Origin of the sequence: Sulfurimonas sp., from assembly GCF_047622445.1 — a bacterium.
Classification (GTDB): Bacteria; Campylobacterota; Campylobacteria; order Campylobacterales; family Sulfurimonadaceae; genus Sulfurimonas.
The window spans coordinates 1-47,159 of the sequence record NZ_JBLHOE010000020.1 but is presented as its reverse complement, the minus strand read 5'-3'; the positions used below and the strand labels follow the sequence as shown (position 1 = coordinate 47,159).

Annotated in this window: 43 protein-coding genes; 15 read left to right on the top strand and 28 right to left on the bottom strand. The window is 31.9% G+C overall.

Annotation, left to right across the window (positions count from 1 at the left end; translation table 11 throughout):
• Positions 1-185 precede the first annotated feature (185 nt).
• From ACI9TV_RS06395 to ACI9TV_RS06340, 12 genes are all read left to right on the top strand, one after another.
• Positions 186-1,268, top strand: a complete 1,083-nt coding sequence (locus ACI9TV_RS06395) for an epoxyqueuosine reductase QueH (RefSeq protein WP_415249939.1) — start codon at positions 186-188, stop codon at positions 1,266-1,268.
• Positions 1,269-1,314: 46 nt separating this feature from the next.
• Positions 1,315-1,761, top strand: a complete 447-nt coding sequence (fabZ, locus tag ACI9TV_RS06390; protein WP_415249938.1) for a 3-hydroxyacyl-ACP dehydratase FabZ — start codon at positions 1,315-1,317, stop codon at positions 1,759-1,761.
• Positions 1,762-1,771: 10 nt separating this feature from the next.
• Positions 1,772-2,560: an acyl-ACP--UDP-N-acetylglucosamine O-acyltransferase gene (gene lpxA / locus ACI9TV_RS06385; RefSeq protein ID WP_415249937.1), complete on the top strand. Its 789-nt coding sequence runs from the start codon at positions 1,772-1,774 to the stop codon at positions 2,558-2,560.
• Complete coding sequence (gene clpX, locus ACI9TV_RS06380; RefSeq protein ID WP_415249936.1) at positions 2,557-3,810, top strand: ATP-dependent Clp protease ATP-binding subunit ClpX; 1,254 nt, start codon at positions 2,557-2,559, stop codon at positions 3,808-3,810. The genes lpxA and clpX overlap by 4 nt, the downstream gene beginning before the upstream one ends.
• Positions 3,811-3,822: 12 nt before the next feature.
• Complete coding sequence (locus tag ACI9TV_RS06375; RefSeq protein WP_415249935.1) at positions 3,823-4,860, top strand: rod shape-determining protein; 1,038 nt, start codon at positions 3,823-3,825, stop codon at positions 4,858-4,860.
• Positions 4,853-5,614 (top strand): rod shape-determining protein MreC, encoded by a 762-nt coding sequence (gene mreC / locus ACI9TV_RS06370; RefSeq protein WP_415249934.1) that lies wholly within the window; start codon positions 4,853-4,855, stop codon positions 5,612-5,614. Before ACI9TV_RS06375 ends, mreC begins: the two co-directional genes overlap by 8 nt.
• Positions 5,611-6,348, top strand: coding sequence for a MipA/OmpV family protein (locus tag ACI9TV_RS06365; RefSeq protein ID WP_415249933.1), 738 nt, complete (start codon positions 5,611-5,613; stop codon positions 6,346-6,348). Before mreC ends, ACI9TV_RS06365 begins: the two co-directional genes overlap by 4 nt.
• A gap of 188 nt (positions 6,349-6,536) precedes the next feature.
• Positions 6,537-9,794, top strand: a complete 3,258-nt coding sequence (gene carB, locus ACI9TV_RS06360) for a carbamoyl-phosphate synthase large subunit (protein ID WP_415249932.1) — start codon at positions 6,537-6,539, stop codon at positions 9,792-9,794.
• A complete protein-coding gene (locus ACI9TV_RS06355; RefSeq protein WP_415249931.1) occupies positions 9,755-10,222 on the top strand; it encodes a hypothetical protein in 468 nt (155 codons plus the stop codon). Before carB ends, ACI9TV_RS06355 begins: the two co-directional genes overlap by 40 nt.
• On the top strand, positions 10,219-10,659 hold the full coding sequence (locus ACI9TV_RS06350) for a hypothetical protein (protein ID WP_415249930.1): 441 nt from the start codon (positions 10,219-10,221) through the stop codon (positions 10,657-10,659). The genes ACI9TV_RS06355 and ACI9TV_RS06350 overlap by 4 nt, the downstream gene beginning before the upstream one ends.
• On the top strand, positions 10,659-11,219 hold the full coding sequence (locus tag ACI9TV_RS06345) for a hypothetical protein (RefSeq protein WP_415249929.1): 561 nt from the start codon (positions 10,659-10,661) through the stop codon (positions 11,217-11,219). The genes ACI9TV_RS06350 and ACI9TV_RS06345 overlap by 1 nt, the downstream gene beginning before the upstream one ends.
• 6 nt (positions 11,220-11,225) lie before the next feature.
• A complete protein-coding gene (locus ACI9TV_RS06340) occupies positions 11,226-12,404 on the top strand; it encodes a glutathionylspermidine synthase family protein (RefSeq protein WP_415249928.1) in 1,179 nt (392 codons plus the stop codon).
• A gap of 25 nt (positions 12,405-12,429) precedes the next feature.
• Here ACI9TV_RS06340 and ACI9TV_RS06335 read toward each other — a convergent pair whose 3' ends face one another.
• The 28 genes from ACI9TV_RS06335 to ACI9TV_RS06200 form a co-directional block, all read right to left on the bottom strand.
• The gene (locus ACI9TV_RS06335) at positions 12,430-12,681 is read right to left on the bottom strand and encodes a ComEA family DNA-binding protein (protein WP_415249927.1); all 252 of its coding nucleotides are present in this window, start codon (positions 12,679-12,681) and stop codon (positions 12,430-12,432) included.
• A 43-nt stretch (positions 12,682-12,724) separates the two neighbouring features.
• The gene (locus ACI9TV_RS06330) at positions 12,725-14,482 is read right to left on the bottom strand and encodes a polysaccharide biosynthesis protein (protein ID WP_415249926.1); all 1,758 of its coding nucleotides are present in this window, start codon (positions 14,480-14,482) and stop codon (positions 12,725-12,727) included.
• A complete protein-coding gene (locus tag ACI9TV_RS06325; protein ID WP_415249925.1) occupies positions 14,482-15,444 on the bottom strand; it encodes an MraY family glycosyltransferase in 963 nt (320 codons plus the stop codon). The genes ACI9TV_RS06330 and ACI9TV_RS06325 overlap by 1 nt, the downstream gene beginning before the upstream one ends.
• Positions 15,441-16,301, bottom strand: a complete 861-nt coding sequence (locus ACI9TV_RS06320) for an NAD-dependent epimerase/dehydratase family protein (RefSeq protein WP_415249924.1) — start codon at positions 16,299-16,301, stop codon at positions 15,441-15,443. The genes ACI9TV_RS06325 and ACI9TV_RS06320 overlap by 4 nt, the downstream gene beginning before the upstream one ends.
• Positions 16,294-17,118, bottom strand: coding sequence for a glycosyltransferase family 2 protein (locus tag ACI9TV_RS06315; RefSeq protein WP_415249923.1), 825 nt, complete (start codon positions 17,116-17,118; stop codon positions 16,294-16,296). The genes ACI9TV_RS06320 and ACI9TV_RS06315 overlap by 8 nt, the downstream gene beginning before the upstream one ends.
• Positions 17,105-17,815: a glycosyltransferase gene (locus tag ACI9TV_RS06310; protein ID WP_415249922.1), complete on the bottom strand. Its 711-nt coding sequence runs from the start codon at positions 17,813-17,815 to the stop codon at positions 17,105-17,107. The genes ACI9TV_RS06315 and ACI9TV_RS06310 overlap by 14 nt, the downstream gene beginning before the upstream one ends.
• Positions 17,812-18,669 (bottom strand): glycosyltransferase, encoded by an 858-nt coding sequence (locus ACI9TV_RS06305; protein ID WP_415249921.1) that lies wholly within the window; start codon positions 18,667-18,669, stop codon positions 17,812-17,814. Before ACI9TV_RS06305 ends, ACI9TV_RS06310 begins: the two co-directional genes overlap by 4 nt.
• Positions 18,659-19,924, bottom strand: coding sequence for a hypothetical protein (locus tag ACI9TV_RS06300; protein WP_415249920.1), 1,266 nt, complete (start codon positions 19,922-19,924; stop codon positions 18,659-18,661). Before ACI9TV_RS06300 ends, ACI9TV_RS06305 begins: the two co-directional genes overlap by 11 nt.
• 86 nt (positions 19,925-20,010) lie before the next feature.
• Complete coding sequence (locus ACI9TV_RS06295) at positions 20,011-21,450, bottom strand: MOP flippase family protein (protein ID WP_415249919.1); 1,440 nt, start codon at positions 21,448-21,450, stop codon at positions 20,011-20,013.
• A gap of 1 nt (position 21,451) precedes the next feature.
• Positions 21,452-22,144: a methyltransferase domain-containing protein gene (locus ACI9TV_RS06290; RefSeq protein ID WP_415249918.1), complete on the bottom strand. Its 693-nt coding sequence runs from the start codon at positions 22,142-22,144 to the stop codon at positions 21,452-21,454.
• The gene (gene rffA / locus ACI9TV_RS06285; protein WP_415249917.1) at positions 22,131-23,270 is read right to left on the bottom strand and encodes a dTDP-4-amino-4,6-dideoxygalactose transaminase; all 1,140 of its coding nucleotides are present in this window, start codon (positions 23,268-23,270) and stop codon (positions 22,131-22,133) included. Before rffA ends, ACI9TV_RS06290 begins: the two co-directional genes overlap by 14 nt.
• Positions 23,257-23,835 (bottom strand): acyltransferase, encoded by a 579-nt coding sequence (locus tag ACI9TV_RS06280; RefSeq protein WP_415249916.1) that lies wholly within the window; start codon positions 23,833-23,835, stop codon positions 23,257-23,259. The genes rffA and ACI9TV_RS06280 overlap by 14 nt, the downstream gene beginning before the upstream one ends.
• Before the next feature lies 1 nt (position 23,836).
• A complete protein-coding gene (locus ACI9TV_RS06275) occupies positions 23,837-24,901 on the bottom strand; it encodes a TDP-N-acetylfucosamine:lipid II N-acetylfucosaminyltransferase (protein ID WP_415249915.1) in 1,065 nt (354 codons plus the stop codon).
• A gap of 1 nt (position 24,902) precedes the next feature.
• The gene (gene wecC, locus ACI9TV_RS06270; protein ID WP_415249914.1) at positions 24,903-26,093 is read right to left on the bottom strand and encodes a UDP-N-acetyl-D-mannosamine dehydrogenase; all 1,191 of its coding nucleotides are present in this window, start codon (positions 26,091-26,093) and stop codon (positions 24,903-24,905) included.
• The gene (gene wecB / locus ACI9TV_RS06265) at positions 26,094-27,230 is read right to left on the bottom strand and encodes a non-hydrolyzing UDP-N-acetylglucosamine 2-epimerase (RefSeq protein ID WP_415249913.1); all 1,137 of its coding nucleotides are present in this window, start codon (positions 27,228-27,230) and stop codon (positions 26,094-26,096) included.
• A gap of 24 nt (positions 27,231-27,254) precedes the next feature.
• A complete protein-coding gene (gene rfbB, locus ACI9TV_RS06260) occupies positions 27,255-28,322 on the bottom strand; it encodes a dTDP-glucose 4,6-dehydratase (RefSeq protein ID WP_415249912.1) in 1,068 nt (355 codons plus the stop codon).
• Entirely contained in the window at positions 28,322-29,188 is an 867-nt protein-coding gene (gene rfbD / locus ACI9TV_RS06255; RefSeq protein ID WP_415249911.1) for a dTDP-4-dehydrorhamnose reductase, read from the bottom strand. Before rfbD ends, rfbB begins: the two co-directional genes overlap by 1 nt.
• Positions 29,181-29,756 carry a dTDP-4-dehydrorhamnose 3,5-epimerase gene (gene rfbC, locus ACI9TV_RS06250; protein ID WP_415249910.1) on the bottom strand — a complete coding sequence of 192 codons (576 nt, stop codon included), beginning with the start codon at positions 29,754-29,756 and terminating at the stop codon, positions 29,181-29,183. Before rfbC ends, rfbD begins: the two co-directional genes overlap by 8 nt.
• Positions 29,756-30,640: a glucose-1-phosphate thymidylyltransferase RfbA gene (gene rfbA, locus ACI9TV_RS06245; protein WP_415249909.1), complete on the bottom strand. Its 885-nt coding sequence runs from the start codon at positions 30,638-30,640 to the stop codon at positions 29,756-29,758. Before rfbA ends, rfbC begins: the two co-directional genes overlap by 1 nt.
• Before the next feature lie 11 nt (positions 30,641-30,651).
• Positions 30,652-31,860, bottom strand: coding sequence for a glucose-6-phosphate isomerase (locus ACI9TV_RS06240; RefSeq protein ID WP_415249908.1), 1,209 nt, complete (start codon positions 31,858-31,860; stop codon positions 30,652-30,654).
• A 12-nt stretch (positions 31,861-31,872) separates the two neighbouring features.
• Positions 31,873-32,664, bottom strand: a complete 792-nt coding sequence (locus tag ACI9TV_RS06235; RefSeq protein WP_415249907.1) for a DNA ligase — start codon at positions 32,662-32,664, stop codon at positions 31,873-31,875.
• Positions 32,665-32,670: 6 nt separating this feature from the next.
• A complete protein-coding gene (locus ACI9TV_RS06230; RefSeq protein WP_415249906.1) occupies positions 32,671-34,803 on the bottom strand; it encodes an STT3 domain-containing protein in 2,133 nt (710 codons plus the stop codon).
• Positions 34,796-35,596: a glycosyltransferase gene (locus tag ACI9TV_RS06225; protein ID WP_415249905.1), complete on the bottom strand. Its 801-nt coding sequence runs from the start codon at positions 35,594-35,596 to the stop codon at positions 34,796-34,798. Before ACI9TV_RS06225 ends, ACI9TV_RS06230 begins: the two co-directional genes overlap by 8 nt.
• 6 nt (positions 35,597-35,602) lie before the next feature.
• On the bottom strand, positions 35,603-36,664 hold the full coding sequence (gene mqnE / locus ACI9TV_RS06220; protein ID WP_415249904.1) for an aminofutalosine synthase MqnE: 1,062 nt from the start codon (positions 36,662-36,664) through the stop codon (positions 35,603-35,605).
• A gap of 2 nt (positions 36,665-36,666) precedes the next feature.
• Positions 36,667-38,229: an autoinducer-2 kinase gene (gene lsrK / locus ACI9TV_RS06215; protein ID WP_415249903.1), complete on the bottom strand. Its 1,563-nt coding sequence runs from the start codon at positions 38,227-38,229 to the stop codon at positions 36,667-36,669.
• 2 nt (positions 38,230-38,231) lie between these two features.
• Positions 38,232-39,383, bottom strand: a complete 1,152-nt coding sequence (locus tag ACI9TV_RS06210) for a class II aldolase/adducin family protein (RefSeq protein WP_415249902.1) — start codon at positions 39,381-39,383, stop codon at positions 38,232-38,234.
• 1 nt (position 39,384) lies between these two features.
• Complete coding sequence (gene metK, locus ACI9TV_RS06205) at positions 39,385-40,584, bottom strand: methionine adenosyltransferase (RefSeq protein ID WP_415249901.1); 1,200 nt, start codon at positions 40,582-40,584, stop codon at positions 39,385-39,387.
• Between the two features lie 96 nt (positions 40,585-40,680).
• A complete protein-coding gene (locus ACI9TV_RS06200) occupies positions 40,681-40,968 on the bottom strand; it encodes a putative quinol monooxygenase (RefSeq protein WP_415249900.1) in 288 nt (95 codons plus the stop codon).
• Positions 40,969-41,051: 83 nt separating this feature from the next.
• Here ACI9TV_RS06200 and ACI9TV_RS06195 point away from each other — a divergent pair, with 83 nt between their 5' ends.
• The 3 genes from ACI9TV_RS06195 to ACI9TV_RS06185 form a co-directional block, all read left to right on the top strand.
• On the top strand, positions 41,052-43,589 hold the full coding sequence (locus ACI9TV_RS06195) for an HD domain-containing protein (RefSeq protein ID WP_415249899.1): 2,538 nt from the start codon (positions 41,052-41,054) through the stop codon (positions 43,587-43,589).
• The gene (glmS, locus tag ACI9TV_RS06190) at positions 43,565-45,379 is read left to right on the top strand and encodes a glutamine--fructose-6-phosphate transaminase (isomerizing) (RefSeq protein ID WP_415249898.1); all 1,815 of its coding nucleotides are present in this window, start codon (positions 43,565-43,567) and stop codon (positions 45,377-45,379) included. The genes ACI9TV_RS06195 and glmS overlap by 25 nt, the downstream gene beginning before the upstream one ends.
• Before the next feature lie 170 nt (positions 45,380-45,549).
• On the top strand, positions 45,550-47,159 hold a 1,610-nt coding region (locus ACI9TV_RS06185), incomplete at its 3' end, for a GGDEF domain-containing protein (protein ID WP_415249897.1).

Below are 47,159 nucleotides of genomic sequence, written 5' to 3'. Positions count from 1 at the left end.
CGATTAAGACATTCAAGCTAAAATTCCATATATAATATAAAAGTTTAAATTTATATGTAAAATTAATAAGAAAAAACAATTGAGTTTTGAAGCAGTTTGAAACACTTTATTTTTTTCTAAGGTGGCAAATAAATGGCAAAATATAAATTAAAACTCTCAAAACAACTTAAAATAAGGATTAATTAATGCTTGTACACATATGTTGTAGTGTGGATTCACACTTTTTTTTAGAAAAACTTCAAAACGATTATCCTCAAGAAAAACTTACTGGATTCTTCTATGATCCAAATATACATCCCTACTCTGAATACCAATTAAGACTTTTAGACGTACAGCGTTCTTGCAAAAAACTAGGAATCGAAGTACTTGAAGGTGAATATGATTACGAAAACTGGCTTCAAGCCGTTCGTGGACTTGAGAATGAGCCAGAAAAAGGTGCTCGCTGTGAAGTGTGTTTTGATAAACGTTTTACTGTTAGTGCTAAAAAAGCTTTAGAACTCGGTGAAGATAAAATCACTACAACTCTACTTGTAAGCCCATTGAAATCTCAAGAACAACTTAAACGTGTTGGAGATGAATTTCATGAAAAATATGGAGTTGAGTTTATAGCAGTAGACTATCGTTCAGGTGGTGGTACGCAGGACCAATCTCGTGTAACAAAAGAAGAACAATTATACCGTCAAGATTATTGTGGTTGTATTTTTGGCCTCACTATGCAAAGACAACATCAAGATAAACTAATGGATGAGATGTTTTCTCCCATTTCAAACCTTGTTCTACCTGCTTCAATCGAAGATAGACTCCAAATGTATAAAAATAGAATGGAACTTGACGATACAAATACCCCATACAAGATAATCAAACAAAAATTTTTAAACTATAGACAATTCTCTTTTAAACTACTCAAAGGTAAAAAAGAGACCATTCCCGCTTATGCTCTTTCTTATTCTACACTTCCAAGAAAAAAAGCACAAGGTCGCATAGAATTTACAGATAAAAATTTACACTATTTTAATCGTGAAGAAATAAAATTCATCACTTTAGAAGATTTTAATACACTCTCAAAAGTAAAATATAAAAATATTAAAGAGCTTATTTTTACTCCTCTAAGTTTTGATGAAGAGCTACAAATACGTTCTAGTTTACTTCAATCTAGTTACGATCTAACACCAATTATAGTCGTTGAAAATATCATAGATTCTAAACTCTCCATTGAATTAGATGCAAAAACTTATGAAGATGTCCGAGAAAAGATAATCGTTTTATAATCTAAATTAGGGTAAAATTACCAAAATTATTTACAAGGCCTTACTTATGACTATGGACGTTATGGAAATTCAAGAGATAATCCCTCACAGATACCCTTTTTTACTACTTGATCGTGTTACTGATCTTACTCCAAGTGACGTTATCGTTGGATATAAGAATGTAACTATTGGGGACAATGTATTTCAAGGTCACTTTCCAGGCCATCCAATCTATCCAGGAGTTATGATACTTGAAGGTATGGCTCAAGCTGGTGGTATTCTTGCATTTAAAAGCATGAACATGACAAAAGAAGAAGCTGCACAAAAAGTAGTCTACTTCATGAGTATCGATAAAGCAAAATTTCGCGCTCCTGTGAGACCTGGAGATCAGCTTGAGTACCGAGTAAGCGTTATTAAAAATAAAGGTTCAATCTGGATGCTTAAAGGTGAAGCTTATGTTGATAATAAAATGGTATCAGAAGCTGAATTAAAAGCTATGATTGTAGATAAATAAAGGCTAAAATTTGAGTTCAAATATTTCATCTCAAGCTATCATTGAAGATGGTGCAGTTATCGGAGATAATGTAGAAATTGCTGCATTTTGTTTTATTTCAAGTGAGGCAAAGATTGGCGATGGTACTACAATCGCACATAATACTTGTATCTACGGAAAAACAACTATTGGCAAAAACAATAAAATCTTTTCTCATGCAGCCATTGGTTCTGTACCTCAAGATTTAAAGTTTAACGGTGAAGATGTTGAGCTAATAATTGGAGATAACAATACAATTAGAGAGTTTACACTATTTAATCCTGGAACTGAGGGTGGTGGAAGTAAAACTGTTGTTGGAAACAATAACCTTTTTATGGGCTATGTTCACCTTGGTCATGATGTAATCATTGGAGATAACTGTATATTTGCCAATGCTGCTACTATAGCAGGTCATGTTATTATTGGAAATAATGCTGTGATTGGAGGAATGACTCCAATTCACCAATTTGTAAATATTGGAGATTTTGCCATGATAGGTGGGGCATCTGCACTCTCGCAAGACATACCTCCATATTGTTTAGCAGAAGGAAACCGTGCAATACTAAGAGGGTTAAACCTTACTGGTCTTAGACGCCATTTAGAACGCGATGATATTAATGCACTAAAATCTGCATATAGAGATTTATTTGAATCAGGTAATGCACTAAAAGAAACTGCATCTACAATCTTAGAAACAAATACAAATACTTACGTTGAAAAACTTTGTACATTTGTTCTAGAAACAAAAAGAGGAATTCCATTTGAGAGAAAAAAATCATGATAAATAGACACTGTAGCTTCTGTGATGCCGTAGAGAGTGATGGCAATCCTCTTATAGCTGGAAATGGCGTTTATATTTGTAAAAACTGTGTTACATCTGCATATAAAATTATGTTTGGTGATGAAAAAGAATCACATACTTCTGAGACGCAAGAGCTTGTTGATGCTGTTACTACTTTAATGACACCAAAAGAGTTAAATAATTTTTTAAGTCAATATATTATTGGTCAAGAAAGAGCTAGAAAACTGGTAAGTGTAGCGGTATATAACCACTATAAGAGAATTTTCAAAACGACTGGCGTAGAAGACGATGAGACTGAAATTGCTAAATCAAATGTTCTTCTCATTGGTCCAACTGGTTCGGGTAAGACTTTAATGGCTCAAAGCATTGCAAGAGTTTTAAATGTACCAATTGCTATTGCTGATGCAACATCTCTTACAGAAGCTGGATATGTTGGAGAAGATGTTGAAAATATTTTAACAAAACTTCTCCAAGCAGCGGATGGAGATATTGAACGTGCACAACAAGGAATTGTATTTATCGATGAAGTTGATAAAATTTCACGTATGAGTGAAAACCGTTCTATCACAAGAGATGTTTCAGGAGAAGGTGTACAACAAGCTCTTCTTAAAATCATCGAAGGTGCTCAAGTAAACATCCCACCAAAAGGTGGGAGAAAGCACCCAAATCAAGAATTTACATCTATTGACACAACCGGAATATTATTTATTTGTGGTGGTGCATTTGATGGACTTGGTGAAATCCTTAAGAAAAAACAAGGCGAAAATGTTCTTGGATTTGGACATGATAAAAAAACAAAAGATGAACAACAAACTACATACGACATGGTAGAACCTGATGATTTAGTATCATATGGTTTAATTCCAGAACTTGTAGGTCGTCTCCCAATCATTGCTTCACTTCAAGAGATTACTGAAGATGATATGGTACGTATTTTAACAGAACCGAAAAATTCTCTTATTAAACAATATAAAAAGCTTTTCTCAATCGATGAAGTGCAACTTAACTTTGAAGATGATGCGCTCCGTGCAATAGCAAAAAAAGCAATTAAAAGAAAAACTGGTGCCCGTGGTCTACGTGCAATACTCGAAGAAAATATGATTGATGTGATGTATGAGCTTCCTGAATATAGTGGTTATGAAGTTTTAATTACTAAAGAAGTTATTGAAGATGGCGAGACTCCAGCATATATTAAAAAACAAACAAAACAAACAAAACAAACAGCATAAAGGTATAGACATATGATATTTAACAAAATAGTAGGACTCTTCTCAAATGACCTCTCAATTGACTTGGGAACAGCAAATACAATTGTAATTGCAAAAGGAAGAGGAATTATTATTAATGAGCCATCTGTTGTTGCAGTTAAAACTGAGAAATATGGGCAACAAAGAGTTTTAGCAGTTGGACAAGAAGCAAAAGATATGGTTGGTAAAACTCCAGGAAATATCAAAGCTATCCGTCCAATGCGTGATGGTGTTATTGCTGACTTTGATATGACTGAAAAGATGATTCGAAAATTCATAGAAAAAGCACATGGTCGTTCTTCACTTATTAGCCCAAGAATTATTATCTGTGTACCTTATGGTTTAACACAAGTTGAGCGAAAAGCAGTTCGTGAGTCAGCCTTAAGTGCTGGTGCACGTGAAGTTTTTCTTATAGAAGAACCTATGGCTGCAGCAATCGGCGCAGGAATAGATATTCGTGAACCTCAAGGACACTTAGTTGTTGACATTGGTGGTGGTACTACAGAAATTGGTGTTGTTTCACTTGGTGGACTTGTTCTTTCAAAATCAATCCGTACAGCTGGTGATAAGATAGATACATCACTAGTGAACTATGTGAGAAAAAAATATAACTTACTTATTGGTGAACGTGTAGCTGAAGAGATTAAAATCAACATTGGTACTGCTGTAGTTCTTGATGAAGAATTAACAATGATAATTAATGGGCGTGACCAAGTTGAAGGGCTTTTAAGTTCAGTTGAGTTAACTTCTGAAGATGCAAGAGAAGCTATGAAGGATCCATTACGCGAAATTGCTGAGGCACTTCGTGATGTGTTAGAGAGAATGCCACCAGATTTAGCTGGAGATATTGTAAACCACGGTATTATATTAACTGGTGGTGGAGCATTAATCCGTCAACTTGACAAGTATCTTTCAAACATTGTACGTATTCCTGTATTTGTAGCAGATGAACCTTTACTCGCTGTTGCTCGAGGAACTGGTCGCGCACTTGAAGAGATAGATTTACTTCAAGAACTTTTCGACAATGAATAAAGAGCTCTTTAGCTTTTTATTTGTCTTCATCTCACTTCTCGTGGGAGCACTGTACTATACCAATACCATTCAATCCCCTTTAATTGGAACAACCTCTTATCTTAAAACTACATACCATGAATCTATAAAGACGATAGAAGAAGGCTTTAGCAAACATTTTTATCAAGCGCAAAAGATTACAGATTTAAGAAAAAAACTTCATAACTACGAAAAAAATCATCTTGTAATGCAACAACTTGCTTCAGAAGTAAATGACTTGTTTAAAGAGAATAAATCTAGCTTAAAAACAAATCCTAAAGTTGAGCTTGTACGTACTATATCGTATGAAGAGTTTGGCGACTTCAATCGATTATGGATTGATGTTAGAGATTATAATGCTAGTAAAATTTATGGCTTAACCTACCAAGAAATTGTTGCCGGTATTATCATAGCAAAAAACGATCGTCCACTTGCTTTACTTAACAAAGATATTAAAAGTACCTATGCTGTAAGTATTGGTACTGCTCTTGCACCTGGAATTGCACAGGGAAATAATAGTGAAAATATTATTGTAAAATATATTCCTGCTTGGTTTATAATTAAAAAAGGTGATGAAGTTATTACTTCAGGTTTAGATCAAATCTTTTTTAAAGGACTCAAGGTTGGAAAAGTTCTTTCAACAACTAAAGCTCAAGGTTTTCAGACTGCAGTTATAGTGCCATACTACAAAGCAAATGATCCAAGCTATTTTCACATGATAAGGAATGTAAAATGAAATATATACTTAGCTTACTACTACTCTTAAACATACTTTTTGCTCAAGAAAAGCAAACAATCACTTTAGGTTTAGGCTCATACGTCCAAACCCAACCATATACTAATGTTGATAGTATTGTACTTCCTTCACCAGTTATATTCTTCGATAACGGCCTTTTTTATGCCCGATGGACAAGAATCGGTGTTTACTTTTTAGGTGAAAAAAATGACGATTTTTCATGGGGATTTTCTTTAACTGCACAGCCAAGGCCATTTGGTTATGAGAGTTCAGATATTGCAGGTATGAACGAAAGAAAAGATACGTGGGAAGGTGGTTTAGCTTTTTCAGCAAAAACTGGAGATACCTATATAGAAATTCTAGCACTGGGCGATCTTCTAGGAAGATATGATTCATGGATTGTAAAAACTGAACTTGGACATGATTTCACTTTAGGAGATTTTTCTTTTTATCCAAGTGTAACTGCCGTGTATCAATCACGTGATTTTTTAGATTACTATTATGGTGTTACGCAAGCTGAAGCTACTTCTCGAGGTGAACATAGTTATAGACCAGGTTCAGGAATACAATATGGAGTGCAAACATACATCAAGTACCCTTTTACAAAACAACTCTCTGCACTTGTGAATCTAAGAGCAGATAAACTTCCAAGTCAAGCTACCTCAAGTACTATCATAAATGATGAGTATATCTATTCTGGCTTAGCGTCTCTTATATATACATTTGATTATTAAGAACTTTTACACATTATAATGGACAAAGCCCATTATAATAGCATGGATGAATGTCCCTGCTATCCCCCTAAAGCTATTAAAGATAAATCTTTTAAGAAAACTAACGAGAGTACCTAATCTCATCAGATTTTAAGTGCTTTTTGCCTATAATAAACAAATTTTTTTGTATACACTATTAAAGGTAAAGAATGCCAAAACGCACCGACATTAACACCATCTTACTTATTGGTTCTGGCCCGATTGTTATCGGTCAAGCTTGTGAATTTGACTACTCTGGAACACAAGCTGTTAAAACTCTTAAAGAGCTAGGCTATCGTGTAGTTCTTATCAACTCTAACCCTGCAACTATCATGACTGATCCTGAATTTGCAGACAGAACATACATCGAACCAATCAAAGAAGATGTAATTGCTAAAATTATAAAAGCAGAAAATGTTGATGCTATTCTTCCAACCATGGGTGGACAAACTGCACTTAATGTTGCAACTTCTATGTATGAAAAAGGTATGCTTGAGGGAATAGAGTTTTTAGGTGCAAGTCCAGAAGCTATTCATAAAGGTGAAGACCGTTCAGCTTTTAATGAAGCTATGATAAAAATTGGTATGGATTTACCAAAAAGTGATAATGCATATACTGTCGAAGAGGCAATCGAAGTAGCTAAAAAAATTGGATTTCCAGTAATTAGTAGAGCTTCTTTTACACTTGCAGGTGGTGGTTCAGGCGTAGCGTACAATATGGAAGAGTTTAAAAAATTAGCGGAGGAAGGTATCTCAGCTTCACCAGTAAATGAAATCGAAATTATGGAATCTATGCTTGGTTGGAAAGAGTATGAGATGGAAGTTATTCGTGATAAAGCAGATAATTGTATCATCATTTGTGCTATAGAAAACTTTGATCCTATGGGTGTCCATACTGGCGATTCAATCACTGTGGCACCAGCACTTACACTTACAGATAAAGAATACCAAAGAATGCGAGATGCGAGTTTTGCAATATTAAGAGAAATTGGTGTTGATACTGGTGGAAGTAATGTTCAGTTTTCAATCTGTCCAGATACAGGAAGAATGATTGTTATAGAAATGAACCCTCGTGTTTCACGTTCTTCTGCACTTGCTTCTAAAGCAACTGGTTATCCTATCGCAAAAGTTGCAACACTTCTAGCTGTTGGATTTACTCTTGATGAAATCACAAATGATATCACAGGAACTCCTGCATCATTTGAACCAGTAATTGACTATGTTATTACTAAAATACCTCGTTTTACATTTGAAAAATTCCCTGAAGCTGTGAGTACTTTAAGTACTAGTATGAAATCAGTTGGTGAAGTGATGGCAATTGGTAGAACTTTTAAAGAGTCAATGCAAAAAGCACTTTGCTCACTTGAAACTGGACTTTGTGGATTTGATGAAATAGATGAAGATACAGAATTTGTAAAACATGAAATTCGTCGTCCAAATGCAGATAGAATGCTTTACGTAGCTGAAGGTTTCCGTCGCGGTATGAGTATAGATGAGATGTATGAGACTTGTAAAATTGATCACTGGTTTCTTTACCAAGTTCAAGAACTTGTTGAAACTGAAAATACTATCACAGATAAAGTACTATTTGACGAGGGACTGATGAGAGATTTAAAAGTTGATGGTTTCTCAGATAAAAGAATCTCGCAACTTATTCTTAAAAACTCAAATCATGAAGTAAGTGAAAATGAAGTATATGCAAAAAGAAAATCTTTAGGTGTAGAGTTAGAGTTTAACGAAGTTGATACGTGTTCTGCTGAATTTAAAGCTTTAACACCTTACCTTTACTCCACTACAAATATTACGAAACTACCAAATGTTACCAAACGTGTGAGCGATAAACAAAAAGTTCTTATCTTAGGTGGTGGACCAAACAGAATCGGTCAAGGTATCGAGTTTGATTACTGTTGTGTTCACGCTGCTTTTGCGCTTAAAGAGATGGATATAGAATGTATTATGTATAACTGTAATCCTGAAACAGTTTCAACTGACTATGATACCTCTGATGTTCTTTATTTTGAACCTATTGATTTTGAGCATGTTCGTGAAGTTATAGAGAATGAACAGCCTGATGGCATCATCGTACACTTTGGTGGACAAACTCCACTAAAACTTGCCGATGGACTTACAAAAATAGGTGCAAAAATTGCTGGAACTCCATCAGCAGTCATTGACTTAGCTGAAGATAGAGAATTATTCTCTAATTTTGTAATCAAAAATGGTCTTAAACAGCCGGAGAATGGTCTTGCACGTAAAAAGGAAGAAGCTGGCCCAATTGCGCAGAGACTTGGTTTCCCTGTTCTTGTTCGTCCTTCTTTTGTACTTGGTGGACGTGGAATGAAAATTGTTTACTCTCATGAAGAACTTGATGAGTATATGGCTTTAGCAATTTCCGTTTCAAATGAAGCACCCGTACTCATAGATAAATTCCTTGATCAAGCGATAGAACTTGATGTTGATGCAATCTGTGATGGAACTGATGTTTATATTGGCTCTGTTATGCAACATATTGAAGAAGCTGGGATTCACTCTGGGGATTCTGCTTGTTCATTACCTCCTATGAATCTTAGTGATACTATGATTGAAAAAGTAGAACAGCAAACAAAAACTATCGCTCTTGGTCTTGGTGTTATTGGACTCATGAATGTTCAGTATGCGATATATCAAGATGAAATTTATCTTATCGAGGTAAATCCTAGAGCATCTCGAACAGTTCCATTTGTCTCTAAAGCGACTGGTATGCCTCTTGCAAAAGTTGCTACCCGTGTTATGGTTGGTCACGACTTAAGAAGTGCACTTAAGCACTATGACAATAACAATATTGTTCAAGAAAGTAATGGCCTACTGAAGCCTCGTCTTAAAGGCCATGTTTCTGTTAAAGAAGCAGTATTTCCTTTCCATAAACTTTATGGTGCGGATTTAGTTCTAAGCCCCGAGATGAAATCAACTGGTGAAGTAATGGGAATTTCTTCAAACTTTGGTATTAGTTTTGCAAAATCTCAACTCTCTGCTGGAAATAAGATTCCAACTGAGGGAACATGTTTTCTATCTTTTGTAGATACAGATAAAGAACATGCACACGAAATTGCTAGTGGACTTGTAAAGCATGGTTTTAAACTTGTTGCAACCAGAGGGACTCAAGCTATTTTAGAAGCAGCCTTTATTCCTTGTGAACTTGTACTTAAAATTTCTGAAGGTCGTCCTAACATTGAAGATAGTATGAAAAATGATGAAATTTCAATGGCTATTAATACTTCTGATAACAATACATCTAAAAAAGATGCTGTAGTCATTCGTCAAGAAGTTTTAAAAAGAAGTATCCCTTACTTTACCACTTTAAGTGCAGCAAGAGCTCTAATTTTAGCACTTGATGAGATGAAAGATGATTCATGGTCAAATCCAAAAGCACTTCAAGACTTTCTACTATAGAAAGTATTATTCTCACACAAACCGACACTACTGTCGGTTTTATTTCCCAAAATAGTACAAAACTCTCCCAAATTAAATCTCGTGACGCATCAAAACAATTTATAAAAGTCTATCCAAACCTCAAAATGTTTTCAAAATCAAATAGAGTCCCCACTTCAAAAAAAAGTTTATTCCGCAAATCGAAAAAAACAACATTCATTATTAAAAATAAAGCACTTAGAATTTCGCCTGTAAAGTTACAATCACAAATACTAAGAAATAGCACATGGAATTACTCTACATCAGCCAATGAAAGTGGAAAAGGATTTGTGTATACATTCTGTCAAGATAAAGCTGATATAATCATACAAGATAAATATGGGCTTCAAGAAATGAGCTCCTCAACTCTTTTAAAAATTAGTAATACAAAAATAGTGAGGCTACGATGAGTAAGTTAGTACAAGCATTTTTAAGTGGTGCATTTTTCACTTTCTTTTTAGACTTCTTTCTATTTTTAGGGATGAAATTAAACTATATTGATTACTACAAAATTGATTTATACTATAACCCATTTTTTGCTGATAATCAAAATGTTTTTGTTTATCTTTTTTTTACTATCTTATTTGGTCTACTCATAACCTATATTGAAAACACTAAACTTAGCTTGATTGTTATAGGTGGATTATTATTACTCTCCTTAACAATGCTTATAGAGCCAATTGGTCATAAAGTGGCTTCGATACTTTTCATGCAAAAAAATGTCAGCTTACAAACAAGTAGATTTGTATATAAAGGTGATATATACTACGATGGAAGAACAACTATTACTTTCTATGATAATGAAATAAAAAAAATACTAACTTTAAAAAAAGAGGACTTAATATAATGAGAATAACTTCAATAGCAAAAGGTGTTGCACTCGGCAGTGCTGGAGTAATGATGATGAGCGTACTCAGTGGCTGTGCACAACAACAGCAGCAACAAGAACAACAAAACAGATTTTTAGTAATCGAGCAACAAGTAAATGGCAAGTACATTGTAGTTGAGGAAATGCCAACAGATGGTCCATCTCGCGCAATTATTCGTGAAAAAGATGAAAATGGCAATACTGTTGAGCGTTTTATGAACGAAGAAGAAATGAAAACTTTAGCAAACCAAGAGTATCAAAAAGTTCAAAATGGAACTTCAGAAACAGTACAAGATAATGGTGGAAGTGCTGGTATGGGGCTAGCAGGTACCATTTTAGCTGTAGCCGCAGGTTCGTTACTTGGAAATATGATTGGAAATTCTTTAATGAATAATAAAAACTTTTCTAAAAATGCTTCAAGCTCAAACAAAAGTGCATATAGCCGTTCAGCTGCAGGAAAAGCATCAAAAAGTTCTTCTAAAAAAAGCTTCTTTGGTAAATCATCTAGAAGTTCTTCTAGTAGAAGTTTTGGTAGTTAAATTATAATGGTGAAGTTAAAACAATTAAACCCACTTGATGATGCTACTCTAGAAGAGTTAGGCTTTTCTTGGCATACAGATGAAGATGGTAGTAAGTACGTAAGTGATGCACTTGTAGAGATCTCTAGCGCTGAAGCCCAAGCATACTATATTGCTGCTAATGAAATATATGACATGTATGTTGAAGCAGCAGAGTATGTTATAGAAAATGATTTATTTTTTGACTTGGGAATTCCTTTTAATCTTATTGATACAATTAAAAAATCTTGGGAAAATGATGTCCACTGGCATATATATGGTCGTTTTGACTTAGCTGGTGGTATTGATACTAAACCAATTAAACTTATAGAGTTTAATGCAGATACACCTACCTCACTCTTTGAGACTGCCCTCCTTCAATGGGCTTTACTTAAGCATAACAATATGGATGAAGACAGTCAATTCAATACTGTTTATGAAGCAATTTCTAACAACTTTAAAAGATTAATTACACTTTTTGATGACCTGGATACTTTCGATGAGAAGTACGATAATTGGAAAATACTTTTTTCTTCAATTTCTGGAAATGAAGAAGAAGAAGCTACAACAAAACTCATACAACAAATGGCAACAGATGCTGGATTCAACACACACTTCGAGTATCTAGAAAATACCCACTTTGATGAAAGTGGAATCTATGACGGGGATGAAAATAAATATGAGTACTGGTTTAAACTTTTCCCTTGGGAAGATATAGCTACAGATGAACCAGAACTTGCTACCACATTGACTAATATTATAAACTCGCAAGAAGCTATAATATTAAATCCTGCATACACTTTACTTTTTCAATCCAAAGGTATTATGAAAATACTATGTGATTTATTTCCTGATTCACCATATCTTCTTCAAACATCATATGATTCACTCCAAGGTATCAAGCACGTCGAAAAAACAGTATTTGGGCGTGAAGGTGCAAATACAAAGATTATCAACTCTAGTGGCTCTATAGTAGAAGAAACTGATGGACCATATGATAACTATAAAAAAGTGTATCAGGAATATGTAGATTTTCCTAAAGATTCTCATGGAGCTAAATACCAAGCAGGAGTTTTCTTCGCCTATGAAGCCTGCGGAGTAAGCTTTCGAAAAGGTGGTGAAGTAATGGATAATATGAGTAAATTTGTAGGTCATGTAATAGTTTAGCAAATGCTAAACTATTTAACTTTTACTATTTCTTTTTACATGCACTAGCAGTTAAGTTATCTTTATTTTTCAAAACTGTTTTCTTTCCAATTCCTTTTACATTCGTAAGTTCATCAATATTTTTAAAACATTTTATATCCCGATAGGAAAGAATCATATCAGCTTTTGTAGAACCTATACCATTCAAACCTGTTAATTCTTTCTTTGTAGCTGTGTTAATATCAACAGCACCAAATAACAAACTCATTCCAAGTAACATCATAGTTAAAATTTTCATTTCAACTCCTTATTTAAATTTGAAAGTATTATACAACAAATTTTCATGCTTTTAAATTTAATTGATGATTAAACTCTGGAACTATCTCTTTTAACTTCTCAAGTTTATCATCACAAACTAACAATTCTTGAATATCTTTGTTTAATTTATCAATATTATAAAAGGTTGGAGCAGCGACTGTAATCGATTCATAATCAGTTTGAGCATCACTATCATCAATAAGTAATTCCTCATAAAGTTTTTCACCAGGACGAAGACCAGAAAATTCTATCTTTATATTTTCTTTACCGCTTAATTCAATCATTTTATTTGCTAAATCAACAATTTTAATAGGTTTTCCCATATCAAGAATAAATATTTCACCACCAGATCCTATAGAAGCAGCTTGAAGAACAAGTTCACATGCCTCTTCTACCAGCATAAAATATCTTGTTATATCTGGATGCGTTACGGTAATGTTTTGATCTTTTGCTATTTGAGATTTAAATTTAGGAATTACACTCCCACTAGATCCAAGTACGTTACCAAACCTCACAGTTACAATATCAGTTGCAGCAGTGTTAAAGTTTTCTAAAGAAATTACGTTTTGTGCATATAATTCACAGATTCTTTTTGTTGTGCCCATAATATTTGTTGGACGAACTGCTTTATCCGTCGAAATCATTACAACTTTTTCAACACCATACTTTATTGATGTATCAATTACATTTTTTGTGCCTATAACGTTATTTAAGATAGCTTCCTTTAGATTTAACTCGACTAAAGGAACATGCTTATACGCTGCAGCATGGATTACTATATCAGGCTTATATAATTTAAATGTTTTATCTATATCTGCAATGTTTACAATATTTTGCATAACTGGTACTATTTCAATACTACTTAATTCTTCAATAATAGAGTATAAATTAAACTCGCTATTATCTAGCAAAATTAATTTTTTTGCTTTAAACTGCTCACATTGACGACATATTTCACTACCAATACTTCCACCAGCACCTGTTACTAAAACAACTTTATCTTTAATAAAACTTGATGTTTGTGTTTTATCTAAATCTTTTGGATATCGTGCCAATAGATCTTCTACCGACATATTTTTCAATTGAGATAAAAACACTTCATTATGTAAGACTTCATCAAGAGATGGAAGAACTTTAATCTCTGTAAAGTGTGGACTCAAATTATTATATATATCTTTAATATAATCATTAGAGATTGATGGCATAGCTATAGCCAATAAATCAAACTTTTTTGTACTCATAATATTTTTTATTTTATCTGCAGACACAACATTTATCGAATCTATAGAACGATTTTGTAGAATTGGATCATCATCTATAAAATATTTTACTCTATATTCACTCGAAGAGAATTCAGATTCTAATTTTATTCCTGCTTTTCCTGCCCCATAAATAACAACTAATTTTGTTTTTTCAATTTTACTTTTATTAATAATATAATGATAAAGATACATTATAAAATTAATAGAGAATATATATAAGAAAAGTTCTGATGCTAAAAAATAGATTTCTATATATGTATAAAAAATAAAACTGTATACAAAAAAAGCAGAAATATAGACAATACTCTTCAGTAAAAAAGTTTTAGAAGAAGCTTTAGACCAGGAAAGAGAATAATCACTGTATATTACAATAGAAGCGACCATACGAATCAGTACAATAATACTGACTAAATAAAGGTCAAATGGTTTATGAAAAATAAAAAATGTCCACCAAGTAGTAAGAATTGTTAAGACAATAATTACTAAAAAATTCAATATTCGCTTATCAAAAAGATACATTATTTAAAAGCCCTTATTTTATCTATCCACATGAGTAGACTATACAATAAAATAATAGATAAAATCAATGCAACATAAATGTTCGCTATAAAATATACTATAAAAAATAAACAAATATTTACTAACATTGATAATAAAACAACCTTATCATGACTTAGTCCATCTTGAGTAAGTCTTTGATAAGCATGTTTATTATGTGCCTGCATTATTTTCTCACCATTTCTATACCTTCTATATAAAGTTACACTTGCATCAAACCAGAATACTCCAAAAAGAATTATCCAGACCCAAAAGTTTAACACTTCTTGATTCGCGTAGTAAATTGTAAAAATTGCGATGTTATACCCAAGAAGTGTACTACCAACATCACCCATAAATATCTTAGCTTTGTGCCAGTTCCAAGCTAAAAATCCAAGAACGGATACAACCAAAATTAAAAAATGACTCCCACCAAATAATATAAAACCTGTCATTCCTAAAAAAACTGCTTCACTACCAGCATAACCATCAATCCCATCTAAAAAATTATAAAGATTAATAAACCAAATAATCATAAAAAATGCAAATATATTTGTAAAAATATGATTCTCAATAGAGAAGAAGTAAAAAGAAAAACTCTCAAAGCCGCCTAAAAAATACAAACCTAACAATGCTACTAAGGATTGAGATATAAGTCTTATCCTTGCGCTGAGTTCAAGTAAATCATCAAAATATGAAACTACTGAAATAATTACTCCTACCATCAATGCAAAATATAAAGAGCTACTAATATCATTTACATAATATAAATAGCTAATTCCGCTAAACCAGGTTAAAGCGATAGCAATACCTCCACCATGAGGAGTTGGAGCTGTATGTGAACTTCTATCATTTGGTATATCTACTAATGATTTTTTTGTTGCATAGTTTTTTATGAAATAAGTTAAGATTAGAGAGAACAAGAATAGAAAAAAATATATCATTTATTTTTACCATGTATCATATAATGAATACCTTCTTCTATTGTGTATAAATTTCTAAATTCTAAATCTTTTTTTGTATAACTGTTGTCTACTTCTAAACTTCCATAAAGTCTTTTCACTAAAGATGGCTTTATTAATTTCAATAAATTCTCGAAAAATGGCACTTTTAAAAGATACACTTTTTTATTTAGCTCTTTGCTGATTAATTGAATCAGACTAGTAGTACTTAAAGGTATATCCTCAGATGCTAAATATACTCCACTTTTCTTTTTTTCTATCAGTACATCAACGAGATGACAAAGATTTCCTATGTTAACCATACTTCTTTTATTATTTATTTTTGCAAAAGGTAAAATAGGAACTTTTTTGATTAAATTTATAAGATTTCCCATATTTCCCTTTACTCCATATCCATATACAATAGGTGTTCTTATAATTGAAATTTTAAAATTCTCATCTTCAAGTTTTTGAAGTTTTAGTTCTGATTTTAATTTACTTTTTCCATAATCATCTACTGGGGTGCATATACTTTTTTCATTATATATTATCTCCGTCTCTTCACCATACACTTTAACCGTACTCATGAAAATAAAGTGTTTTACTCCATTCTCTTTAGCTTTTTCAACTAACTGTAATGTTTGAGTTACATTTACTTTTTCATATTCTTCTTTGCTTCCTCCAAACATTTGATGAACTAATGCTGAAAGGTGGATAATAGTATTAATCTTATTGAACTCAATACTACAAAAGTCATCATTTACAAATGAAAAAGTTTTTATATTATACTTTTCATCATATTTATCTATAAAGTAGCTTCCAATAAATCCTGTAGCACCAGTTACTAGTATATTAGTCATAATAATTAGTTTCTTTGAGCAGCTGATTATTCATATTCTTTCTCTCTTTATCAAAAAACCATCCCCACTTGTTAAAGTACTTTATAGAACTTTCAATGGATATACGAAGTAATTTAAAATTTTTATGAGAACCTCTTTCATATTCGTGATAAATACTTACATCTGGATAATATAGTGTTTTATATTTTACATGTATTCTTCTGTTTAGATCTACATCTTCCATATACATAAAAATATTCTCATCAAATAAACCAATATCTTTCAATACTTCAATTCTTAAGAACATAAAACATCCAGAGAGAAAAGGTACATTCATTTTATCTGTGTAGTTAGTGTATCGTAGTTCAAACATATCCGTAATACCTCGAGTAAACTTTGCAGGTAAAAGTCTTCTCAAAAGCCAGTCAAGTGGTGTTGGCAATAATTTTGCTAAATATTGATTATCTCCGTTTGGATAAAGAATCTTAGGCATAAGGTTACCAACCTTACCATGCTGATTCATATAATCATAAATATTGTCTATCACTTTACCTTTAAAATCTAAGTCTGGGTTTAAAACAATATGATACTTTACATCTAACTCTATTGATTTTCTAATGGCTATATTATGCCCTGCTCCATAGCCTATATTTTTATTATTAAAAGTGTACATAATCCTACTATCCGATTCAGCCATGTCTTTTAGCTCATCACTTAAAGAGTTATCAATAAGGTAGAGGAGTACATTTAAATTTGTAGATAAAAAGCTATCGATTACTTTTTTTAGCTGTTTTCTTTTGTTATGATAGAGGACTATAGAAGCACTAAGTGAATGCAATCTTAATCCTTCTAATAAGTAAATTTTTAATCAGCTGATATCTCCATATCAACTTTTGCAAAATTCCAACTTTTCGATTTGTAAAATTTTTGTCATGTAATCTGTAACTAAAAATATGTTTATCTAAAAACTTTACTTCACCAAACATATATGCACAACACCCAAGCCACATATCATGCATTGGGATGTCGTTTGGAAAAGGTATTACATATTTTAAAAGTTCTTTACTAAAAGCTATATTACATCCTATAAAGCTATTTTTTTTAATATTTGACGAAAGGCCTTCTCTCACGTCTAAATATTTAAACAAGTCATTTTTAATAATTTTACCATCACTGTCTATACAGTTTCCATTATACATATCAAGCCATACAACATTTTCATGTATATTTTTCTTTATATACTCTATCTTATCTAAGCCCCAAATATCATCTTGATCAGATAAAACAATAATATCTCCACAACTCTGTTTTATCGCATTCTCAAAATTGAAAATTGGAGATTTCAATGTTTTATTTTTAAATATTTGAACTCTTTTATCTGCAATAGTTTCTATAATTTTCAAAGTATTATCCGTTGATCCATCGTCTGATATTATGCATTCATCATCAGTATCTAACTGCGATAGGATAGACTCTAATTGCTTTTTAATATATAGATCACCATTATATGTAGCCATACAGACAGATATTTTCAAAGCTGATTGTCCTTCATATAATATAAGAAAAAAATGGTTATTGGTTTAATATGTCTATATTTTATTATCAACCTAATCATTCGTCTCACTACTGCAAAATGTGTAGAAACGTTCAATGATTTACTCAACTCTTTTGCTCCAATACAATAATATATATATCTATGCATCTCTTTTGAAAAATATTTTTGTTCATCTCCAGACAAACTATGCGAAATTTTTTCATTTATAAGAATTATATTACTATTAAAATGTTTATATTTCTCTACAAAATAATAATCACTAAAATCTAATTGAATATTTTCATTAAAAACACCTACAGTATCAACAATTTTAATTGGAATCATCATACCACTATTTATCAATGATTTATTTTTAATATCATATATTTCACTATAAATGAAATTTTCAATTTTTTGTACTTTACCTATAAATCTATTTATTATTGAAGGTGAATAGATTTTAGTACATAGTTGGTTACATATTATTGGTGCGTAAATATATCCATCTCCATATTTTTCATATAAAGAAGTATACTCTTCCAATAAGGACAAATTAAATTCAGTATCCTGATCAAGTAAAAGAACACATTTTTTATTTAATTCTTTTGCTTTTTGAATTCCTGCATTATATGCTTTACTAACACCAGGGTTTTCACTGTTATGTACATAAAATAAATTCATTTGATCAATATCTGTTATACTTTGAGGATCTTTTGAGTTGTCATAGATAAAAATATCAATACTTTTATCTTTCACAAAGTTATTCTGATTGATAATATTCAAGTCAGATATCTTAATATTGTACACAACAACAATTAGCAATAGTTGTTGTTCTTTAACTACCCTATGATTCATGATTAAGTATCCCTTGATAGTAATGCAAATATTGCTTCGAAACTTCCTTAAAAGTAAATTCTTTTGAGACTTTAAATGCATTTATTGTCATTTTAAACCAAAAATCTCTACTATTTAAATCATCGATCGTAGAATATGGAAATATAATTTTATCGTCTACAATTTTAAAAACAATTCCACATTTATTTTTCATTACAAAATCTGTTAACTCCCCTAATTCTTCATTCACGATTAAAGGAACACCCATACTTATTGCCTCTGATGCCTTAGTAGAAAAAAGGTTACTTCCAATTAAAGAATCAAAATAATTTTCATTTGTTTTACCAGGAACCACAAGTCCAAGTATTTCAGAATAATACTTTTCTATATCGTGATGAGATATTCCTCTTATGGATATATTATCACTGTACTGACTCTGATTGTAAGTTATAATTTCTACACGAGAGTTTTTTATACTTTTTTTTAAGCTCACAAGAACTTTTTCAATCATTACCTTTGGATGCCAAGGACTAATGGAACCAATGTAGGGAAGAATTTTATTCTGCCATCTTGCATTAAAAGATTCAAGTAAAGAATCCTCTAAAATACCATTTAATCCCATGATTGGAATATAATGTAGATTTACATTTGGATTTGGATTTTCAGATATAAGAATATTTATCCATCTTTGTGTTGTCATTAATGAAACATCACTATTTTGCAGTAGATAGCTTTCCCATTCCTTTGCATATCCGTATAACATTTTTCCTTTTTTTCCCATCATAAATGGAAACTCCGGAGGAAACAAACTTCTCATATCAAATACTATTTTAATTGAATCATGTTTACATATTTTTTTGGTCTCAATAGCTAAATAAGTGGCATAATAACTTCGACAATGTATTATAATATTTTTAGATTCAATATTTTCTAATATTTTTGAAAGCTTTTGAGAGTCATATTTAACAATAAAACCTTTTAATAAAAATTCAAAAAAACCTCCCAATATAAAATTGGTTCTAAAGAGTTTAAAATTAAACGTATACTTATCTATGAATGAAAAATTGACAAACCTTCTTTTTAGTAAAGATACAAAAAGATACCTCAAGGGAATAAATCCATAATATCTTACATCATCAAAAATATCATTTTTTTGAAAAGATTCTGCTAGTTTAAAGACTTGCGATGAAATTAAATTATTGCTAGCTGGCACTTCACCTGCAGTAAGAAAAATCATACTTGTATTTTTAAAATTTTTTGAATTTAAATTATTCACACTATTATTCCTTATTTATTTTCAATATATTAATACTCTTTAAACTAATATAATTCTATATTCCAATCCTACCTCAAAAAAATATTCTATATTTTTTTTCTTAAGTCTTTTATCTCATTAATCAATTTTCTATTGAGTAAATAATTCAATACAATAAGTGTCATACTTCCAGTAATGGTAGCTATAACAAACTTAAAGCTTATAGACTCTACGTAATAAGTAGCTAGAAAAACTACCAATCCGGATATTACTGCTATAATCATTGGTATAAATATTTCTTTATGATATTCTACAAATCTAGCACCACAAAGTGCTCTAACCATAAAATACCAACTAGCTATCATGCCTAAAGGAAATGATAAAAATACCAATGCCCAGCTGATACCTTCTAAGCCCCAATGACTTCCAATATATATTCCAGTTGGTATATAAAAAAATAATCCTAAATTCCAAAAAAATCCCCAGTTAGCTTTTCCTTTTGCTAAAAGTAGTGACCCTAGGGGATTACCTGTACTTTTCAATGCTCCCCATATCGACAATATTTGCATTATATATACGGCTTCTAGCCATTTTTCTCCAAACATTACTAATACAATCTCATGTGCAAAAACAAATATAAAAACATATATTGGGAAATTTATTGAAGATAGATAATTTATCATTTTCAAATATATATCTTTAAGTTTTTCCGTATTATTTTGTATTTTAGCCATTACTGGAAAAGTTACTTTTGATATTATAGGATTAATTACTTGTATAGGTCGCATTATGATTTGTTTAGCAATAGTATAAATTCCTAAAGCTTCAGTTCCGAGTAATTTACCTATTAAAATAGTATCAATTTGATAATTAAAATAATTTATAGTTTTCTCTCCCATCTGGTAAAGCCCAAAATTCAAAAATTCTTTTATATCACCTAACTTAAATACAAAAGATGGTTTATGTTCTTGTAATCCTAAATACATGAACTGTATAGTTTGACTTACAACTCCGGCTAATGTTCCATATGCTAAAGCATAAACCCCATATCCTTTATATGCGAGATATATAGACACAATCAATGAAACCGATTTATTAACTATATCTATCTTCGCAATCTCACTAAATCGCATCTCTTTTTGCCAAAGAACCATAAACTGCTGCCCAAAAGGCTGTATAATGAAAGTAAGTCCAACAATCACAATAAGTTTTGTTAACTCAGGTTCTTTATAAAATTCTGACACTAATGGAGCTATCAAAAGCACTATAAAAAAAATTGTTAATCCAGCCAATATATTTACCCAATAGAGTGTGCTTAATTGAGTATGCGTTATCTCTTGTTTATGGATAATAGCATTGCTTATACCCATATCTAAGAATACCTGAGAAAAACCAATTACCACCATAACTAAAGCCATAAGACCAAAAGCAGATGCATCTAAAAATCTTGCTAAAATAGCTAATTGTAGTAGCTGTAAAATTGTAACAATTATACTAGAAAATGTCGTCCACTTTAGACCAGTTATCGCTTTTGCTTTTAGGCTCAAATTATTTTTTCCTAGCTAGTATAAAATAACCTTGTGTTTCTGCATCCCAGTTTCTATCAAGTTTATCAAGATATGGAGCTAATATCTGTCCAAGTGTCCAAAAAGGAATAAGTATCGCTTTTATTAACCATTGCAATAATCTAGGTCCTCTTATAAGCCTAGCACTAAAATAATTCATCTTCACTATCAAGGTAGTAAAAAAACCATTTTGTGCTTCTACCTCAACATCTAAAAATCCAGCTTTTTCAAACATGTATTTTAGCCCATATGGTGTATATCTAAAATAATCATGAGGAGCTTCATGTATCCACCATTGCCAAGGTACTTGAAGGACAATATAACCTCCCTTTTTTAATATTCTATATGATTCGTTTAAAAAAACTTGTGGTTCACAAAGATGTTCCATAACAGATAAAGAGATAATTGTATCTGCTGTTTCATTATTTAACTCTATTTGCTTATTTAAGTCTGAAACTATATCCGCCTTGGAATTATGCTGTGTTTTAGTCCAGTCTACACCAATATAGCTATCACAATATTTTAAAAAATATTTTTTATACGGTGCTGTTCCGCACCCTAAGTCAACAAAAACACCGGAGTAATATTGTGAATATTTATCTAAAAATTGATCTCCTATATCATATAAAAGCCAATTATGCCATCCTCTATTATTATGATATTTACTTGGTTTCATTAAAAAATTCTCTTATTACATTAGTAACTATTTTTATAGTTTCTCCATCCAAACCATAGTACATAGGCAACCTCAGTAATCTCTCACTCTCAACAGTAGTAAATTCATCACTGCCGTCAAACCTACCAAACTTTAATCCTGCAAGAGCAGAATGAAGTGGTACATAGTGGAATACTGCCAAAATATTATTTTGTTTCAAGTGTTCTATTAATGCAGTTCTTTCATCCAAATCTTTTACTTTGATATAAAACATATGAGCATTTTGAACAGAAGCATCTGGAATAGTTGGAAGACTAACCAAACCTTTATCTTCTAAAATTTTAAGTTCATCATAATATTTATTCCAACTATTTAATCTATCTTGATTTATTTCATCAGCTTTTTCAATATTACCAAATAGATATGCTGCACTTACATCATTCATAAGATAGCTACTTCCAATATCTACCCAAGAGTATTTATCTACCATACCTCTAAAAAATAAACTTCTATTTGTCCCTTTTTCTCTTATGATTTCGGCTCTTTGAATAAACTTTTCATTATTAATTATTAGGAGTCCACCTTCTCCTGCACTTGTATAGTTTTTAGTTTCATGGAAACTAAATGTTCCAAGATGACCAATAGTTCCAAGTGCTTTACCCTTGTAACGACTCATCATACCCTGTGCAGCATCTTCTACTACAAAGATTCCATGACGACTTGCAATATCCATAATAGTATCCATTTCACATCCGACACCTGCATAATGAACAGGTACTATAACTTTTGTTTTATCTGTAATAGCTTGTTCAATCTTTGTCTCATCTATATTCAAAGTATCTGGTCGTATATCTACAAACACGATTTTTGCACCACGAAGTACAAATGCATTTGCAGTTGATACAAAAGTATAAGAAGGCATGATTACTTCATCCTCCTCCTTTATATCTAAAAGTATTGCTGCCATTTCAAGAGCATGTGTACATGATGTTGTAAGAAGTGCTTTTTTACATCCTAACTTCTCTTCAAACCATTGATGGCACTTGTTTGCAAAGTATCCATCTCCTGATATTTTAGTACTATGTATTGATTCTAATATATATTTTTCTTCATTACCCGTTAATGGTGGTTTATTAAATGGTATCATCAAATTTTTCTTCATTGTTTAAATATTGTTTTTCCAGGTCTAATAAATCTTTTTTTCTATCTTTTAATCTTTTTGCAGGGTTACCGACATATATCCCCCATGGTTCAGTTGACTTAAGCACTAATGTCATTGAACCCACTGAAGTTCCTTCTTCTAGGATCACACCTGGCATTACAATTGATCCAGCACCAACAATAGTAAATTTTTTCAATATAACTTCTTTCATATATTCATTTTTATATTTTTTTGGAATTGTTGAATTTGTCATTGTTGCACCACTATAATCATCTGATTTAGTAAAAATTTGTACTCCATATGCAACTGTTGTAAAGTCTTCAAAAACAATACCCATTTCTCCACCGGCAACTAAACAAGTAGGAGTTATATGAACATTCCTACCAATTTTTATTTTTCCTGAAATAACACAAAAATCATCTATTCTTGAGTTATCATTAACTTCTATTTCATTATGATTGTAAATACTAGCTTTATCACTAATTTTTACATTTTTCCCAATATATTTAAAACCTAATTCTGCCAGTTGTTTTTGTGTGTAATATGCCATTTTAACCCTCAAATAAATTATTTAGTTGTTGAAGATAATTTTTTTCTGAAAAATATTCTTGAATTTTATTTTTATTATCTGCTTTGATAGTTTCATTTATCAAATCTAATTCAATGTTTTCTACATCAAAAATCTTTACATCTATATCTTTAAAAAGTTCCCAAGGTGTAATATCATTTCTTATGTAAACTTTCTTTCCAAGTCCTAAAAGTGTGATAATATTCCCCATCCCTTGCTGTCTTTTGTGTGCAAATATCGCTATGTCTATATCGCTTAGAAATTTTAAATACTTTTCAAAAGACATAAAATCTGTAAGAGCTATAAACTTATCTCCAAATATCTTTTTACCTTTTAAAATGACACTTTTCGCATATTTTTGATTTCCATAAGATAAGGGGGTAAATATTCTAATATTTTCATCTTTATAGGTTTTAAGTTTTTCAAGAGCTTGTATATGATTATTTGTTGGGTCTGCAGAGTTTCCTAATTGAATATTTACAGTATCATGTTCTTTTTCTTGAATATCATATTCTTTGTAAAGATTACTAGGATACATAAAACACTCATGATGTTCACCTTTGGCTCCATACCATTTTTGAGCTAGTTCGTAATCATCTTTTATATAGGTTATGAAATGCCCCATTTTAGAATATACCTTCTTTCTAATATAGTGTCTCATTTGTTCTATTTTTTTTGTTCTAGATTTATTATACACATAAAGATCCCCACCCCACATTACCCAATAGCATTTAGAAAGTAATATTTGATTAAAAAATAAAAATAAACTTTTATTATCACCAAAAAGCCCATGGAGTATGATTTTATCTGCATTTTGAGTATATTGCTTTAGTAACTTACTATATTTTAAATAATTTAATTTACTATTATAACTATCATCAAAATATAATACATTTAGTTTTTGTGGTATTTTTGCAATATTTTCTGAAACTCCACCTATAATTATAAATACATGCTCCTCAAAATCAAAATGCTCTTTTATAAACGTAATAAAAGGTCCTATGAACTTTTCATTGTGCATTAAATGAACATATTTATATAAACTCATATTAATTTAAAACTCCACAAAAATCTAGTTCACTCTTAATATCAAGTTTTTTAAACTCTTTATGCGCAACTAAAAAAGTAACAATATCAGCAGTTTTTATCATTTCTTTGTACTCAACTATAACAAACTCTTTATGACTCTTTATATTTGGTTCAACGACTACTATATCTAATCCATCTGCTTTCAATCTTCTAACTATATATAAGGCTGGAGATTCTCTTAGGTCATCTATATCTGGTTTAAATGCTAGACCCATACAAGCAATTTTTGCTTTTCGTCCATTTTTATTCTCATAAACTAGTGCCGCATTTTTTATTTTTTCTATTACCCACTCTGCTTTATAGTTGTTTACTTCTCTCGCTGTTCGTATCATCTTAGCAGTCTCTCCACCAGCATGCACTATAAACCATGGATCAACTGCTATACAGTGTCCACCAACTCCAGCACCTGGTTTAAGTATGTTCACTCTTGGATGTCTATTTGCTAGTTTTATAAGTTCCCATACATTTATGCCAAACTTATCACAAAGCATACTAAGCTCATTTGCAAATGCTATGTTAGTATCACGAAAACTATTTTCTGTAAGCTTTGCCATCTCCGCTGTTTTAGCATCGGTTTCAAATACTTCACCGTTTACAAATTCTCTATAGAACTCTGCCGTTTGCTTAGTTGCTTCTGGTGTAATTCCACCAACTATACGATCGTTTTCTACTAATTCTCTCATAATCTGACCAGGGAGCACTCTCTCAGGGCAATGAGCGATAAATATAGTAGAAGTATCGATGCCATTTTCTCTTAACACTTCTTCTACTCTATCTGTTGTACCTACTGGAGACGTAGATTCTAGTATAACTATATTTCCTTCTTTCACATATGGAGCAATGGATTTTGTAGCAGATAGTACATAATCTATATTTGGTATAAACCCTTCATGAAATGGAGTAGGAACTGCTAGAACAAATATATCTGCTTCCGTTGGTTTTATATCAGCCTTTAGTTTACTGCTATTTACAGCAGCATACACAAAAGCATGTAAGTCAGGTTCTACTATATGAATTTTTCCTTGATTTATAATATCTACCGTACTTTGAAGCACATCTACACCGTGTACATCATATCCTCTGCTTGCGAGTAAAGCAGATGTAGGAAGTCCTATATAGCCTAAACCTATGACACATACTTTTTTCTTCATTTAAACTTTTTCCTTAATAAAATTCACAATTCTTGAACAGGCTTTGCCATCTCCGTAAGGATTATATGCCCTACTCATCTTTGAGTACTCTTCATCTGAATCTAGTAAAAGCTGAGATTCTTTGATGATTTTTTCTTTATCTGTCCCTACAAGTTTTACTGTTCTTGCAACAAGAGCTTCTGGTCGTTCGGTAGTATCTCTCATAACAAGTACAGGTTTACCTAAAGATGGAGCTTCTTCTTGCACTCCACCGCTATCTGTGATGATAAAATATGATTTGTTCATCAAGTATAAAAATGTTTCATATTGAAGTGCTTCTATTAGATAAATATTTTCAACATCTGAGAGTAACTCTTTTACTGGTTTTTGTACATTTGGGTTTAAATGCACGGGATACACTATCTCTACATCAGGATTATTTATTGCTATATCTTTTAAAGCTTCACAAATATTAATAAAACCTTGGCCAAAGTTTTCTCTTCTATGTCCGGTCACAAGTATTAATTTTGAATTATCAATGTTTAATTTTAGATTATTAAAATACGATTCTATTTTTGTTTTTAGTTCTTGATTTTGTTCTATCTTTTCCAATGTCAAAAAAAGTGAATCAATAACTGTATTTCCAGTTACTAAGATATTTGCTTCACTTTTATTTTCTCTGAGTAAATTATCTCTGCTTGTAGTTGTTGGGGCAAAATGATAGCTTGCCAATACTCCAGTGATTTGTCTGTTTGCCTCTTCTGGCCAAGGACTATAAATGTCATGAGTACGCAGACCCGCTTCCACATGTCCAATTTTTATTTTTTGGTAAAATGCAGCCAAAGATGTTACACTCGAAGTTGTAGTGTCACCATGAACAAGGACAATATCAGGATTAAATTCAGAGAACACGTCTTTGATTCCAAGCAGTACATTTGAAGTTACATCATATAAATCTTGACCTGGCTTCATAATATCTAAATCATAATCAGGTTTTATTTCAAACATATCCAGCACTTGATCAAGCATTTCTCGATGCTGTGCAGTGACACAAACTTTTGTTTCAAAATCATTTGTATATTTCAAAAATTCTTTTACAAGAGGAGCCATTTTTATTGCTTCTGGGCGAGTGCCAAATACTATTAATACTTTTTTCATTCAATCCTCATTGTAATTTTTTCATTAACTCAAATGACATCTTTCAATCGAGGTATTTTCCAACTTATTTGTATCCGAAACCTGAAATAAGTTTAAATACCACTCAACAGTAATAACAATTCCACTCTCAAAGTCTTCATCAGCTTTCCAACCAAGTTCTCTCTCAAGCTTAGTAGCATCAATAGCATAACGTCTATCATGTCCTGCTCTATCTTCTACGAAAGTTATGAGTTCTTTATAACTATTTGTTTTTGGTACCTTAGAATCTAGTATAGTACATATTGTATCAACAATTTGAAGATTACTCCTCTCATTTCTTCCACCGATGTTATAAACATTAGCCTCTTTCCCAGAATGATATACTAAATCTATACCTTTACAGTGATCTAGTACATACAACCAATCTCTAATATTTTTACCATCTCCATAGATAGGGATAGACTCTCCAGCTAATGCTTTTCTGATAATAGTAGGAATGAGCTTTTCATTGTGTTGTTTAGGACCATAGTTATTTGAGCAGTTAGTTATGACTGTATTCATCCCATATGTTTCTTGGTATGAACGTACTATCATGTCAGAAGATGCTTTAGAAGCTGAGTAAGGCGAATTAGGAGCATACGGTGTTTCTTCTGTAAAGAGATCTGTTTCATTGAGTGTTCCATATACTTCATCAGTTGAGATATGGTGAAATCTACATCCTTTGTAGTTTTCTTTATATGTAAATGGTTTTTGCATCCAATACTTTTGAGCTACATCGATAAGAGTAAAAGTACCATTTACATTCGTCTCTATAAATACACCAGGATTCTTTATAGAGTTATCAACATGAGATTCTGCTGCAAAGTGAACAACACCTTGTATATCGTACTCAGTAAATATAAACTCTACAAGTTCACGATTACAAATATCTCCTTTGATAAATTTATATCTAGGGTTACCTTCACACTCTTTAAGGTTATCTAAGTTACCTGCATATGTAAGCAGGTCTAGGTTTATTAGATTATACTCTGGGTACTTATCTATAAAGTAAGGTACAAAGTTTGAACCTATAAAGCCTGCTGTTCCTGTTAATAGGATATTCTTTTTACTCATTATTTTCTTTCTCCCATTCTTCGTAGACATTCATCTAAACTATCTTTGTAATATGGAATAATTATATTAAATTCTTCTTTTATTTTCGATTTGTTTAGTAAGCTATAGTGAGGTCTGCTTGCAGGTGTAGGGTACTCTTTAGTTTCTATCGGATTAACTATGCAATCAATTTTAGCCATAGTCATAATCTCTTTTGCAAAGTCATACCAAGAAAGTACACCTTCGTTTGAGTAGTTGTAAATTTCAACTTTTTCATTTTTTATATTTGGCATTATATCTAAGATAGCTTTTGCTAAATCTCTAGCATATGTAGGAGTTCCCACTTGATCAAATATTACACCGAGTGAATCTCTTTCTCGACCGAGTCTAATCATAGTCTTTACAAAGTTAGCTCCAAAACTACTATATACCCATGATGTTCTAATAATGATAGAATTTGTTAGATTTACTTTTTGCATGGCTACTTCACCATCTAATTTAGTTTTTCCATATACTCCGTTAGGGTTTGTTTCATCTGCTTCATTATATGGCTTATAGTTCTTTCCATCAAATACATAATCAGTTGATACATGTATGAGTTTGATATTCTTTTCTTTAGAAATGATAGCTAAAGACTTTACAGCTAAGTGATTGATTTTGTCTGCGTTCACTTCATCTGACTCTACTTTGTCTACAGCTGTATATGCTGCACAATTTATGATAGTGTTTATATTATTTGTTTGGATAAACTCTTTAATATCTTCTTCATAAGTAATATCTAAAGAATTTCTATCTGTAAAGAAAAAAGTATAGTCGTAGTTACTAGATAATTTTCTTATCTCTGAACCTAGTTGACCATTACTTCCAGTTACTAAGATATTATTCATAGTAGTTCACACCATATTCAAATATATCTTTAGTCTCTGAGAGTTTAGGTTGGGTAGTATCTTTAGCAGATAAGTTAATCTCTGAATGTTCTAGTATCCAGTCAATGCCAAGTACTTCATCATCAAAAGCTATCCCTCTATCATTCTCTGGTGAATAGTAACTATCTACTTTATAAGCAAAGGTAGTGTTATCTTCTAGAACTATAAATCCATGAGCAAATCCACGAGGAACAAGCATTTGTTTTTTATTTTCTGCTGTAAGTTTTACTGCCACATGTTTACCAAATGTAGGACTATTACGCCTTATATCGACAGCTACATCCAATACACTTCCCTCAATCACTCTTACTAGTTTAGTTTGGGCATCAGGTGCTAATTGGTAATGAAGACCTCTTAAAACACCTTTAGAACTTTTAGATTCATTGTCTTGGCAGAAGTCGATTCTAAATCCAAGAAACTCTTCTAGTTCATCTGCACGGAAAGTTTCTATAAAGTATCCTCTGCTATCTCCATGAACTTGTGGTTCTATGATTACAACACCTGGTATCTCAGTTTTTATAAAATTCACTATATCTTACCCTGCTCAGCTCTACGGATAAGGTATTGACCATATTGGTTTTTCTTTAATGGCTGAGCGAGTTCTAGAAGTTTCTCTTTAGAGATATATCCCATCTCAAATGCTATCTCTTCGAGACATGCAACCTTTAAAGATTGACGATTCTCAATAGTTTGGATAAAAAGACTAGCTTCAAGTAAACTCTCATGTGTTCCAGTATCTAGCCAGGCATAACCACGACCCATAAGTTCAACTTTTAATCTTTGCTCATTTAAGTAATCCTGATTGAGAGTGGTTATTTCTAACTCTCCTCTATCACTTGGTTCTACTAGTTTAGCTTTTTTCACTACATCGTTAGGGTAGAAGTATAAACCTATTACTGCATAGTTAGATTTAGGCTCAGTTGGCTTCTCTTCTAAAGATGTCACTTCACCATTATCATTAAACTCAGCTACACCATATCTCTCTGGATCTTTTACGTAGTAACCAAATACTGTAGCTTTATTCTCAGACTTTGCATTCTTAACACTTTGTGCTAAAAGATTAGTAAGGCCATTGCCATAGAAAATATTATCTCCGAGTACTAAACATACATCATCATTTCCTATAAACTCTTCACCTAATATAAAAGCTTGTGCAAGACCATCTGGAGATGGTTGTACTACATAAGAAAAGTTCATACCGATATCTGAACCATCGCCTAAGAGCTCTTCAAATCTTACTAAATCATTTGGAGTTGAGATAACAAGTACTTCTGTAATTCCTGCTAGCATTAAAACTGACAGTGGATAATAAATCATAGGTTTATCGTAGATTGGAACCAGTTGTTTAGAGACACCTTTCGTGATTGGGTAGAGTCTTGTACCGCTTCCTCCAGCTAGGATTATGCCTTTCATTTATTCTGCCTTTATTTTGATTTTTTCAACTTATCTTTCAAAATAATCTTCCCACTTTCAACACCTGGCTGGTCATAAGCATTTATATACATAAATTTTGCACATAGAGATGTTAAAATCTCATACTCATACATTAATCCAGCTATTGACCTTTCAGAGACTCCATCTATTGTCATTACATCACATGGAATATCATTTAAGTTATTTATCGATTCTATTGTCGCATCTGCTTGCTTATTTATAAGTGATGAAAATTCTATCCCATCTATATAATCAAGTTCCTCAAGTCCATCTAGTTTTATTGATGGAATTTTCAAGTCATTGTCAAAATCTTCAACTTTAATAACTGTTACAGTTTTATCTCTCTTACCTTCAACTATAAGTTGTAAAAAAGAATGTTGATCAATTGGTCCTATAATACCGATGGGTGTTAGACCTTGTCTTGTACTATTTATGTCAACCTTTCCTAAGCTTTCACCCCAAAGTTGAATATACCACTTATTAAATCCTTCAAGTCTAGATGAATAAGAAAAAATAACGTTAATATTAAAACTATTTTTATACTCAGTAAAAAATCTTGCTTTTTTCATAAGCCTGTGATAGGCTTCCTTATTGTTAAAAAAAGAATCGTATATATCTCTAGCACCACCAAGTAACTCATCTATATCTATACCAACAACTGCAAGTGGCAACAAACCTACAGCGCTAAAAACAGAAAATCTACCCCCTACATTTTTTGGTATTTCAAAAGTTTTCATCTCATTCGTTTTAGCATACGTACTTAATTTAGAATCATGCTCTGTAATTACTACTGTATTATTTTTATTACATGTAACAAGTGAATTTATATACTTAAATATTGATACTGTTTCAATCGTAGTCCCAGATTTGGAGATCACGATAAACAAAGTATCTTCTAAATCGATATTTTCTATTTTAGATTTAATATCTATTGGATCTGTAGTTTCGAGGAAAAAAAGTTGTTTATCTAAGTTTTTTGAATGTTTTAAAAATTTATATATTGCATAGGTGCCAAGTGTACTTCCACCTATCCCTATCACTACTATATTTGTTTGCTTAACAGTTTTAGCATACTCAATATAACTACTTGTATCATTGTTTACAAGATTATAATAGCCTATATACTTTTTTTCTTCCAACATCTCTCGGAAGATATCATGATCAGATATAGTTGGGTTAAAGTTATGTTCATAATTCATTAAAATTCTCTCTTATTCTCTAATTTTTAGAAATACCGGAAACCTTGGATTTCCTTTTGATGTTAATCCATAATACTTAAATGTTATTATAGCACCTATTTTTGGAGGGTCTCTTCTTTCTTGAATATTTAATCCACTACCTATTTTTATAATTTTTCTATTCTCCATCCTACAAGAAAGTGAACCTACTATATCTACATACTTTCCTTGACCTTTATTGTAGCCAACTACTTCACATTCTGTATCTATAAAGCTTTTAACTTTTAAAGCCTTTTTAGTTCGACCCGTATAATATTTTAAATTTCCATCCCGAACCACTAAACCTTCTCCACTTTTTTTTTCAATAGTTTTTAAAAAATTCTCAAGATGTTCTTTACTTTTTATTTTAACTTGCTTAATGAGTTTAATATACTTCGTATCTTTTACTTTTTGAAGTCTTTGAATTAAATTACCTTTTGTATTTGGAACTTCAAAAACATTGTAGGTTAATGTATTCCATCTTTCATGTGCAATTTTTTTATTAACAATCGAGACAATATTTGAGAAGTCGTTTCTTTTAGTCCATAGTTCACCATCGAGTTCATGCTTTGGAAAATCTTTAATAAAAAAACTAGGAACTGCAAAAACTCTACCAGAGCGAGATATTAATTTTTCTCCATCCCAATACCCACGTACCCCATCAAGCTTTTCACTCATATACCAAGTAGTAATATTCATATCCTGAGTATACTTATCTAAGAGTAGTAAGTCTGGTTCTTTAGCTTCTAAAGTAAAAAATATAACCATAAAAAGCAATAGTCTCATAGCTAACTAAATTTTTAACTTGTATATTTTTGAATGAGGATTCGCTATAACCTTTTCAAAAAGTGTTTTATCGTATTCTTCTAGTACAAACAATTGAATATACAAAGAGTTATATGTCTTTTCATCTACTAAAACAAATGTCTTATACGCTGACATATATATAAGACTTAAATTTGAAGAAAAATCAACATATTTTACCTCTTTCTTAAATTCTTGATTTCCTAAATACTTAGTTGTTACCAACCTTCTTATTGTAACTTTCTTACCATTGATATCTAAACTTAAATTTGATTTATTTAAAGATATATTTCCAGAGAGTTTAATATCACTTTGCGTCTCTTTAAAGTTTCTACTAATAAAAAAAGTTGGCGACTTATACTTTTCCCCTGTCATCAAGTCCATGTTTGAAAACATATTTATTGTTGGATAAATACTTAACATCTTAAAGGGAAGATAAAAATATATATCTCGTGTTTTTTTAGGTAACTCTATATCCGTTCCAAGAGACAATAAAAAATCATTGGTATCAGTAAAACCATATTGCTTAGTCATTTCTTCTATATTTGTAAAAAGCTTTACTCTGTCTGATTCATTTAAATCTTGATTCTTTTTCGCTATTGCGAATGCTTTTTCTGTAAATTCAACATCAAGTCTTGCCATTTTTGCTGATTCTTCAGCTGGTGAAGTCAACATAAAACTAAGAGGGAAGTTTACACTTCCACTATGTTTTGCCCCATCACCTAAAGTTTTAACATCTGAATAATAGCGAATTGGATAACCATAATCCCACCAAGAAATAACATAGTCTTCTCTATTAGCTTTTGATTTTAATACATCAAGTGTTGCGACTTCATCAGAATTCATTACAGTCGGTACCTTATATTCATCTATATGTTGATAATTAGGAAAGAGTATTGCTAAAGTTAAAACAACATATGATAAATACCTCACACTTTTCTTATCTGTTATATAAGCCGTAATTTCAGTGATTAAAAAAGCAATACCAAAAGCTAAAATAGGAACTGCATAAATAGTAAATCTTAGACCACCTAAACTTGCTAAGAAACCAAGCCCAATCATTGGAAGTGACAATAACATTATCTTATGCCTATAGACTAAAAATAAATAACCAATAAATGATAAAATAAATGTAATAGTATGCCCACTTATACGATTTGCAAAAGTCTCAAACGGAATTTTTCCAGCTTCACGAACAGTTTGCATAACAGCAAAAAAATGTAAATTTAAACCTGTTTCATTGACAATTGTTTCCCCTGCAAATATATATATTTTTAGTCTTAACCATATAGGGTCAAAACCACCAGACACAAAAAATAAAACGATAGATATTCCTAATATAGGATATATAAATTTTTGAAAATTTTCTTTTTTAAAGATATAAAAAGCAGTTAAAAGTAACGGAAGTCTAATTAGTCCATCAATATTGAGCATTGCTAACATCATAATTGCCAAAAGTTTATAATTGTAAAGATTTTTTCTATCAAAAACTAAGGTATAGAACAAAATAAGTCCAAAAAATGAGAATTCTAAGGAGTAACTTTGGGGATACCACCACCTATATACTAAAATATCTACTGCAGCAATAAGTAAATACCTATCTTCATTTGTATCAATTGCCCAAATAATAGCCCAAAGTAAAAACATGGGAAGAACAATATTTAGCATGTCTGTATCATAATATCCAACCATCGTACGATTGTAATAACTCCATGCTATTGAAGCTAAGAGTGCAGCTATCAATCCCATATCTAAGTTTTTCAAATCTCTAGCTATTAAAATTATTGGAATTACTACTAAGGAGCTTAAAAATACTGGCATATAAAGAATGATGCTCTCAAAAGAAAACGGCAATATAAAAGCAAGAAAAGCTGTAAGTTGTGATGGAGCCCAGGTAATTGGAGATAAGTCATTATCTTGAGAAGTTCCGCTTAATATATCTCGTGCACCTTCTGCCCAAAAATATCCATCATTCGTATTTATCATAAACTGACCGGCATATTTAAAAGCTTCTAGATCTTGAAACTGATATATCCAAATCATCCGCATTAAAACAGAAAAAGTGAATGCTATTAAAATATAAAGTATTGTTTGTTTTGTTTCTAATGTTAGATTATTCATAGAGTTTTATTCTTCCTTCATACTCTTTAATATCTGATATTTTATCATATTTTATAGCACCTTTTAAAAGGAGCTTGTATTTTTGATGTAACATATCTTTTACTATCTCATTTTTATTTGTATGCATGAATTTCTCCAAAGACTTTACTCGAAACCTATCCATGCCCCAGTGTTTAAAACTCAGTTGATTTTCGTGCCCTGCATATTTAGTAATTAATTTTTCATCTATTAGCCCTATTTCATTATCAAACGCTATTCGCAGCCATAAATCATAATCTTCACACACTTCTAAAGATTCATCAAACAAGCCTTTTCTTTCGAATAAACTATGGTGAAGTATACTCGCTGATGGCGCAATTATACAATGAGATAAACATTTATCAAAAATAGCTCCACCATGCTTTTTAAATTTTTTAGGAATTTTTACTTCTACATCATTTCTAATCCACTTTTCATCTGTATAACTCATTAATACACTTGGATTATCTTGATGAAACACTCGCTGTTTTTCAAGTTTTCTTTCGTCCCAAGTATCATCTGAATCTAGAAATGTAATCCATTCAAATTTTGCATTTTTTATTCCTACATTTCTTGCAGAAGACACCCCTCTATTTTTTTGATAAATATAAATTATATTTGGAAAGTTTTTTTGTATGTCTGAAGTATTATCGGTTGAGCCATCATCGACAATGATAACTTCTTTGGGGAGGTAAGTTTGAGAAAAAACTGACTCTAATGCTCTTTTTAAAAACTCATATCGGTTATATGTTGGGATTACAACCGATATATTCACTCTTTTCTACCAGACTTTTATTTCGTTATAAACACTGTCTCTCTCAACTGGAGTAAAACCAGAATTCTTAATCAATCCCACAAATTCTTCTAAATCAACACCATTTGCACTTTTCGCTCCTGCCGCTGAATTAATAGACTCTTTTTCTATTGTTCCATCCATATCGTTCGCACCAAATTCTTGAAGAACTAAAGCTAAGTTTACTGTCGAAGTAACCCAGTACGCTTTTAAATGTGGAACGTTATCTAGTACTATCCTTGCAATTGACATAGTCTTTAGAATCTCATTTGCAGTTATTGGTGCCTCAATTTTTAGATAATTATTTTCAGTTTGATACACAAGAGGAATAAAAGCATTAAAACCACCTGTTTTATCTTGAAGTTCACGGATACGCATCATATGATCAATTCTGTGTTCACGTTTTTCTACATGACCAAAAAGCATAGTAACATTAGACTGTTTTCCACGCTCATGCCATTTTTGATGAATGTCTAACCATTGCTCAGAAGTCACTTTACCTTTACAAATGTAATCACGAACTTCTTCATCAAAAATCTCTGCTCCACCACCTGGCATAGAGTCAACACCATTTGCAACCATTAGGTCAATAATTTCATCATAGCTTTTGTCATAATGGCGTGCTAAGAAATCAACTTCAGCTGCAGTGAGGGCTTTTACATGCATCTGTGGAAATTTTTCTTTAATCTTTTTAAATATCTCTAAATACCAATCAAGTCCGGTATCCGGATTATGTGCAGAAACAATATGAACCTCTTTTACTCCACGTGACTCTACATCTTCAACCGTTTTCATAATTTCATCATGTGTCATTGTATATGGATTTGGATTTTTTCTATTGGCTGCATAGGCACAAAACTTACATACATCTGCACAAATATTTGTTGGATTGATATGACGATTTATATTAAAGTAAGTTTTTTTGCCATGTTTTTTTTCTCGTATAGAATTTGCTAACTCTCCTAACTCAAAGAAATCCATCTCATAAAGACTTAATGCCTCATCAAAATCTATACGTTCGCCTGCTATTATTTTATCTCTTACATTCATCTTTATAATCCTGGTGCTTTCCACATTGAAGTTGTTATATTATCATCAACTAATTTTAATTGTGCCTCATACGCCTGAAGCCATTTTTCTTTTATTTTACCATAGAGTTCATGATTTTGCATATTGGGTATATATTCTTTATCCCATACAACTAATTCTTTTGAAGCTTGAGTAAGAGATGAGTAAATTCCAGCCCCTACTCCAGCTGCTATTGCACCACCAAGGGCAGTGGCTTCTGTTACTTTGGGGATTTTAACTCTACATCCAGTTACATCTGCTAAAGTTTGTGACCAAAGTTTACCTTTAGAAGCTCCACCTGCAAAAACTAGTGTCTCAATCTCAACACCTGTAAACTCTTTTATTTTCTCTAAATTTATTGCAGAAACAATACACGCATTTTCTTGCAAAGATTTAAACATTGAAGCTTTATTGCATACTCCAGAATCAATAGATAGATTTAAAAAACTCGGTGCGGCATGATACCATTTTCCATATTTCATAACATCTGAAAAAATTGGTAGAATTCCATAAGAACCTACCGGTACATTCTTCGCTTTTTGCTCAAGTAAAGTATACACATCTATATTCAAATCTTTAGCTTCTAGTTTCTCTAAATCACAAAATGCATCACGAAACCATCGCATAACTAAACCGCTAAAAAAAGTAATTCCCTCAGCTTGAGAAAGTCCAGCTACAACATGAGGATTTACTCGAATTCCCATATCTTTTGGAGGTTTTACATCACTTGGAATGTTTACTATTTGTTGCCAAAATGAACCACCTAAAATTGCTGCTTGAGAATTTTCAACAATTCCTAAACCAGCCGAACCTAGTTGTACATCTCCACCACCCATAACTACTTTTGTAGTTGATGATAGTCCTGTTTCTTTAGAAGCACTTTCAGTTACATTTCCAATAATTGTTCCAACTTCATAACATGGTGGAAAAATATCATCTTTAATTGCTACTTTAGTAGCCATTTCCTGAACCCAGTCACGGTTTTTGAGTGAAAAAATTCCAGTTGTTCCACCATTACTTGGATCAGTTGCAATTACTCCACTAAGCTTTGCTAGTATCCAATCCCCAATCATAGAGATATTTTCCACTTTCTCGTATAGCTCAGGTTTATTGTTTTTGAGCCACATAATTCTAGGTAAGGCACCTAAAGCAAAAGTTTGTCCAGAAGAGGCATAAAATTCCTCTTCTAGTCCATCAAAATTCTCTTTTAGATACTTTACTTCTTTCTCTGCTCTCGCATCTACATTTGCCACAGCCCAAAGTTCTTTGCCGTCTGCATCATAAAGAACAATCCCTTCACGCATACTAGTAGCACTCAGGGCTACAATATTTTCACCGCTAAGTTTTGCTTCTTCCAATGAGTTATGTATACATTCACATACTATAGGCCAGTTTTTATTAAAGTCAAAACTCATAGAGTTTGGCACACCATCTTCTTCGAGATGTGTCCACTCTTGCTGAGACATTGAGATCTGATTACCCTGAGTGTCAAATATAACTGCTCGAACACTTCCAGTTCCCGCATCAATAGCCATTAAGTATTTCATATTTATTTCTTTAACTTTGCTTGTTCTAGTTCCCAGTATTCCATCTCAAAACTATCTTTATGACTAATTGATTTATAGCCACCAAGTTTATCTGCTTCAAGTACAGACTGCATTGTATGGGTTACAATGTCATTTATCACATCGACTTCTTTTTGAGAACTACCAAAACTTACAATTCCAAAATCTTTAATCACAGCATATTTAGGTTTTGCTTCAAGCATAATCTCTTTTTTTCTAAATTGTCTAAAATAGTTTTCATACTCAATTTTAAAAATTTCAAGAGCAGAATCTACATCTGTATCTTCTAAAATCATAGGTATTCTTTTTGTTCGTATAATATGCTCAGGAGTAAGTACACCACGTGTAGCAAATTGCGATAGATTAGGTTGTGAAGCATAATGAACTGCCAAAGGAGAACGGTTTACCTTCATAAAATCACTTATTTTTCGTAAACTTTCAACATTAAAATCTTTTGGTTTCTTTACTTCAATGTCTACTTCTGCATTCTCTTCTAAAAAGATTTCCGCTTTACTAACAGCTTCTATCATTTTGTCATATGACTTCTTCGCATCATCATCAAAAGTAAAGATGCCATGATTATGTAAAATAATCCCTTCACATGTATTCCAGTCCAAGTCTTTTAACATTTCATTAATCTTAGATGCTAGAATAAATCCAGGCATGATGTAGGGAACTATCAAAAAGTTAGGAAATGTGTTTTTAATGTTTTCTTTACCAGTCATAGAATTAGACATTGTCACAATTGCATCAGCATGTGTATGATCTACTACTTTAAAAGGAATGATTGCATGAAGTATTGCTTCAACAGAAGGATTTGGTGCTGATCTATCAATCATCGCAGCTTTTTGTCCACTTACCATATCTGAATCACTAAGCTCTTTGAGCTCAGCCATCTCTAAAAGTGTTTTCATTTTTACAGGTGCGAAGCCTTCAGCCTTGATCGAAACTAAATCCCAACCAGAGCCTTTCACTAAAAGTATATCTTCACCATCAACAACAGTTTTTACAGAAGTATTTCCACCACCATGAAGAACAAGTTCATCACTTCTACCAAGTAAGTTAGAAGTATAAACTCTCATCTCTAAGTCAGTTATATAGTTCTTAGATTCTTCATCAGACCATAAGTTTTCCATATTATTTTAGTTTCTCGAAAATTTCTAAAGCATCCAGTTTTTCCCAAGGGTAATCACTCTGACCAACTTGACCACGAGCGGCTACGTCAGCATAAAGGAAAGTCTCAGCACTTGGTTTATCCAGTCCAAATTTCTTTGTAATCCAGTTTGGAGTTAAAGAAAAACTCTCAGCTACAAAAGTAGATAATTTATCATCATCAATGCCATCAATCATCGTTCCATATGTATCTACTGAAACAGACGTTGGTTTTGCTACACCGATGGCGTAAGAAAGTTGTACAGAACACTTTTTCGCAAGTCCAGCAGCAACAACATGTTTAGCTATCCATCTACCTGCATAAAGTCCAGAACGGTCAACTTTAGTGTAATCTTTAGAAGATTGTGCTCCCCCACCGATAGGCGCATACCCACCAAAACTATCAACAATAAGTTTTCTACCTGTTAAACCAGAATCATGAAGAGGAGAATGACTTACATATCTTCCAGTTGGGTTGAGGTGAACTATTGTTTTTTTAGGATCATATAATTCTGTTGGAAGACCAGCATCATCTATAAGACCTTGAAGTAAAGCTCTTACTTCAGTAATATCCATGTTTTCATTTGAAGGAGCAGATACAACAATCGTGTGAATTGACTGAGGCTCACAGTTTTCAAAATTTTCTTTATTTCCATAGTCAAGTGTAACCTGCGTTTTAATATCAACACCAAGTTTATGATTATGCTTGAGTGCATAGTGATATACTTTATCACTCAATATACGAGCGTATGTAATAGCCGCTGGCATAAAATCAGCTGTTTCGCTTGAAGCGTATCCAAACATGATCCCTTGATCACCAGCACCAGTTTCACCATCTTCTTGATCAACACCTTGGTTAATATCTGGAGATTGGCGATTAAGTAAAACTTGTACCTTTACTTCTTCTGGATATAAGCACTGCTCTTTTGTAAAGCTACTCTTACCATCATAACCGATTCCAATAAGAGCATTTTTAACAATTTGCTCATAGTCTTCGTCTGAAAGATTTGCTTTAGATGTTACTTCCCCACCAATTATCACATGATTACCTGCGACAAAAACTTCACTTGCCACACGTGATTGTGAATCTGCTATTATTAAAGCATCAACAATACTATCTGCAATAATATCCGCACATTTATCTGGGTGTCCTGGAGCTACTACTTCACTTGTAAATAAATACATTCTATTCCTTGAATTATTATCAGATTATTCGCATAATCTAGTTTGAAAAGTAAAAACTACTTTTCGCATTTCTTAAAAAGGTTAACCTAAGATAGATTAACTTAAAACCTCTAACTCATCACTATACTTTTTTTCGCAATACGGCTCAAATGAAGATTTATACACAGCGTAATGGGCAGATGCTTTATGTCCATCTAAAGCTGCTTCATCTCTCCAACTTTCATATGCCATAAATTTTCTACGGTTTTCTTCATATTGAAAAATTTCATAAAATATACAGCCATCTTCTATCTTGCTTGGTGCTACCATAGCAGATAGAAGTTCTTTCATTTTATTTTCACTACCCTCTTTGGCAATGAAAGTAACACGCTTAGTAATTGTCACAATGTTTCTCCTAAAAATAAGTAAAAGATTGTATCGAATTTAGATTAGTATAATATAATGTAAAAAATAAATTAGGAATTTAAGTGGATATCAAGTTACAGATAGAAGAAATAATCGAAGAAAATGGTTCAGATTTTGAACTTTCTAAACTCTTTAAAGCCTATATAAATGAATATAAAAGTTCTTTACCTACACTTTTTGAAAGTTCTCAAGGAAAAGATTTTCTAGTTAAACATACAAAAAAACTAGACTCAATCATTGACTTAATGTATAAAACAACTCTAAGACGAGTTTTTGGAAACTATTTACCTATGCGAGGCTCTATTCCAATTGCAATAGTTGCACTTGGAAGCTATGGAAGAGAGCAACTTTGTGTACATAGTGACATTGATTTACTCATTGCATATAAAAAAATTGATGGATACAATAGCGAAGTTATCATAGAAAGGTTTTTTTATCTCGCCCTTGATGCTGGATTAAAACTTGGACATCGAGTACATGAAACAAGTGATCTCTTTATTGCTAGTAATGAAGACATCACGATTAAAACTTCTTTAATGGAATCAAGACTTATCACTGGTTCACCATTTACTTGGCACGATATACAAAACCAACTTCAAAAAATTCGTCTTCACAATCAAAAAGAATTCATCTTAGCTAAGGTCGAAGAAGCCCAAACTAGAAGAAAAAAATACCCAACTTCTATGCAACCTAACATCAAAGAAGGGGTTGGTGGTCTTCGTGACTCACAACTCATTGTTTGGATAGCACAAACTATGTATGGAATTAAGACATTAAAAGACTTAACTGGCGAATTAATGACTGAACAAGAATATAAAGAATATAGAGTAGCATTAGAATTTCTATTTCGCGTGCGTTCTGCACTTCACCTTATTGTTGGAAAACAAGAAGATAAACTTTTATTAGAGTATATGCCTCAAGTCACTTCAATGCTAGGGTTTAAGGATCCAAGAAAGATGGCTACAAAAGTACTACAGGCACAGTGGCGTATAAATAACTTTACACAAATTTTTGTAAAAAAAATGATACGTCCATATATTGCAGATAAGTCCTATGTAAGTAAGTTTAGAAAATCAAGAATTACAAAAGGGATATATGCTCTTGATGATAGATTATATGCTTCTTACAATCTCAAACCACTTCCTGTCAACTCTCTTTTAGAAATTTTAATTCAGTTACCCGACCTCAATTATAAGTTTGATGCTGGCTTTTTAAATCAATTTACATATACAGCGATTAAGCATCCCCTCAGTGGAAAAACATATCATTTATTAAAAGAATTATTAAGGAAAGACAATATGTATTGTTTTCTCAAACTCTTTTACGATGCGGGTATTTTGCATGAGCTTTTTTCAAACTTCAGAAAAGTACTTCACCTACCACAATTTGATGGATTTCACACATATCCAGTAGATATACATTCTATAAAGTGTGTGGAGGCTCTAGAAAATATTAAAGATCCTTTTATAAAAGAACTACATAACTCTTTAGATACTGATGAGAAACTTCTTCTCAAAATTGTGACTTTATTTCATGATACAGGAAAGGGTCGTAAACAGGATCACAGTGAGGTTGGCGCTAAGCTTATAGTACCTTTTACTAGAAAACTAGGTATCAATGAAGAGTTAATTAAAAGAGCTGTAGTATTAATTAAACATCATATTTTAATGAGCTCTGTAGCCTTTAAAGAAAATATACACAATGAAAAAACACTTTACAAATTCATGTCAAAAGTTGGAGATGCAAAAAACCTACGACTCCTTTATATTCATACATATGCCGATATCAATGGTGTTTCAGGCGATACATATAATGGATTTAATTCTAAATTATTATTTGATTTGTATAAGAGTGCCCTTGAAGTGTCTGAAAACTCAGATAGAATTACAGATGCAAAAAAACGATTAAATATAGAAAAAAAACTTAAAAATAATTTAGAATTTAAAAAATTGTCTACTATTATAAAAAAGAAAATTTTAACTATTGAGTCTAATCTCTTCTTTTTCAAGCATACCCCTATAGATATAATAGAAATCGCTAAAATTGCCAAAGACACTAAAAACTATACTTTTAATATTAAGCATGAAAAAGCACTTTCAATTGAAATCTATAGAAAAATTCCACTTAATATTGGGTACCTTTTAGCTACACTTTCTCATCTTGATGTTGGAAGCATGGAAATATTTACCTTATTTAATGATATCAAATACTTCAAAATAGAATTCCAGAATAATATAGATATAGACGAGCTTATTGAACTTGAGCAAGTAATAGAAAATGCTTTTGATATGACTCGGAAAGTAAAACTACAAGATATCCATTTAAAAAGGGAATGCATTACTATTGATCGTGATCATTCACTTACTCATGCTGAAGTTGCTATTAATACTACAAACCAGAGAGGTTTACTTGCCTTTGTAATGAGTGTGTTTGAAGAACTTGGCATCAATATAATTACAGCAAAAATCCACTCTTCAAAATATAGAGTGAGAGATAGCTTCTTAATGGAAAAACAAAAAGAAATATGTAATAATGTTGACAAAATTTATGAGTTATTAATTAATAAGGACACTGAATGTGCGGAATTGTTGGATACTTAGGTAGTAAAAATACAAAAGAGATACTTCTCGATGGATTGAAAGAACTTGAGTATAGAGGCTATGATTCTGCAGGTATCGCTGTTTTACAAGATAATAATTTTTCCAACTATAAAGCTGTTGGTAAGCTTGTTAATCTTGAAGAAAAAACGAAAGACTTTTTCACGGATGGTTTTGCTATAGGTATTGGTCATACTCGTTGGGCGACACATGGAAAACCAACTGAATTAAATGCACATCCACATTTAGGCGAAAGTTCTTATGTTGTTCATAACGGTATTATTGAGAACTATGTTGCACTCAAAAATTCTCTTGAAGCTGATGGAGTAAAATTTTTAAGTCAAACTGACACAGAAGTTATAGTTCACCAATTTGAAAAAAACCTAAAAACTGTAGAAAATGCATTTGAAGCATTTGAGAGAACTATCGCACAACTTCAAGGTGCCTATGCAATTTTACTCGTCACAACAGGGGAAGACGAAAAGATTTTTTTCGCAAAACATGGTTCACCTATGCTTGTCGGAGTTAACGCTGAAAATGAAAAATATTTTGCATCTTCAGATACTCCCCTTATCGGTCATGCACGTGAAGTAAACTACTTTGAAGATGGAGACTACGGTTATGTCTCTAAGAATGAAATTGTAATTTTTGCACAAGATGGGAAAAAAACTGAACCTAGCTTTTCTAAAATATCCACGAACAGATTATCCGCACAAAAAGATGGCTATCGGTTCTTTATGGAAAAAGAGATTTATGAACAAAGTGATGTTATTGCTGATACTCTTATAGGAAGACTTGGTGTTGATGAAATTACGTTTAATGAACTAGACCCTAAACTTTTCAACGGGATTAATGAGATTAAACTTTGTGCCTGTGGAACATCTTATCACTCCGCGCTAAGTGCTTCTTATATGTTTGAAAGATATGCGAAGATTAGATGTTCAGTAGAAATTGCGAGTGAATTTAGATACCGAGAGCCATTAATGTCTAAAGATACACTTTTTGTAGTTATCTCACAAAGTGGTGAAACAGCTGACACACTAGAGACTTTAAAAATGGCAAAAAAAGCTGGACTTAAAACTTTAGTTATTTGTAATGTAGATAACTCTTCCATGGTTAGACTAGCTGATGCTTGTATCTTAACTCGAGCAGGGATAGAAAAAGGAGTAGCATCAACGAAAGCATTTGCAACACAAGTAACTGTTTTTTGGATGTTAAGTCTTTATGTAGCAAGATTGAATAATTCTATGGATTCTAAAGAGTTAGCAAAACAAATTCATCTTCTTCGCGAAGTTCCAGCTAGCGTAAAGGTTACAGATAAAATGCATGAAAGAATCAAAAGATTGTCTAAGAGATACCTTCATGGTCATGGTTTTTTCTTCATAGGACGTGATGTATTTTTCCCTCTTGCTCTTGAAGGTGCTTTAAAATTAAAAGAGATTTCATATCTTCATGCAGAAGGCTATCCAAGTGGTGAAATGAAACATGGTCCTATCGCGTTAGCTGATCCCGAGCTCTTTACAATTGCCCTACTTCCGCAGCATCTACTATATGAAAAGTCAAAAAGTAATGTGGAAGAGCTTAGTGCAAGAGACAGTACTATCTGTGCCATCTCCGCTTTAGAGTTTGATAAAGCAGATGACTTTATTCAAATTAATGAATGTCAAGACTATATGTTAGAATTTTTCGAAATGATGGTTGTTGTACAACTTCTTTCTTTAGAAATCTCTGTAAGACTTGGAAATGATGTTGATATGCCAAGAAATCTTGCTAAATCTGTAACAGTAGAATAAAAAGCACCCTATTCATAGTAAATAGATACTTATAACTCTTAAATATTCTAGCTAACATAATTAAAATATTGATTACTTATTTACTCATTCTTAAAATATTATATTAAACAAACCTTATTTTTATTTTAGCAGGCTATAATTAAATTAAATTTTATATTAAAGTGAACTTGATGCAATCAAAAACAAAAATTTTATTCATAGTTACTGCTATGCTTTTTACCCTAGGTCTAGCTACCATTATTAATGTAGCACTAAACTTTAGAGATTACAGTATTAAAAATGCTATTGAAAAATCTCAAATGACGGCTAATATTATTGAAGATGGTTTAACTGCACACATGGTCAATGGTACTATGGATAAAAGGCTCTATTTCCTCGATCAAATCTCAAGGAATGATGAAATAAAATCACTTTGGCTAGTTCGTTCACAAAGTGTAATTGATCAATATGGAGCTGGATTTAATAATGAAACAGTACGTGATGCCATAGATGAAAAGGTTTTAAACACTGGAAAAATGATACAAGAAATCGTTGAACATACAAATGACATACTTCTACGAGTCACTATTCCTTATAAAGCAAACCAAAATAGAGAAGGTGCTAATTGTCTTAATTGTCATAATGTACAAAGTAATCATGTCCTTGGTGCTATTAGTATGGAGTTTGACATTAGTGATATGAGAACTGACGGTATGATTACTCTCATCAAAATTTTAGGTATAAACCTTATCTTTACAATAATTGTTCTTATTCTTATCAATAAATATGTATCTCCGTACACAAAATTATTCTCAAATATGCAAAAAGGTGTAACTAAAGCTTATCGTGGAGACTTTACACATAAATTTAACTCTTATACTGTAACAGGGGAAGCCAAAGAGTTAGTAGCGCAGATGAATAGTTTATTTGGAAAAATGCAAGAAGCTTTTGGTGATATTAAATTTACCCTTGCTACATTTATCCCTAATAACAACATAGTAAATAATGACCCATTACATGAAGCAAAATCAATTATAAATGAGCTTTCAGATATTTATAAATTCAAAAAAACTATAGAACTTGATATATCCAAAGATAAAGTTTATAGTAGACTTATTGAAGTACTTCAAAATAAATATAAACTAGAACATTTTGCACTCTATGAGGTAAATAATATAAAAGAAACAAGACATTTAGTATATATTACATCTGGTAAAAGTATTTGTTTAGATATAGCTGATAAAGACTCTATAAATTGTCGTGCACATAGGACAAAAACTGATGTGATTTCAACTGAGTTTCCTAATTTATGTGAATCATGCTGTAGTGAAGAAGTGAAATATATGTGTATACCTTTTAGCATAAACAAGGATATTGGACTTGTGATATCTCTTAGTGCAAAATCTGAAGAAGCACTCAATGAAATAAATATGAAAGCCTCGAGTATTAAAAACTACTTTGAAGCAGCAAAACCCGTTGTCGAAAGCCGAATTCTAATGGACAAACTTCGAGATACTTCTTTAAGAGATGGAATGACAGGACTATACAATAGAAGATTTTTAGAGGAATTCATCGACAAAGTAATGAGCCAAGTGCAAAGGGAAAATGAAACATATAGTGTTATGATGCTTGATGTTGACTTCTTTAAAATGGTAAATGACACTTATGGCCATGATATAGGAGATAAGGTCATTGTGGAGATTGGAAAACTTTTAAAAGATAATATCCGTGAAGCTGATCTTGCTATTCGTTATGGTGGAGAAGAGTTTGTTGTAATGCTTCATAATGCTCATGAAACTGG

Coding starts and splice junctions, on each gene's coding strand:
- ACI9TV_RS06290 (WP_415249918.1), bottom strand. CDS start 22,144: ATGAAACCAAGTAAATATCATAATAATAGAGGATGGCATAATTGGCTT.
- mreC (WP_415249934.1), top strand. CDS start 4,853: ATGAATAAAGAGCTCTTTAGCTTTTTATTTGTCTTCATCTCACTTCTC.
- rfbD (WP_415249911.1), bottom strand. CDS start 29,188: ATGAATAATATCTTAGTAACTGGAAGTAATGGTCAACTAGGTTCAGAG.
- clpX (WP_415249936.1), top strand. CDS start 2,557: ATGATAAATAGACACTGTAGCTTCTGTGATGCCGTAGAGAGTGATGGC.
- ACI9TV_RS06395 (WP_415249939.1), top strand. CDS start 186: ATGCTTGTACACATATGTTGTAGTGTGGATTCACACTTTTTTTTAGAA.
- ACI9TV_RS06235 (WP_415249907.1), bottom strand. CDS start 32,664: ATGAGACTATTGCTTTTTATGGTTATATTTTTTACTTTAGAAGCTAAA.
- ACI9TV_RS06325 (WP_415249925.1), bottom strand. CDS start 15,444: ATGATATATTTTTTTCTATTCTTGTTCTCTCTAATCTTAACTTATTTC.
- wecB (WP_415249913.1), bottom strand. CDS start 27,230: ATGAAAAAAGTATTAATAGTATTTGGCACTCGCCCAGAAGCAATAAAA.
- fabZ (WP_415249938.1), top strand. CDS start 1,315: ATGACTATGGACGTTATGGAAATTCAAGAGATAATCCCTCACAGATAC.
- ACI9TV_RS06350 (WP_415249930.1), top strand. CDS start 10,219: ATGAGTAAGTTAGTACAAGCATTTTTAAGTGGTGCATTTTTCACTTTC.
- metK (WP_415249901.1), bottom strand. CDS start 40,584: ATGTATTTATTTACAAGTGAAGTAGTAGCTCCAGGACACCCAGATAAA.
- rfbA (WP_415249909.1), bottom strand. CDS start 30,640: ATGAAAGGCATAATCCTAGCTGGAGGAAGCGGTACAAGACTCTACCCA.
- ACI9TV_RS06365 (WP_415249933.1), top strand. CDS start 5,611: ATGAAATATATACTTAGCTTACTACTACTCTTAAACATACTTTTTGCT.
- lsrK (WP_415249903.1), bottom strand. CDS start 38,229: ATGAAATACTTAATGGCTATTGATGCGGGAACTGGAAGTGTTCGAGCA.
- ACI9TV_RS06320 (WP_415249924.1), bottom strand. CDS start 16,301: ATGACTAATATACTAGTAACTGGTGCTACAGGATTTATTGGAAGCTAC.
- mqnE (WP_415249904.1), bottom strand. CDS start 36,664: ATGAATGTAAGAGATAAAATAATAGCAGGCGAACGTATAGATTTTGAT.
- rfbB (WP_415249912.1), bottom strand. CDS start 28,322: ATGAGTAAAAAGAATATCCTATTAACAGGAACAGCAGGCTTTATAGGT.
- ACI9TV_RS06335 (WP_415249927.1), bottom strand. CDS start 12,681: ATGAAAATTTTAACTATGATGTTACTTGGAATGAGTTTGTTATTTGGT.
- ACI9TV_RS06305 (WP_415249921.1), bottom strand. CDS start 18,669: ATGAATCATAGGGTAGTTAAAGAACAACAACTATTGCTAATTGTTGTT.
- glmS (WP_415249898.1), top strand. CDS start 43,565: ATGTGCGGAATTGTTGGATACTTAGGTAGTAAAAATACAAAAGAGATA.
- ACI9TV_RS06240 (WP_415249908.1), bottom strand. CDS start 31,860: ATGAATTATGAACATAACTTTAACCCAACTATATCTGATCATGATATC.
- ACI9TV_RS06355 (WP_415249931.1), top strand. CDS start 9,755: ATGGTCAAATCCAAAAGCACTTCAAGACTTTCTACTATAGAAAGTATT.
- ACI9TV_RS06330 (WP_415249926.1), bottom strand. CDS start 14,482: ATGTATCTTTTTGATAAGCGAATATTGAATTTTTTAGTAATTATTGTC.
- carB (WP_415249932.1), top strand. CDS start 6,537: ATGCCAAAACGCACCGACATTAACACCATCTTACTTATTGGTTCTGGC.
- ACI9TV_RS06275 (WP_415249915.1), bottom strand. CDS start 24,901: ATGAGTTTATATAAATATGTTCATTTAATGCACAATGAAAAGTTCATA.
- ACI9TV_RS06210 (WP_415249902.1), bottom strand. CDS start 39,383: ATGGAAAACTTATGGTCTGATGAAGAATCTAAGAACTATATAACTGAC.
- ACI9TV_RS06375 (WP_415249935.1), top strand. CDS start 3,823: ATGATATTTAACAAAATAGTAGGACTCTTCTCAAATGACCTCTCAATT.
- ACI9TV_RS06280 (WP_415249916.1), bottom strand. CDS start 23,835: ATGGCATATTACACACAAAAACAACTGGCAGAATTAGGTTTTAAATAT.
- ACI9TV_RS06345 (WP_415249929.1), top strand. CDS start 10,659: ATGAGAATAACTTCAATAGCAAAAGGTGTTGCACTCGGCAGTGCTGGA.
- wecC (WP_415249914.1), bottom strand. CDS start 26,093: ATGAAGAAAAAAGTATGTGTCATAGGTTTAGGCTATATAGGACTTCCT.
- rffA (WP_415249917.1), bottom strand. CDS start 23,270: ATGATACCATTTAATAAACCACCATTAACGGGTAATGAAGAAAAATAT.
- ACI9TV_RS06230 (WP_415249906.1), bottom strand. CDS start 34,803: ATGAATAATCTAACATTAGAAACAAAACAAACAATACTTTATATTTTA.
- ACI9TV_RS06340 (WP_415249928.1), top strand. CDS start 11,226: ATGGTGAAGTTAAAACAATTAAACCCACTTGATGATGCTACTCTAGAA.